The sequence below is a fragment of the Sphaerospermopsis sp. LEGE 08334 genome (assembly GCF_015207205.1).
In the GTDB taxonomy this organism is placed as follows: domain Bacteria; phylum Cyanobacteriota; class Cyanobacteriia; order Cyanobacteriales; family Nostocaceae; genus Sphaerospermopsis.
Genome location: NZ_JADEXH010000024.1, coordinates 1 through 57,671 on the forward strand (window position 1 = coordinate 1; position 57,671 = coordinate 57,671).

The 57,671-nt window shown below is 37.8% G+C and carries 41 protein-coding genes, 2 tRNA genes and 2 pseudogenes (1 of these 45 running past the window's edge); 17 read left to right on the top strand and 28 right to left on the bottom strand.

Annotated features, from left to right (window positions below):
- Both IQ237_RS14500 and IQ237_RS14505 read right to left on the bottom strand, forming a co-directional pair.
- Positions 1 to 214 (bottom strand): annotated as a pseudogene (locus IQ237_RS14500) (photosystem II q(b) protein); the annotation flags it as partial.
- Between the two features lie 214 nt (positions 215 to 428).
- Positions 429 to 779: a histidine triad nucleotide-binding protein gene (locus IQ237_RS14505; RefSeq protein ID WP_194056315.1), complete on the bottom strand. Its 351-nt coding sequence runs from the start codon at positions 777 to 779 to the stop codon at positions 429 to 431.
- 203 nt (positions 780 to 982) lie between these two features.
- Here IQ237_RS14505 and IQ237_RS14510 point away from each other — a divergent pair.
- Positions 983 to 1,744: pseudogene (locus IQ237_RS14510) on the top strand (Rpn family recombination-promoting nuclease/putative transposase); the annotation flags it as partial.
- Between the two features lie 68 nt (positions 1,745 to 1,812).
- Here IQ237_RS14510 and IQ237_RS14515 read toward each other — a convergent pair.
- Entirely contained in the window at positions 1,813 to 2,427 is a 615-nt protein-coding gene (locus IQ237_RS14515) for a Uma2 family endonuclease (RefSeq protein ID WP_194056317.1), read from the bottom strand.
- A 558-nt stretch (positions 2,428 to 2,985) separates the two neighbouring features.
- Between IQ237_RS14515 and IQ237_RS14520 the strand changes: the two genes are divergently transcribed.
- Positions 2,986 to 3,507 (top strand): spore coat protein U domain-containing protein, encoded by a 522-nt coding sequence (locus tag IQ237_RS14520; RefSeq protein WP_194056319.1) that lies wholly within the window; start codon positions 2,986 to 2,988, stop codon positions 3,505 to 3,507.
- Positions 3,508 to 3,602: 95 nt separating this feature from the next.
- Positions 3,603 to 4,388, top strand: coding sequence for a molecular chaperone (locus tag IQ237_RS14525; protein WP_228020295.1), 786 nt, complete (start codon positions 3,603 to 3,605; stop codon positions 4,386 to 4,388).
- A 134-nt stretch (positions 4,389 to 4,522) separates the two neighbouring features.
- Here IQ237_RS14525 and IQ237_RS14530 read toward each other — a convergent pair whose 3' ends face one another.
- On the bottom strand, positions 4,523 to 5,035 hold the full coding sequence (locus tag IQ237_RS14530; protein WP_194056321.1) for a spore coat U domain-containing protein: 513 nt from the start codon (positions 5,033 to 5,035) through the stop codon (positions 4,523 to 4,525).
- A 6-nt stretch (positions 5,036 to 5,041) separates the two neighbouring features.
- Here IQ237_RS14530 and IQ237_RS14535 point away from each other — a divergent pair, with 6 nt between their 5' ends.
- On the top strand, positions 5,042 to 7,360 hold the full coding sequence (locus tag IQ237_RS14535) for a fimbria/pilus outer membrane usher protein (RefSeq protein ID WP_194056323.1): 2,319 nt from the start codon (positions 5,042 to 5,044) through the stop codon (positions 7,358 to 7,360).
- 266 nt (positions 7,361 to 7,626) lie between these two features.
- Positions 7,627 to 9,159 carry a YifB family Mg chelatase-like AAA ATPase gene (locus tag IQ237_RS14540; RefSeq protein ID WP_194056325.1) on the top strand — a complete coding sequence of 511 codons (1,533 nt, stop codon included), beginning with the start codon at positions 7,627 to 7,629 and terminating at the stop codon, positions 9,157 to 9,159.
- 126 nt (positions 9,160 to 9,285) lie between these two features.
- Here the strand turns inward: IQ237_RS14540 and IQ237_RS14545 are convergent, their stop codons facing one another.
- From IQ237_RS14545 to IQ237_RS14615, 15 genes are all read right to left on the bottom strand, one after another.
- Positions 9,286 to 9,531, bottom strand: coding sequence for an HNH endonuclease (locus IQ237_RS14545; protein ID WP_194056327.1), 246 nt, complete (start codon positions 9,529 to 9,531; stop codon positions 9,286 to 9,288).
- Positions 9,528 to 10,721, bottom strand: a complete 1,194-nt coding sequence (locus IQ237_RS14550) for a DUF2252 domain-containing protein (protein WP_194056329.1) — start codon at positions 10,719 to 10,721, stop codon at positions 9,528 to 9,530. Before IQ237_RS14550 ends, IQ237_RS14545 begins: the two co-directional genes overlap by 4 nt.
- Before the next feature lie 34 nt (positions 10,722 to 10,755).
- Entirely contained in the window at positions 10,756 to 11,331 is a 576-nt protein-coding gene (locus tag IQ237_RS14555; protein ID WP_194056331.1) for a Uma2 family endonuclease, read from the bottom strand.
- A 376-nt stretch (positions 11,332 to 11,707) separates the two neighbouring features.
- Entirely contained in the window at positions 11,708 to 12,094 is a 387-nt protein-coding gene (locus IQ237_RS14560; RefSeq protein ID WP_194056333.1) for a KGK domain-containing protein, read from the bottom strand.
- A gap of 101 nt (positions 12,095 to 12,195) precedes the next feature.
- Complete coding sequence (locus tag IQ237_RS14565) at positions 12,196 to 14,580, bottom strand: dynamin-like GTPase family protein (protein ID WP_194056335.1); 2,385 nt, start codon at positions 14,578 to 14,580, stop codon at positions 12,196 to 12,198.
- 349 nt (positions 14,581 to 14,929) lie between these two features.
- On the bottom strand, positions 14,930 to 15,658 hold the full coding sequence (locus IQ237_RS14570; RefSeq protein ID WP_194056337.1) for a phosphate/phosphite/phosphonate ABC transporter substrate-binding protein: 729 nt from the start codon (positions 15,656 to 15,658) through the stop codon (positions 14,930 to 14,932).
- Between the two features lie 293 nt (positions 15,659 to 15,951).
- Complete coding sequence (locus tag IQ237_RS14575) at positions 15,952 to 18,501, bottom strand: U32 family peptidase (protein WP_194056339.1); 2,550 nt, start codon at positions 18,499 to 18,501, stop codon at positions 15,952 to 15,954.
- A 16-nt stretch (positions 18,502 to 18,517) separates the two neighbouring features.
- The gene (locus IQ237_RS14580; protein WP_194056341.1) at positions 18,518 to 19,612 is read right to left on the bottom strand and encodes a ParA family protein; all 1,095 of its coding nucleotides are present in this window, start codon (positions 19,610 to 19,612) and stop codon (positions 18,518 to 18,520) included.
- A 251-nt stretch (positions 19,613 to 19,863) separates the two neighbouring features.
- Positions 19,864 to 19,937 (bottom strand) — tRNA-Met (locus tag IQ237_RS14585).
- Positions 19,938 to 20,202: 265 nt separating this feature from the next.
- Positions 20,203 to 22,512 (bottom strand): peptidoglycan DD-metalloendopeptidase family protein, encoded by a 2,310-nt coding sequence (locus tag IQ237_RS14590; RefSeq protein ID WP_309225764.1) that lies wholly within the window; start codon positions 22,510 to 22,512, stop codon positions 20,203 to 20,205.
- Positions 22,513 to 23,321: 809 nt separating this feature from the next.
- Positions 23,322 to 23,783, bottom strand: coding sequence for a tRNA (cytidine(34)-2'-O)-methyltransferase (locus IQ237_RS14595; RefSeq protein ID WP_194056345.1), 462 nt, complete (start codon positions 23,781 to 23,783; stop codon positions 23,322 to 23,324).
- A gap of 271 nt (positions 23,784 to 24,054) precedes the next feature.
- A complete protein-coding gene (gshA, locus tag IQ237_RS14600; RefSeq protein ID WP_194056347.1) occupies positions 24,055 to 25,197 on the bottom strand; it encodes a glutamate--cysteine ligase in 1,143 nt (380 codons plus the stop codon).
- A 150-nt stretch (positions 25,198 to 25,347) separates the two neighbouring features.
- Positions 25,348 to 26,196 (bottom strand): hypothetical protein, encoded by an 849-nt coding sequence (locus IQ237_RS14605; RefSeq protein WP_228020297.1) that lies wholly within the window; start codon positions 26,194 to 26,196, stop codon positions 25,348 to 25,350.
- Positions 26,177 to 30,505 carry an AAA domain-containing protein gene (locus IQ237_RS14610; RefSeq protein WP_194056349.1) on the bottom strand — a complete coding sequence of 1,443 codons (4,329 nt, stop codon included), beginning with the start codon at positions 30,503 to 30,505 and terminating at the stop codon, positions 26,177 to 26,179. Before IQ237_RS14610 ends, IQ237_RS14605 begins: the two co-directional genes overlap by 20 nt.
- Before the next feature lie 55 nt (positions 30,506 to 30,560).
- The gene (locus IQ237_RS14615; RefSeq protein WP_194056351.1) at positions 30,561 to 31,478 is read right to left on the bottom strand and encodes a histone deacetylase; all 918 of its coding nucleotides are present in this window, start codon (positions 31,476 to 31,478) and stop codon (positions 30,561 to 30,563) included.
- Positions 31,479 to 31,882: 404 nt separating this feature from the next.
- On the opposite strand from IQ237_RS14615, the gene IQ237_RS14620 reads away from it, so the two are divergent.
- On the top strand, positions 31,883 to 32,890 hold the full coding sequence (locus IQ237_RS14620; protein ID WP_194056353.1) for a mechanosensitive ion channel family protein: 1,008 nt from the start codon (positions 31,883 to 31,885) through the stop codon (positions 32,888 to 32,890).
- 151 nt (positions 32,891 to 33,041) lie between these two features.
- On the opposite strand, the gene IQ237_RS14625 is transcribed toward IQ237_RS14620, so the two are convergent.
- Positions 33,042 to 34,541, bottom strand: a complete 1,500-nt coding sequence (locus tag IQ237_RS14625) for an S-layer homology domain-containing protein (protein WP_194056355.1) — start codon at positions 34,539 to 34,541, stop codon at positions 33,042 to 33,044.
- Between the two features lie 331 nt (positions 34,542 to 34,872).
- Here IQ237_RS14625 and IQ237_RS14630 point away from each other — a divergent pair, with 331 nt between their 5' ends.
- Positions 34,873 to 35,775 (top strand): alpha/beta fold hydrolase, encoded by a 903-nt coding sequence (locus IQ237_RS14630; protein WP_194056357.1) that lies wholly within the window; start codon positions 34,873 to 34,875, stop codon positions 35,773 to 35,775.
- Positions 35,776 to 35,915: 140 nt separating this feature from the next.
- Positions 35,916 to 36,989: a serine/threonine-protein kinase gene (locus IQ237_RS14635; RefSeq protein WP_228020298.1), complete on the top strand. Its 1,074-nt coding sequence runs from the start codon at positions 35,916 to 35,918 to the stop codon at positions 36,987 to 36,989.
- 222 nt (positions 36,990 to 37,211) lie between these two features.
- Here the strand turns inward: IQ237_RS14635 and IQ237_RS14640 are convergent, their stop codons facing one another.
- Entirely contained in the window at positions 37,212 to 38,099 is an 888-nt protein-coding gene (locus IQ237_RS14640) for a tRNA (5-methylaminomethyl-2-thiouridine)(34)-methyltransferase MnmD (RefSeq protein WP_194056359.1), read from the bottom strand.
- Positions 38,100 to 38,195: 96 nt separating this feature from the next.
- Between IQ237_RS14640 and IQ237_RS14645 the strand changes: the two genes are divergently transcribed.
- The 3 genes from IQ237_RS14645 (at position 38,196) to IQ237_RS14655 (ending at position 40,949) form a co-directional block, all read left to right on the top strand.
- The gene (locus IQ237_RS14645) at positions 38,196 to 39,014 is read left to right on the top strand and encodes a sulfurtransferase (protein ID WP_194056361.1); all 819 of its coding nucleotides are present in this window, start codon (positions 38,196 to 38,198) and stop codon (positions 39,012 to 39,014) included.
- A gap of 331 nt (positions 39,015 to 39,345) precedes the next feature.
- Positions 39,346 to 39,489: a YqiA/YcfP family alpha/beta fold hydrolase gene (locus IQ237_RS26325; RefSeq protein ID WP_228020299.1), complete on the top strand. Its 144-nt coding sequence runs from the start codon at positions 39,346 to 39,348 to the stop codon at positions 39,487 to 39,489.
- A gap of 311 nt (positions 39,490 to 39,800) precedes the next feature.
- On the top strand, positions 39,801 to 40,949 hold the full coding sequence (locus IQ237_RS14655) for a histidinol-phosphate transaminase (protein WP_194056363.1): 1,149 nt from the start codon (positions 39,801 to 39,803) through the stop codon (positions 40,947 to 40,949).
- A 308-nt stretch (positions 40,950 to 41,257) separates the two neighbouring features.
- Here IQ237_RS14655 and IQ237_RS14660 read toward each other — a convergent pair whose 3' ends face one another.
- Positions 41,258 to 41,878 carry an N-acetyltransferase gene (locus tag IQ237_RS14660; RefSeq protein ID WP_096567463.1) on the bottom strand — a complete coding sequence of 207 codons (621 nt, stop codon included), beginning with the start codon at positions 41,876 to 41,878 and terminating at the stop codon, positions 41,258 to 41,260.
- 720 nt (positions 41,879 to 42,598) lie between these two features.
- Here IQ237_RS14660 and IQ237_RS14665 point away from each other — a divergent pair.
- From IQ237_RS14665 to IQ237_RS14675, 3 genes are all read left to right on the top strand, one after another.
- Complete coding sequence (locus IQ237_RS14665) at positions 42,599 to 46,171, top strand: response regulator (protein WP_194056365.1); 3,573 nt, start codon at positions 42,599 to 42,601, stop codon at positions 46,169 to 46,171.
- A 26-nt stretch (positions 46,172 to 46,197) separates the two neighbouring features.
- On the top strand, positions 46,198 to 47,322 hold the full coding sequence (locus tag IQ237_RS14670) for a hypothetical protein (protein ID WP_194056367.1): 1,125 nt from the start codon (positions 46,198 to 46,200) through the stop codon (positions 47,320 to 47,322).
- 50 nt (positions 47,323 to 47,372) lie between these two features.
- Positions 47,373 to 47,443: transfer RNA gene (locus IQ237_RS14675), tRNA-Gly, on the top strand.
- Positions 47,444 to 47,668: 225 nt separating this feature from the next.
- On the opposite strand, the gene pstB is transcribed toward IQ237_RS14675, so the two are convergent.
- The 4 genes from pstB to pstS form a co-directional block, all read right to left on the bottom strand.
- Complete coding sequence (gene pstB / locus IQ237_RS14680; RefSeq protein WP_194056450.1) at positions 47,669 to 48,475, bottom strand: phosphate ABC transporter ATP-binding protein PstB; 807 nt, start codon at positions 48,473 to 48,475, stop codon at positions 47,669 to 47,671.
- A 51-nt stretch (positions 48,476 to 48,526) separates the two neighbouring features.
- Entirely contained in the window at positions 48,527 to 49,408 is an 882-nt protein-coding gene (gene pstA, locus IQ237_RS14685; RefSeq protein ID WP_194056369.1) for a phosphate ABC transporter permease PstA, read from the bottom strand.
- A 293-nt stretch (positions 49,409 to 49,701) separates the two neighbouring features.
- Positions 49,702 to 50,652: a phosphate ABC transporter permease subunit PstC gene (pstC, locus tag IQ237_RS14690; RefSeq protein ID WP_194056371.1), complete on the bottom strand. Its 951-nt coding sequence runs from the start codon at positions 50,650 to 50,652 to the stop codon at positions 49,702 to 49,704.
- 218 nt (positions 50,653 to 50,870) lie between these two features.
- Positions 50,871 to 52,052, bottom strand: a complete 1,182-nt coding sequence (gene pstS / locus IQ237_RS14695) for a phosphate ABC transporter substrate-binding protein PstS (RefSeq protein WP_194056373.1) — start codon at positions 52,050 to 52,052, stop codon at positions 50,871 to 50,873.
- 397 nt (positions 52,053 to 52,449) lie between these two features.
- Between pstS and IQ237_RS14700 the strand changes: the two genes are divergently transcribed.
- Positions 52,450 to 53,037 carry a biotin transporter BioY gene (locus tag IQ237_RS14700; RefSeq protein ID WP_194056375.1) on the top strand — a complete coding sequence of 196 codons (588 nt, stop codon included), beginning with the start codon at positions 52,450 to 52,452 and terminating at the stop codon, positions 53,035 to 53,037.
- An 88-nt stretch (positions 53,038 to 53,125) separates the two neighbouring features.
- On the top strand, positions 53,126 to 53,602 hold the full coding sequence (gene lspA, locus IQ237_RS14705) for a signal peptidase II (RefSeq protein WP_194056377.1): 477 nt from the start codon (positions 53,126 to 53,128) through the stop codon (positions 53,600 to 53,602).
- 193 nt (positions 53,603 to 53,795) lie between these two features.
- On the opposite strand, the gene IQ237_RS14710 is transcribed toward lspA, so the two are convergent.
- On the bottom strand, positions 53,796 to 54,218 hold the full coding sequence (locus tag IQ237_RS14710; RefSeq protein WP_194056378.1) for a hypothetical protein: 423 nt from the start codon (positions 54,216 to 54,218) through the stop codon (positions 53,796 to 53,798).
- A 477-nt stretch (positions 54,219 to 54,695) separates the two neighbouring features.
- Between IQ237_RS14710 and IQ237_RS14715 the strand changes: the two genes are divergently transcribed.
- Positions 54,696 to 56,966, top strand: a complete 2,271-nt coding sequence (locus tag IQ237_RS14715; protein WP_194056385.1) for a transglycosylase domain-containing protein — start codon at positions 54,696 to 54,698, stop codon at positions 56,964 to 56,966.
- 108 nt (positions 56,967 to 57,074) lie between these two features.
- On the opposite strand, the gene IQ237_RS14720 is transcribed toward IQ237_RS14715, so the two are convergent.
- Positions 57,075 to 57,671, bottom strand: partial view of a DUF4335 domain-containing protein gene (locus tag IQ237_RS14720; RefSeq protein WP_194056387.1) — the 3' portion only. It continues 828 nt past the right edge of the window; the window shows 597 of its 1,425 coding nt (coding positions 829-1,425); its start codon lies off the right edge, out of view — the gene reads right to left on this strand; its stop codon occupies positions 57,075 to 57,077.

Here is a 57,671-nt window from a genome sequence, read left to right on the forward strand (position 1 = left end):
TTAAAGAACCTGCAACGGGTTCACGGATGCCGTCGATGTCAACGGGAGGAGCAGCGATAAATGCGATGATGAAGCAAGTGGTAGCTGCTAACAAGGTGGGGATCATTAATACACCGAACCAGCCGATATATAGGCGGTTGTTGGTGCTTGTGATGAACTCACAGAAACGATCCCATACGTTGGCGCTTTGGCGCTGTTGAATGGTTGCGGTCATGTTTTTATGATTGCTCTGTTTATAATATCGGCGAGTTGTTTTTCTCACCTCTATACAAATAATAAACTGTATATTTAGTTTTGTAAAGAGAATTAAAATTAGTGTTGTTTATAGCTTTTATAGTTTTTCCTAATGTAGTGGCGTTGACAGACATGATCATGGGACGGGCAAGATGCCCATCCCACAAGATTTATAGATGATTGATAGGTGAAGATCAACCAGGAGGCCATGCCATAGGACGACCGCCTAAGATGTGTATGTGTAGGTGATAGACAGTTTGACCGCCATCGTTACCAGTGTTCATGACTACGCGATAACCGTTTTCTAGTCCTGCTTTTGCTGCAACTTTTTGGACTGTTAATAATAGATGTCCTAATAATGCTTGATCTTCTGGTTGGGCGGTAGCTATGTTAACTATGGGTTTTTTGGGAATGACAAGGATGTGAACTGGTGCTTGAGGGTTAACATCTGTAAAAGCTAAAGCTAAATCATCCTCATAAACGATGTTTGCGGGGATTTCCCGACGGATGATTTTACCGAAAATGGTATCTTTGGTTTCACTCATCTGGTTTTACCTAGTATATCTGTTAGAGATTTTAGGGGATAGTTGGGTGAGGTGGCGTTAGCGATCGCTTACCGTAGGTATCGCTTGTTTGTAGAGAAGGGAGCATCCCAATTTTGAAAAAATAACCGCAGCAACACCAAAAAATCTCTGAAACTCTCTTACCTTTGTGTCCTTCGCGCCCTTTGCGGTTAAATAATATCAACCTCAATTCTGAATTTCAGTGGATTAGTAGAGAAAGTGATGTACTTATCCGCGCTGAGAGTCAATAATACGGAAAATTTCTGGTTCTTAATGAACTGCAATTGCGGTATAAACCAGAAATGCCTCGAAGAGTGCGAGCTTATGCAGGACTAGCTGAGGAAAAATATCAATTACCCACCTATCCTGTACTCATTAACATTCTGAAAACAGGTAATGAAGAAATACCAACTCGATATCAGTCAAATATTGCTGGTTTGGAGGTGCGTCAAGATTACCGAGTAATTAATCTTTGGGAAGTAGATGTTAAAATTGCCTTAGAACAACCTTTACCTTCTCTACTGCCTTTTGTACCAATTCTCAAAGGTGGTGAAGATGAAACTATAATTCGGGAAGCATTGCGTTTATTAAAAGCCGATGAACAGTTAAACCAATTAGAAACAGTTCTGGCTTTTTTTGCTACTTTTGTATTAGATAGTGCCTTAGTTCAAGAAATCATGAGGTGGGATATGGCTGTTTTACGTGAATCACCTTGGTATCAGGAAATATTGAAACAAGGGGAAAAACAAGGTGAAGAAAAAGGGAAAAGAGAAGAAAGAATCTCAAGTATTGAGTTATCTTTAGAAGTGAAATTTGGCAATGAAGGATTAAAGTTTATGCCGAAAATATCAGAAATATCGGATTTTGAAACATTAAAAACAATTCAACGTTCAATTCTCACAGTTGAAAGTTTAGAGGAATTAAGACTGATCATGGAAAACTTGTAATCATTAATTACTCAAAGAGTGAATTGAGAATCAAGTAATGCGTAAAGAACAATAAAGATAAATATTGCTCAAATATTACCAGCTTGAAAAATTTGTTGGGCAGTCAAATTCAAATCTGGAAAAGTTGGTGATATGATCTTTTCATCATTTCTAAACTGGGTTACTTGATACTCACCATCAATCAATAAATGAATAGATATAGTAGGTTGTTTAGGACTACCTATATAACGAATACCTCCTAAACCTAAATAATCAATAATCCAATATTCAGGAATACCAATCTCTTCATAATCTCGTAATTTTGTCAAGTAGTCATCACGCCAATTAGTGCTAACAACTTCAACAATTAAAGGAATAGAAGCAGCTTGAGTTACAGTTGATTGTTTTTGCCACAGGGTTTCATTGACTAAATTAGTTTTGTTTAAAAATAAAATATCTGGTACATAACCTGATTCGCTTTCAGGTGGTTTGACTAATGCTTGTTTGGGAATGGAATAAGATAATTTCAGTCTTTTGTATTCAGTTACTAATTCTTCTATCAAGAATCCTATGATATCTTCATGTGGTCCTAATGGTTGTGACATTTCCACAATTACTCCATTATGCAGTTCATAGCGTTCTCCATCTGGTTTCCAATCGGCAAATTCTGCAAAGGTTACTGGTTTTTGTAAAACTTGAACCATGATTTATATACCTTAACTTCATCGTTATGGATGATTTAATTATACTTGATAGAAAATGAATTATCCCAACGACAGCAGTTTGCGAAGGTATGCGGTACGCATTTTGCAGCCAAGATACCTGCACCACAAAAGTTTGATTATTGCAGGTTGTACTTCATTTGATGAAATATGCTGTATCAATTATCGGGGCATCGAGACTAAAAGAGGCTGAACGGGTGACAAGGCGGTTAAACAGCTTGTTTCATAAAAGACAGAGCCTAAAAGACCCGTTGAAAAAACAGGTCTTTATGTATTAAGTAATTTTATTTACTTATTTCGGAATATGTGTAAATGTTTATTTGTAATCAATGCACCTAAATAAAGGATTTTCAGCATCTTAATAGATATTAATAGCTTGTATAATAAATTTTCTCAACTCCAAATAAAATCAATATTTATACTATTTTGCGGGGGGGGGGTAAATGATACCATCCACTGATATTGTTACATGTCTACCAAAAGACATATTTTTTCAACCCAATGTTTTAGTTACTTAATACTTAATAAGGAACTTACACCATGATTCGTCGTTTTGCCCTAGCTTCGGCAGTCTTAATCGCTGCCGCTTCTGCTACTCCAGCAATGGCAGGTGCAGCCACATCAAATCTGCAAGTCTCAGCTACTGTTCCTGCTAGCTGTACTATTACTACCACTGCGTTGGATTTTAGTAATTATGACCCAACAGGTGCTAATGCTAGTAGTGGTAATCACCTAGAGATAACCGGAAGTCTGACAACAAATTGCTCTAGTGGTACTGTAGCAACTATTACTTTGGGTCACGGTAGTAATGGTCATCCCCTATCTAGTGATACTAGCCCACTTCGTATGCTTAAAAACGCTGCTGGTAATCAAACTCTTAGTTACTACCTTTACAGTTCGTTATCTCCTCAAACAACGTGGGGAAATAGTGCCAGTACTGGTGTAGCAGTTACTGGAACTGGTAGTGCAGCGACTACTACTATTTACGGTAGAATTCCTAAGGGACAAAGTGTTCAAGCTGGTTCGTACACTGATACTGTAGTAGCTACAGTCACTTATTAATAAATAGAATCTAATCCTGAGATGCCCGACTTCTTCAATAATTCGGGCATCTGTTTGTTGAGAGGTTGTTTGAAAAGCTATCCATCTTCAAACCCATGATGTTTTACCGTACCTACCAACCAAAACTACTTTTTTTCCTGAGCCTGGTATTTGGCCTATCCCTAAAACCCTCAACAGCTTGGGCGGGTAATTATAGCGTTAATCCTATTAATGTTGTGCTTTCTCCCAGAGTTTCCACTACTCTGCTAAAATTACGTAATCAGGATAATAGTCCTGGTAGCTTTCAATTCAAAGTATTCAAATGGGAACAAAATGCCCAAGGAGAAGACAAACTCACCCCTACTGAAGATATTATTCTGTTTCCATCTCTACTTACCGTAGAATCCCAGGGAGAGCGGCAAATTAGACTCGGTTCTAAAGTTCCTATTAATACTGTCGAAAAGACTTACCGATTGATTGTGGAAGAAATACCGACCAAAACCAGTCAACCCACTCAGAATGCCATCCAAATCTTAACCAATTTAAGTATTCCTATTTTTCTACAACCGAACCAAATCAACCAGTCAGGAAAAATGGGACAACTAGCAATCAAAAAAGGTAATTTATCTTTTGAGATTAATAATACTGGTAATGTGAATCTTCGTCCACAGCAGATTACAGTGCAAGGACTAAGTGCCACAGGGGAAAAAATTATTGAAACTGCTGTTAATAGTTGGTATATCTTAGCAGGTAATACTAAATCCTACAGTGTGCAATTACCACCTAAAGAAAAATGTAATGGGGTCAAGAAACTGGTAGTGGAAGTCAAAACCGCAAAAACCACCTTTAAAGAAACCCTAGACACTCCCCAAGGTGCTTGTGCTGCCGCTAACCCCCCTTAGTCCCCCCTAGCAGGGCTAAATTTCTCAAAGTCCCCCTTAAAAAGGGGGATTTAGGGGGATCGAATCCCAATTCAGCAACGCCAATACATCTATTCCTATCTGCGTTTATCTGCGGTTAATTATTTTCAAAATGCTTACAAAGTCGCCCTCAGTTGCACCGTGTCCTGGTAATTTCCCGCCGGCACATTTTGCCCCGCCGGAATCTTAATATAAACATTGATATTACTAGCTGAACCCGTACCAGTCAATGACAAACCAGTGTCATCAGTATTGCCCCAAATTATTGTCTTAGATTCATCTTGATATAATTCATACAATAAGAAATTTCCTGCACCATCAGTCATGCGGCGCACGGGGTTAGTGTTTGTGGAGGTAGGAGAGGGATTTTGTCCTTGTCCCAGGGTGATTTTCCCAGGAGTATTACTCGGTAACGTAATAGCGATTGGTATTGTTGCCCTTGCCGGAGTAGACGGATTAGTTACGTTCTCAACTGGTATTGGCACGGGAGCCGTAGGTGGGGTAATCGTGATACTAGGAACTACTGAAGCAGAAACATTCAAGTTAGCATTTGCGCTACCTGCTATTGCGGGAGTAGGGGAACTGGCTATAAGTAGTAAAAAAGTCAACAGAGAAGGGCGCAATTTCATGGGTTTATGTCTGTAAATAACGGGTCGTTGTTGCTGCTGGTTTCTGCTTGCAGTGTTCTAGTCTGTTCTGAGGTTGCTGCACAAGAACAAAATGCCATTTTGGAACTGACAGTTAACCAGGTGTCCAAAGAAGCAATTTTTGTGATTTTACGCCCCCAGGATATTCTTGTTAGTCTTCCTGATTTAGAAAAAGCCGGGTTACAGGGTTTTGCTGGTAGTCGAGAAACTATTAATAATGAAATTTATGTTTCTCTGGTTTCCTTAGCTCCCCAGGTCAGCTATATTTTTGATGAAAAAGCCTTAACTCTAAGTATAACAGCCCAACCGGAATTATTAAAGAGTAACTCATTTAATTTAGGTCGCCAGTCACAAAAAAATATTACTTATAGTCAAGATACTAGTGTTTTCTTTAATTATGCTTTTAATTTACCTGTTGACATTGAAAAATTCAACCTTAACAATTATACATTTTTTGGAGAATCAGGATTAAGCATTAATAAAAGTTTACTTTATAGCAGTTTTTCCCGCAAAACTGACGGTTCTTGGTTGCGAGGTTTAACCAACTTCACCTTAGATAATCCCCAGAAAATGACTAAATGGGTAGTTGGTGATTCCTTTGCCAGCACCGGTGATTTAGGGGGAGGAATGTTTATGGCTGGTGTGAGTAAATCACGGGATTTTGGACTAAATCCTGATGTGATTCAACAACCAACTTTTAGTTTATCTGGTGCAGCCTTAACACCTTCCAAAGTGGAGGTTTTTGTTAATGGACAAAGAGTAAATCAAACAGAAGTACCCCCCGGTCGCTTTCAATTTGATAATTTACTCCTACCCTCCGGTAGTGGTTATAAAAAAGTTGTAATTCGTGATGCTTTGGGTCGAGAACAGGTCATTACTTCACCTTTTTATTTTGCTCCAGGGTTGCTAAAACCCGGTTTATCTGACTACAGCTTTAATTTAGGTTTACGGCGATTTAAACTAGATTCTGATAATTTTAATTATGGTTCTTTGGCCTTTCTCGGTCGCTATCGTCAGGGTATCACCAACTCCCTGACCCTGGGCGGGCGCTTGGAAGTTGCTAGTAACCTAATTAGTGGTGGTTCTACTCTAACCACTACCCTACCCTTTGGGGCTTTAGGACTATCCCTAGCCGCCAGTAGTGAATCAGGAATTCCGGGGGCCGCGGCTGCCCTCACTTATAGCTATTCTGGTCGTAATATCGGTTTTGGTGGTTCGGTGCGGCTGTTGAGTGACCGATATGCTAATTTAAGTTTGACGGCATTGGATGACAGAGCCAAGTTAGAAAATAATGCTTTTATTTCTGTCTCTCCTACCCGTAATTTAAGCTTAGGTTTGCAGTATGCGTCCTCTGACTTCCGTGACAAAGGACACAGTAACCGCCTAGCTCTCACCAGTAGTTTGCGTCTCAATTCCCATGCAGATTTATCTATAAATCTCAGCCGGTCTAACCAACCTACACAACCAACTACAAATGAACTATTTATCGGTTTCAATTATACTTTAGGTAATGCTAGGGCTAGTATTAATCGGCAAAATACCAATGGTAAAACTGCAATTAACTCAACTGTATCTGTGCAGAAATCTCCACCGGCGGGCAATGGCTTGGGCTACCGTCTTCAAGTTAACCCCAACGGGGAAAAAATTCCCGCCAATGGTAGTATTCAGTATCGCGCTCCCTTTGGTGTTTATGAGTTAAACCTCAACCGCAATAATGGTAAAAATAGTGGCTCTGTTAATATCTCTGGTAGTATTATCGGCATAGGAAATAGTGTTTTTCTTGCTCCTCCTGTCACCCAAAGTTTTGCACTCATAAAAGTTCCAGGGGTGAGGGGTGTGCGTGGTTACAGTAATAATCAGGAAGTTGGACGCACTGATTCTCGCGGTAATTTAATAATTACTAATATGCGCCCTTATAATGGGAATAATTTAAAAATCCAAGATGAAGATATTCCTTTAAACTACAAAATTGATGCTAATGAAAAAGTAATTACTCCACCTTTTCGGGGTGGGGCGGTTGTGCCTTTTCCTGTGCAACTAATTCAGAGTATTGTTGGTATATTGTCGGTAGAAACATCAGGAAAAACTGTAATTCCCTCCTATGGTCAATTAAATATCACTGTGAATAATCAAATTATTAGCTCACCTATTGGTAAGGAAGGAGATTTTTATTTAGATAGTATTGCTCCGGGAAAATATCCAGCTAATGTGGACTATGAAGGCGGTATTTGTAATTTTGAGTTAACTATTCCCCAGTCTCAGGAACAAATGGTTAACTTAGGTAATTTAAAGTGTATCATTCCTTAGATGGTGTTTTAAAGGTTTTTAATGTATAAATAAACCCCTCTCCAAACCTCTCCCCGCGTCGGAGAGAGGCTTTGAAACCCTCATTCCCTTGTAGGGAAGGGGGATTAGGTTTCTAGAGATTATCGGTTTCATCTAATACTTTTCAAACAACCTCTTAGATGGTGTTTTAAAGGTTTTTAATAACATTTGTATTCGGTGATTTCACTCATTGTTAATTTACCTGAAAATCTGTTTTGATATAATTAGAGTTTATTCATATATGAACAATGCTGGCTAGAGTCTGGAGTGCATCTATTGTTGGTATCGACGCGGTGAAGGTGGGTGTGGAAGTGGATGTTTCTGGTGGTTTACCAGGAATTATAATTTTAGGTTTACCAGATTCCGCGATTCAAGAATCTAAAGAACGGGTAAAAGCAACATTGAAAAATGCGGGTTTTGCTTTTCCCCTGCGAAAGATTGTAATTAACCTGACTCCCGCAGATTTAAGGAAAGAAGGACCTGCTTTTGATTTACCTATTAGTGTGGGAATTTTAGCAGCTTCTGAACAAGTAAAACCTGATTTATTAGGGGATTTTTTATTTTTAGGTGAAGTTTCTTTAGATGGTAGTTTGCGTCCGGTTTCTGGTGTTTTACCTATTGCCGCAACTGCTGAGAAAATGGGAATTTCTGGTTTAGTTGTTCCTATGGAAAATACTCAAGAAGCTGCGGTAGTGGAAGGTTTAAATGTTTATGGATGTAGTAATATTTCTGATGTAGTGAATTTACTAAATAATCCGGGGAAATTCAAACCTGTTAAATTAAATGAAAACCCAGAAACTTTAATTGCCACATCTTCAATTTTAGCAGATTTACAAGATGTCAAAGGACAAGCTCATGCACGTCGAGCTTTAGAAATTGCTGCTGCTGGAGGACATAATTTAATATTTGTTGGACCTCCGGGAAGTGGGAAAACAATGTTAGCAAGACGTTTACCAGGAATTTTACCACCTTTGGAATTTTCGGAATCTTTAGAAGTTACTCGGATTCATTCTGTAGCTGGTTTATTAAAAAATCGTGGTTCATTAGTACGAGAAAGACCTTTTCGTAGTCCTCATCATTCTGCATCGGGTCCGTCTTTAGTTGGTGGTGGTAGTTTTCCCCGTCCTGGTGAAATTTCTTTATCTCATCGGGGGATACTTTTTTTAGATGAATTAACGGAATTTAAAAGAGATGTTTTAGAGTTTTTACGACAACCTTTAGAAGATGGTTATGTGACTATTTCTCGTACTCGTCAATCTGTCGTTTTTCCGGCACAATTTACATTAGTTGCTAGTACAAATCCCTGTCCTTGTGGTTTTTATGGTGATACAATTCAACCTTGTACTTGTTCACCTAGACAACGAGAACAATATTGGGCAAAGTTATCAGGACCTTTGATGGATAGAATTGATTTACAAGTAGCGGTAAATCGATTAAAACCAGAAGAAATTACCCAAGGATCGACGGGAGAATCATCAAAATCTGTGCGGGAAAGAGTGCAAAAAGCACGGGATATTGCGACAAATCGTTTTCAATCAGAAACTAACGTTAAATGTAATGCACAAATGCAAAGTCGTCATTTACAAACTTGGTGTAAATTAGATGATGCTAGTCGAAATTTATTAGAAACTGCAATTAGAAAATTAGGGTTATCTGCAAGAGCGAGCGATCGCATTCTCAAAGTAGCACGCACCATTGCAGATTTAGCAGGAGATGAAAATTTAAAACCTCAGCACGTAGCAGAAGCAATTCAATATCGGACTATTGATAGAATGCAATGATTGGTGATTGGTGATTGGGTAATCAATTTTATGTTTCCCCATTATTACCTATTCCCTATTCCCCATTCCCCATGCTCACAAAAGTTTATAATGGATTGCTTTTTAAGGACGAGTTAGGGGGATCTACTAAAGATCGAAATGTCGGTGAAACCGATGATCAATTTTATTTGTTTTGCTTTGATTACAAGTTAAACAAAGGGTTTGCAGGTTACTAATATCGTTTTTTCCACCACGGGATAAAGGGATAATATGATCAATACTGAGGTTTGTTTCTAGGGAAGTTTTACCGCAGCTTTGACATTGATATTTATCCCTTTGATAAACATACTTTCTCACTTCTGGAGGTATGGGAATACGTGGGGTTTTGTTCATATTGATTGACTAAATTCTTGAAAATCTTTTTCTACTTTTTGAGCATAATTGCGGGCATATTCTATAATAGAGTTATTATAATAATGCCATGATGTAGTTTGAGCAAATTCAATTAATTCATCAGAAATAGCTGAACCTTGTCTTCCACTACTGCGTAATTGATCCCAAGCTGTAACTTCGGACATTGTTTGGATTAATTTTTCTAAATGTCCTAAATTTCCATCCCAAGCTTGTAAATGGACTGTATCTTTTTCTGGTTGCAATTCTTTTAAAACATAAGATTTTTCACCATCATTGATATGTTCTAATAATGCAGGTGCAATACCTTGAAAACGATTTTGAATTGCAACAACTCTTGCACCTGGAGTTTCCCATTTTGGTTGAGAAACTGTTAAATAAGGTTGTAAAGAACTGGGTTGAGTTTCTTTAAAATCTAGTAAATAATTTTCATCAGGTGAACCATTACCTTCTACTAGAACTATATAACGTTCTAAACCTAAACTACCATTACCAGCAATGCGTTTTTCTACATCGATAATTTCATAAAATTCTGGATTTTGATCTGTCGTATGATGCCATTGTCTAATTAAGTTTTTAACTTTGTTTTGTTCTGCATCTGTAGCTTTTGCAATTCGTTTATCATCAACTACTAAACGTCGCTTACCTTTCTTTTCTTTGGTGTATTTATCTAAAAATTTAGCCCGTTTTCTGTGTTCTAAACTGTCTAATAATTCTTTGACTAAACCTGTTGCAGTTTCTTTTTCTACGGTTCTAGCTTTTCCATCAGCGAGATTTGCAGCGTAGGTTTTTAAATAAATCTCACTTAAATGTAATGCTTCTTCATCATTTATTCCCACTGCATGAGAACCAACAATAATACTTGTGATAAATCTCACTACATCCCAGGTACAAGGTGCAAGTACAGATTCATCAAAATCATTAATATCAAAATAAACTAAACGGTTATCACCTTTATAACTTCCAAAGTTTTCTAAATGTAAATCACCACATATCCAGGTAAGAGGTGCATTATTCAAAAATGAATCTTGAGGTAAATCTTCATAGAATAAATGACAAGTTCCCCGAAAGAAAGAAAATGGATCGGTAGAGATTTTTTTATATTTTAATTTTAATAATTCTGGATCTCTTCCGTGGTTGAAGGTTTCGATGCGGGTTTTGATTTTGTTCATAGATGGATGTTGTTTGAATCAGGATGTTTAGGATTTAACGAATTAAACCTGCATTTTTAAATATATCATCAGGTGTAATTTGCAAACCTGATAATAATTCATGACTGATAATTTGCTGATTTCTATAAGTGTTAGGTAGAGAAGATGAGGTAAAAACTGTGATAATTTGCGAAACTGTATCTACTACCCAAACTAGAGAAATTCCAGCTTGTAAATAATAGGTAGCTTTTTCAATCATATCGCCAAAAGTTTGACCAGGAGAAATAACTTCAATTACTAATTCTGGTATCACTGGACAAGGTTCATCTTTTAACCAGTCAATAGGAAGACGCTCATAAGAAACATAAGTTAAATCTGGTACGGGTATCCAATCTTGTTGATTTTTAGTTAATTTTACACTCCATTCAATGACAACACGGCCTTTTTCTTGCGCCCATTGAGATAATAATATAAATAGTGAACCTGTGGTTGAACCGTGAAAAAATTTAGGTGACATTTGTTCATTTTTATATTTAGGTATAGCTTCACCGTTAACCAATTCATATATAGTATCACTTTCAGGACATGCGATAAATTCTTCGAGGGTGAGTTTATTTTTAAGTTGAATCATTTTTTGTCTGAATCAAGATTTACAGGATTTAAGGATTTACAGGATGGGGTTGGATGTTTAGATTTGATGTTTAGATTTGGGGATTTTTTGTATATTGTCTAACAGGGAATAATTATACTAAATAATATTTTTAAATTTATTGTTTTTAACATAAATTAATTTTCTGAACATAATATAATATCAATATCAGTATCAGTATATAATTTCTATCTTTTTATCACATCCTGAAAATCCTTAAATCCTGGATATCCTGATTCAGACAAAAAATATCTATGGGGAACACAGAAAAACCCACATTCACCAAAAACAAATATACCTCCTTTTATCACATCCTGAAAATCCTGAAATCCTGGATATCCTGATTCAGACAATTTATTTATGATGATATATCCTTGATTTGACGACGTAAATCATCAAGAGGTGATTCTGGTTCTTGAATTTGTGCTGTTTCTTTAATTTCTGGTTCATCAGGACAAAATTCTAGGGAAATTTTCATTCTAAATTTTCCTTTTTGCCAAGTTTTACTAGGTTTTAAAATCTGACAATCAACACCCTTGATCATCCAATCAGCAGTATTCTTTATGGAAGGTAAAACTCGACTATTGATAGATTTTAACTGCTGATCTAATTCATCTAATCCACTACCCTTTAAAAATATATTCAATAACGCTAAGTGTAATTGACTTGTTTTGAATAAACAATCATGAAAATCTAGGATAATCTCAGTCTTTACAGAATCCAAAATTTCAAACTTATCTTCCATCTCTTTTCCTCCTCTCTGCGTCTCTGCGTCTCTGCGTGAAAAAAATATAAATTGTGGTGAACACAGAAAAAACCTGCATTCACCCCAATATTATACTACAACTACACCTCTTCCCCACCAATCACAGGTAAAAGATGTTCATATAACTGCATAGATTGTAGACAATTATTAATCCCCAAAACCGCAGAATTATACTTCTGAATTTTCTCCTCAACCTGATTCAACAAACGTTGATTATTAGCAATCTTTTCCTCAGCTTCCTGTTGCAAAGTCTTCTCTAAATAAGCACGTGCTTGGGGATAAAGTTGTAAAATCTCATCCGCTTGTTTTTCCCCCATTGGTAACAACTGAGTTTTAATAGTTTGGTTGATAGTTTGACGGAAAGATTGACGAATAGTGTAAGAAACTTTCGGTTCAAAATCTAACTTCAACAATTGTCTAATTGCAGGTTCAGCTTCTATCACACTTTCTGCATCATAACCTTGTGAAGTTTGTTCTAATACTTGTCTAAATTGATAAATCGAAAATGTACCTTCATTATAAAATCTGGAACTTTCGCGTACAAATCTATCACATTCTACCCTTGCAGCAGTTACCAAAGCTTGAGAAATCAATTTTTCAACCTCTCTTACCTGTAATTCAATTCCCCCATCATTACCCAACAAACGATACAATTGACGGTAATATTCTGATTTTCTAATCTTATCCATTAACAGTTGGAATAAATTAGCAATCACCTGTTCACAAGACTCAGTTAAAATATCCTCCAACTGATTTGATAAATAATAAAAAGCTTCCACCAAAATCGCTAATAAAGGTGCGGTTGCATTGCGGGGATGACTCAAAGTTGCACGACGGTAAGCATCAGCAACAGAAAAGGTATCTAATAATTCATCCAAACGACGAATCATTTTTGATTGCATTTGCCGAAAATCATTTTCAAATTCTTCACAATGATTATTAATGATTTTATTGACTTCTTCATTAATATGTTGATTGAAATCTCTACCAACCTGCTGGAGTTGCTGATTTAATTTTTGCAACTCGTATTCTTTCATACTTTCAATTTCTCGCGGTTGACTATCTAATTCTCTTTGAATATTTTGATAGTATTTTTCTAGTTTAATACAAATATCTCCTAAATCATCCGCGAGGTTTTTAAATAACTGTGGACGTTTCTCTTCTGTCAGATACCGGGTAATTGCATTGCGAAATTCCTCAATTCCACTATCTTGAATCAGTTGTTTAATTAACGGTGTTCCCTGTTCATTTAAAATTCTCACATAGTTTTGATTAGGACTTTCAAAACCGTTAAGAGAAATGCGAAATTGGATCGGAGAAAGTTTACCAGCACACACACAATAATTATTGAAAGCATAAACAAATTGTGGAGTTTCTTCTTTCCCGTCTAAACCTTTGACACTTTCTGCAAAAATTGAATCTAAACCAAATCTATCTAACTGACTGGTTTGTTTTAAAAGACTTCCATAAAAACCTAACAAACCACTGGTTTTATAAACTCTTTGACTTTCGCGAAATTGTCCATTAATTAAATCTTCTAATCTTTGTCGCAGTTGGTTATTGTACCAAGTTTCATCAATGCGGTTGAAAATATAAAAAACCCTGTCTCTAATACCTGCATTTCCCCGCATAGTTTCCAAAAGTTCTGTTTCTTCTTTTGTCATATCTCCTGCGGATGCAGGTTTGAGAACACAGACTACTGCGGATGTATCGGGATGTTGAATTTTTGCATAAGTTAATTGTGCATCTTTCGCTACTGGTGCATCAATTCCTGGTGTGTCAATAATGATATTTCCATCTTCTAAAAGGGGATGATGACAATAATATTCAATCCGTTTTAAAACCGCGCTATTACTACCTCGTCTTGCATATCCCGCAGCTTCTTTGAGGTTAGAAAAGTTAAATTGTTCCATTGAATAAGTAGCATTATTCAAAGTATTAATTCTCTCCCGATTTGCTACATATCCATCTAATAATAAAGTTAAGGCTTTAGCTAGTTTTGCATGTTCTGATTTACTTTCTCCCCCTTCTTTTTGGATAATTATATCACACCCTTGATGCAATAAATCAATTACATCTTGTTTGTTGATATTATCAACAGTATTGAATCCCAATTGTTGACATAAAAAAATCGCTTGTTCTCTGATTTCTGCTTCACTCAAAAAAGTTAAAACTACCCTTTCTTCATTTGCAGACGCATATTCAATTTTACATTCTGTTCCTGTTGCGTGTCCTTCTGCACTATATAATAATTCTCTTTCCAAAAGTGCATTAATTAACATTGATTTCCCAGCACTAAAAGCACCTGCAAAAACTATTTCAAACCGGGGAGAAATTGCTTTATCTAAAGATATCTGCACAGATGTCACATCTTGAGAACGCAAAGCAGGTTCTTGATGTAGTAGTTGCAGAATCGTCTCAACTTGTGTTTGCAGTTGTTGACACTGGGGCGCTAAATTTGACATGGTAAGTAGTAAATAAGGTTTATCAGTATTGTAATACTACTTATCGCAACTTGGGTAGATTTGATAGAAATACAAGTATTTTCAGGTGCGTCAGACTGCATAAAATATGTAAACAATATGTATAGCTGTAGACAAGTAGTTAGGACATCTATTCATAATAAAACTCTCACGACAATAAGGTTTTACTCCTGAATTCTTTGAGGTTTAGCATTACTAAAACCCTACTTACGTCTTTTGATGGCTATAGCTATAAATAAGCAAATTGGTTACCCGGTGATATATGACGCACCCTATTAATATGCTAGTTGCGTAATTCCTATCATGTCTCAATGACAATAAATAGGACGCACTATTCGGCTACAACTTGTTTTAGCTTTTCTATTTCAGATGCAGTAGGAATAATCCATTGTTCAATATTCAATTCATTTAAAATATCTTTTCCCTTGGGATTTTGATTCATTTCTAAAAGAACTGAAGTCAAACTTTTCTGAATTTGAGTTGCTTTTGGCGCTAAAACAAGCTGATGAAAAACTGTTTTTTGTTCGGAAGTTCCTATATATTTCACCAGACTTTTTGTGGTTTCTCCTAATTCTTCATAGGTATCCTTATAAACAAAACCTAAAGATGCGTCATTTTCCTGATTAGCGACAGCTTTAACCACCGCTAACCAACTAGGTTTATCAATCACTTCTAAAGGTTTAATTCCTTGACTTTCCAAAGCATTTAAACCTACTTTCGTTGCCAACATACTCATCACACTCAGCAATTTAGCACCTTGAAAAGATGCAAGAGAAGGATTATTTAACTCATTGTGAGCAATAAAAACCACCTCATCATATAAATTACTGGAACGAGCTACAGAAATAAAATTGTTGTTCAACAAAGTAACGGAATCACCTGGATTAGCATAAACGATATCAGCATCATTCATTTTTTGCCGAAATTCCTGAAAATCCATTGCTAATTCAAAATGAACTGTTGCATGAAGATTAAGACTTAGATACTGTGCAAATCTAAACCAACGATCTGGTTTTTTTGCTGTATCATGGGGGCAAACCATTAAAGTTAGTTTATCCATTGTTAACTTTTCCTTAAATTAACAGAATCACATTGATTTTTGTGTTCTCTTTTCTGTTGTAATCGGTAAATTTTCTCAATTGTGATTCCTGTGACAAAAGTTCATATAAAGTATGAAAACGACTCAAATGTTTACGTAAAATTAATTCACTTTCTGTATTAGTTTATACAAACTTAGCGGGCATCTTGCCCGCAACACAAGACTTACAGCTATTTTCAGGTAAATAAACCACATTTTGATTTAGGTTTCGCGTCAACAATGTGAGGATGATAAAATTTAGCTGTATAACAGCTTTAGGTCAAACCTAAAGCACCACGAGTCACACCTAATTGATTTTGTAAAAGTTGATTTTGTAACTTTAATGTTTTCCACAGTTCTGAACCTGTGATTTCTCCTTTGATAAGTTGTTGATAATAATGTATGGTTTCCTGTACTTGTGCTGGTGTTTCGTTGAGAAATTCAATTCTCAAATGTTGCAAACCCAAACCTATTAATTTTTGTACGTATTCTGCCCCAGTTTGAGCAGCACCATTGTATACTGTATTTCTACATCCTGCGTCTGCTTTGAGGATGTGTTCACTACCTACCCTGTCTCTAATTTTGACCTCGTGTTTTTCGCATGGTCTACCGCAGTTAGTGTAGTCTGTTCCTTCAGAAAGAAAAGCACAAAAAACGCAATGTTCCATGTGAAACATAGGAATATGTTGATGTATTGTCAACTCCAAAAATTGCGGTGCATAACTGGTAATTAAATCTGCGATTTGGTTAATATTTAAGTCATAGGATGCAGTTAACCTTTCTAAATTAAACCGCTTAATAAAATAATCTGCGGTGAGAGGATTAGCAACATTTAAGGAAAAATCCCCAATACATCTTTCCCCTGCAAAATATTCTAAATGGTCGTAATTTCTAATCAAATAACCATCAGCTTGGGAGTCTTTCACCTGTTTTAAAATCCAACTTTCTCCCGGTTTAGTAATGCGGGGTGGTACAACAAAAATACTTGTTGCTTTTTGAGATTCCCTGGATATTTTGACCGCTTCTTTATAATTGCGCGGGTCTTCAAATTCACAGTATATTGTTTTAATATCTGCGGTTAATGCTGCTTTGAGTTGTTGAATATTTCTCACTAAAATTATCAAAGAAACAGAAGGACTTTCTTCAACCTTCTTACCTTCGTGTCCTTTGTGTACTTCGTGGTTAATTACTCTCTTAATTATACCTGAATTTTCATTAATTAAATCCTGCCATTTTGCACTATGATTTAATTGCCAAAGTTTGGGTTTACTTCTTAAATGCTCCAACTTAGCAACTATTTCGCGACGCATTTTATTTAACTCACTTACAGGTAATATTGCCTTACCAATGATTTGATTTTGCAAACTTGCTAAATGAAAAGGTGTATTTCCTAAACGTCCAAATTGTTCCTTTAATTTTTCTGATGTTAAAGGTTTAGTATGTGCTTCTTGTAATAATATCTCTGATTCAACCTTAACAATATTACCCATTTCATCCTGGGAAATAGCTATTAATTTATCTTCCACTTCCCCATAGACATCTATATTAATAGGTCTAGTAAATTGGGGATATTCACCTTCATAACTTTGACGAATTTGTTTATCTAATTCTGGGTCACTGGTTTTCCAAACTTTATCACCTATCTTGATTTTATAAGGGTTTAAATTATTTCTCCCAAAAGTTAAAATTACTTCTTTACCTTTGGATATAACTTCATATATTCTTCCCCCTTCTTCTTTCGCTTCTGGGTGTCCACTATCAAACACTACCCCATCACCAGGTTTCACAGGTGCGGCAATTTTCACGGTTATTTGTTCATTTTGAATGCGGGTAACTTCTCCTAAATAAACACCGCGTTTTTTACCGAAGTTTGCGTGAACTAATTCTTGATTATTTATTCCCTCAAACCAACCCGTATAAAGTCCGCGAGAAAAGGCCATTTCTAAATTATATCTATCCTTTTCTTGAATATTATTAAAATTATTAACTCCTGCTATTTCATCTAATGCTTTTCTATAAACTTGAGTGACATTAGCAACATATTCTGGTGTTTTTAATCTTCCTTCAATTTTTAAAGAAGTCACCCCAGTTTTTACTAATTCTGGTAATACTTCTAAACCTGATAAATCTTGCGGACTGAGTAAATATTTTCTATTACCTAAATCTACAAATTTACCATCTGCAATTAAATGATATGGCATTCTACAAGCTTGAGCGCATTCACCTCTATTTGCGGAACGTCCTCCTAATGCTTCGCTGGTTAAACATTGTCCAGAATATGCGACGCATAAAGCACCATGTACAAATATTTCTAAGGGTAAAATAATATTTTTTTCCGATATTTGTTGTTGAATTTTATTGATTTCTTTAATTGAACATTCTCGCGCTAAAACTACTAATTGACATCCCAAAGATTGAGCAAAATTCACACCAGCAGCACTGGTAATAGTCATTTGGGTTGATGCGTGAATGGGAAAGTCTGGGGAAAGATGACGAATGAGACGACAAATACCCACATCTTGGACGATAAGAGCATCAACACCCGCAGAAATGATGTTTTTGAGGTAAAGCTCTGCTTCTGTCAGTTCTGAGGGGAAAATTAGGGTATTGAGGGTGATATAACCTTTGACTCCCCGCAGGTGCAGAAATTCCATTAATTCGGGTAAGTCTGCAATGGTGAAATTATCTGCTCTCATTCTGGCATTAAATTTCTCTAAACCAAAATAAATTGCATCTGCACCATTTTCGACTGCTGCTGTTGCACATTCCCAGTTACCCGCAGGTGCTAAGAGTTCGGGGAGTTTGATTTTGGTGGTGGTTGTCATTTTGATAAGTTAGTTTTTATGTGAGTTTATTGATTGTATCTAAATTGGGGTATGGTTTGACTGCATAACTCGATGATAAGGCAATAATTTTATCTGCTAAATCGGAAAATGTTGTTTTAAATTCTTCTTGCTTTTTTTCATTATTTTCTTTTACTATACCTTGCTGGTTTAATTGTTCTGGCGTAAGTGCATAAACTGGTATAGCGTGTTTTTGTGATAGAGCAATTAAACTATTAAAGTCAGAAATTTTTGTCATCGTAAAACTACCATTCATACCCTGCCCAGTATAAACTTGATTAGGTAATAATAGATTATTTTGCTCCAGAACAGGCTTTAACTTATTCGTAACGATATTCTCTATTTTTTCTATCCATGTTTGAAATGCTTTTATTTCTTTACCATTCCTAATTCTATGGTTTTGAACTATAGTACCTAAAAATTTCAACTTAAATTCAGGAAATGGATAAGTAGCTTCTTTTAATATGGGGTTTTCGCTCGCCATTCTTGCCCAAGCGCACCATTTTGGTAATATTCTAGATAGAGAATCAATTGCCATCACAGAGAAGAAATCAGCAGTCATAGGTACTAAGAAAAAGTCACTTGTCATCAGTAAATTTTGATTGATAGAGCCTAAACTGGGACTCATATCAATTAAAATATAGTCAGCATTGAATTTATTAGCTGTCTTTTCCAAAAGATCAGAAATTGCACCCGGCAAATTTTTGAGTGTGTGAATTGAACCACTTAGTTCTTGAGCAATACCTAATGTTACTTCGTATTCACCAAAGCCCACATGACCAGGTAATAAAAATAAACCTTCTTGTCCTTCTATGGGAATACAATCTACTGCTTCAATAGCTCTTGGTTGAGATTCAAAAGCAGGTGCTAAACCAGTTTTAATATTAGAATGTGTATTGTAGATATTTTCTATTCTCGCTTCATCTTCTTCTGTTTCTTCTTTTAAAGCCATACCTGTAAGATTACATTGAGGATCTGTATCCACAAAGATGACTCTCTTACCTTTTGCTGCAAGCATCCAACCTAAGTTAAAGGTAGTGGTGGTTTTGCTAACACCACCTTTATGATTAAATAAGGCGATTTTTTGAACCATTGTAATTATTTTGGTAAATGTCTGATTGGAAAATCTGTATTACTTAGTATAGCCTAAGTAAATTATTTAGGACTTAATACGCTCAAAACATTTGTAATAATTGAACTCTTATCTATTGCTGTTATTAAACTAAATTAAAATAATATTAACCAGCAATGATTAACCTATATCCATGCTAAAAAGATCCTTTCAAGAAGCTTTCATTTAACATAAAACCAGTGCTGGCTTGACTATATTTATTCTTTTAAAAATGGCTCAGGTCGGATTTGAACCAACGACCCCAGGCTTATGAGTCCCGTGCTCTAACCAACTGAGCTACTGAGCCAAACGTTTCATCAACATTAATTAATATAGCACACTATTTTGACTGTGGCAATGACCAAAACAAATTTTTTGCCAAATTTTTTCTTCCATATAGCCTTAGACAGAGTAGTTAGGACATCAATTAATAATTAAACTCTTACTCCTGCCTCCTGACTCCTGACTTCTGACTTCTGACTCCTGACTCCTGCTAGATTTCCAAAATAAAAGAGGGAGTCAAACTCCCTCCACAAACAAGACAATTACTAAATTAACCAGCAGCCAAGTATTTACAGGCGTGCCTGTGTCCGTGATGGCAAGAAAGCAATCGGGTTAACTGCGCCCTTACCTGCGGGGTGAACTTCAAAATGGATGTGGGGACCTGTGCTAAAACCAGTGCTACCCATCGCTGCAATGGTTTGTCCTTGTTCCACTTCTTGACCCACTTGCACTAAAATCCGGCTGTTGTGAGCATAGCGGGTCAAGCTGCCATCAGGATGGCGGATATCAACCAAGAGTCCATAACCACCGTTGTTCCAACCTGCTCTTTCTACCCTACCGGCAGACGAGGCGTAAATTGGTGTACCCACGCCGTTAGCAATATCAATACCTCTGTGCATTCTACCCCAGCGCCAGCCATAGCCAGAGGTAAGCACACCCTTAGCAGGCCAAATATGCGCGGTGGAAGAGGAAGGCTCTGTAGGTTCTTCAACAGACTTAGGCAGATATAAATCTACTGCTGCCAAAGGTGGTAAAGCTGGGGATACTCTGGTTCCGCGCAAGTTACCCAAGGAGTCACTAGAGTTGACACCAGCGGTAGGTACGTTTAACCTAATGCTAGAAGAACTACCAGAGGAGTTACCAGGTAAAGCTGTTTGCCTTGATAGGAATTGGGGGTTAATTGGCTCATTATTGGGTCGAGCCGCACTTACCAAGGGCTTAACCGGTTGTTGACTATAGCCTGGTTGTATCGGCTTGGGTACAGAAATTGATACCGCATTCAGTTGAGCATTAACTGGAAAATTTGTTTGATTATTGGCTTTCTCCACCACAACGGGGACTGGTGTATTTTCAGTTTCATCCACGTTAGCCACAGTTACACCAGACTTTTGAGCGCGGTATTTTTCCCTTAGTCTTTCAATTTCGGCTTGCAAGCTGCGGATACGCTCAGGACCTTTGAGCTTTGCTGTTTTTTGAGGTAGTTGTTGCTCTGTTGGTGTTTCTGTCGCAATATCCAGTTGTGAATTATCACCACCCACTGCCAAGGAATTAGTAGCAGTGAATTCAGTTTCTGCGGTTAGCGGCAGTTGATTCCCAGCTACAGGTACGGGAATAGCAACACTGCTGTTGTTCCTAGCGACTGGTGACTGTTTGACTACAGGTACGGGAATGGCAACACTGTTATTGTTGCTTTCCACTGGTGACTGTGGAATCAGAGGTAGATTAGCTTCTGGATCAAGTTTACTTAGAGGAGAAACAGCAAGTTTGGGATTGCTGCTAGGCCGGATGAAAGTAGGACTGATTGCTACAGTTGGCTGAGTGTAACTGGTACGCTCTGCTTTAGCTGTGGGAATAATCAGTTTTTGACTGATTTGCAACTGGTTGGGATCATCGAGATTATTAGCTTTGATGATATCGGAAACAGAAGTCCCGTAATTATCAGCAATCTCGGCTAATGTGTCTCCGGGTTTAACTTCGTAGGTTGTAGCTGCGGATTGCGCGACAATTGCGGGTGCGGGTGCAGGTGTTAATGCTTTCTGCACTGGCGTACTTGTTTGTTTATCCTGTTTTAACCTGGATATCAGGTCGGCTTGGTTAGCATCTATCACCTCTGACGACTGTACTGGCAAACTGTTATCAGCTACAGTTGTTGGTTGTGCTACGTCAATACCAGTTTCTGATAAGTTATTGGTCTCATCAGGCCGCAACTGGGCAAGACTATTTCTTAACCGGTTGGATTTTTCCTGTAAGCGATTGATTGCGAACTCTTGCTGCGCTTTTAGTTGTGCATTAACATCATTGCTAACTGGGTTTGCTGATTCTACTATTAAGACTGGGGATTGAGAATCAGCAACACCCTGATTTTGAGAAAATTGCGATTCTGTCTGGGACAGTGGTTGTTCTGTTTGTAACCGAGATTGAACTGAGTTGTTATTCAATCCCTGCTCTACTTGGGGTTGCAAGTAGACAGCATTTTTGTTAGCTTCTGATGTTTGAATTTGTACAGCCATTTCCTTGGCTGCAACTGGCCATTTAGCTTCAAGCCCAGGCATTTGCGAAACTGCTGTTGGTTCCCCGACAATGACAGGATTTTCAGGCACGCTCGCTGAAGGGACGGCTTGGGACTCCAGCTTTGTGGCCGCAAATTTTATCTCAGTGTCAGAAGCAGCAGGAATTGTTGAGGCTGCTTTTTGACTGCCAACAGGCGCGGCTGCTTGGGCTTGATCGCTTTGTCGAGTCACCAAAAGGCTGGTTGCGCCCATTGAGATTGCCAAGCCAATCATCGCGGCTTGGGTTCCCGCTCGGCGGTTTGTTTTGTGAATTGTCTCATTTGACGGCTCGATCACGACACCATCGCTGTTGGGAGTATTGTTTAACACAGCCTTTACTCTCTTTTTCAATGCTCGTTTCAAAGACGACCTCCTATGATCACGCTTCGCTTAACTGATCTTGATTTTTCTGTTGGATATTAATCCATAATTTGAGATCACATCAAACGATAGATCAAGATCACATTTACCAGAGATACTTAGGCAAGATTAACCTGCTTCTCTGATTTAGACAAGTTCACACTTGTTAGTCAACCTTAAGGTTTTTGCGTTGAATTGTCTGTTTTCACTCCTCACAAAACCCAGGATTTTTCGCTCTTGACAGTTATGCCTGATGCTCATGCTTTCAAAGCGGGGACTGGACAAATCTAATAGCTTTGATCCCGTCCACTATCGCTGTTAGCATTTGCTCTGCTGCAACTTTGAAAAAAACGATGTTCCTGCTGTAGATATTTTCTAAGTTTTTTTATCTAATCAGTCTTATCAACAGGAGACTTTACGGCTTTTATTTCCTAAAAAACAACCGTACAAATCTGCCGCAGTTTCTGATATGGTTGATTGTATTTCATAATACAAATAGCTAAGATGCTTGACAGTAAATGCTTTGATGATTTTACCTCTGACAGAGATAAAATTTCAATTCACTAAAATCTATCACTGTCTCTTGGCTTGGAATCAAAGTTTCTATACAAATTTCTTATATGACCATCTTTGGACTCAGCAGTTTTTTTATCTAGGTTGATTTAGTATATAAGTGTTGTTACATCTAAACCTCACTTCAGTAATAATACTTAAATAGTTAAGTGGAGAATTTGCTTCTTTCCTGACTAATTCAGTCTTTATAAGTAAAACCTAACTAACTATTGTAGATACCCTAACTGTCGTCGGCATTCAAACAAGCCAATAGCCACACTTACGGATAGATTCAAGCTGCGAACGCCGGGTTCGTACATGGGTATGTAGAGGGTGGAGTGACAGACATTGAGAACATCTGGCGGTAAACCTGTGGTTTCACTGCCAAACAATAACCAATCATCGGTTTGATACTGGTAGTTAATATAGTTAAAACTGCCACGAACGCTAAACCCCAATAATCTGCCGCCTCGCTGTTGATGGACGATTTGGAATGCTTCTGGGGATTCATGATAGTGCAGTTTGACGTAAGGCCAGTAATCTAAACCTGCTCTTTTGAGGTAGCGATCGCTAATTTCAAATCCTAATGGACCTACCAAATGCAATTCTGTCCCTGTAGCGGCACAAGTACGGGCAATATTGCCTGTATTTGGGGGAATTTGCGGGTTAACTAAAACTACCTGGGGCATAAGACAAGTCAAAAGTTAAAAGTTAAAAGTCAAAAGTCAAAATCCAGTAGAAACCAAGGAAGATACTGGGGTTTATGAGTATATCAGAGAAAATATACCTAAAAACACATATAGACGATATATAGGTTTTGTTAATAGGCATGAACCACTAGGGACACATTAGATTTTTAAAACAAATAAGGTCAAGGAGGCAGGAGAATTTTAGATTTTAGATTTTAGATTGGATTCATGAAATACAATCCAAAATCCAAAATTGTCTCCCCAGTCACCACTAGGTGACGACAGAGGAACACAATAATTTGCTTTCTAGTTCTTGTTCCCGTTCTTGGGTAGCAATGATGGCTTGTTTAATGACTTGCTGGGCATCGACACCAAGTTTGTGTAACTGTAACCATTGTTGGGCTTCGTTGCCTTCACGGAGAATTTTCTGTAAGGGAGACAGGAAACAACCGAAGCCTTGTTGTTTGGCTATGCCCCAAACTTCTTGATATAGCTGGTTAATCCAATCTCTGGCGAGTATGGTACTACCATCTTGCCAATGTTGCAATTGGGCATCAAGACTGGATGTGGCTGCTGCCATTTCATTTTTAGCGGTTATGTTAATTAGTTCTTCAGGTGAGAAACTGCTTTGGGTTAAGGGGTCAATATTGGGGTTGTCAATGATTTGCAATAACCGCGCTTCTAATAAGGCTGTAATTGCTAATAAGGAAATAGGATCAGTTACTAAATCACAAATTCGCAATTCTAAGCGATTTAAATCATAAGGACGGTGATCGCCATTGGGTCTCACTGATGTCCACAAATGTCGGACATTGTGCATTTTTTTAGCTTTTAACTGTGCTTCCACCCATTGAATATGATGGTCATGACTGGCAAATAGAGGTACATGACTGGGAGTTTGGGGGAAGAGTCCCCACCGGGTAGAATGATAACCGGTGGCTTTACCATCTAAAAATGGTGATGAGGCGCTTAGGGCAAGGAAAAGTGGCGCTTCTATACGGATAATCCGACAGGCACGCATTAATATTTCCGGATCGGAAATGCCAATATTAATATGTACGCTGGCGGTGACAACTTTTGTCCCGTAGGTTTGCTCAATGTAGTCATGATAAGGGTTAGTGAGGTCAGAACGGTAAAAGCGATCGCTTCTTCCCAAAGACAGGGTACTCCCTGGTATCAATGTGTAATTGTTTAACCGCTGCAAATATTTCCGTAACTGCTGACGTGGGCGCAATAAGCCACATAATTGATTTTCGTAACTGGTGGAAGCTTTAGTTATGTATTCTACGTTGCGGCTATCTGGCTCTCGCATAAATCCCTGTAAATCCGCAACAATTTGGTCGGAGAGACCAACTATTTCACCTTGAGGTGTGCCAGTATACATCTCAATTTCAAAGCCTTTCGTTAAGACCACTTTATTTTGCTCCTTGGCTCTCCTAATTTTAATAAATAAATTGTATCAAATTTAACGATTTTTTGCATCTGGGGATTGGGGATTGGTGATTGGGTAGTAATTTCTAATTACGAATTATCTATTACCTATTACCCATTACCTATTACCCAATTATGAATTACTCATTATTTTTGCTCTTGCAGAATTGATGGTTGCATCAGATAAATCACATAATGCTGCTAAGGAAATTCTGCCTTCATTTAATAAGGAAGTTACCCTAGTTGATGCTGCTTCTGATATGCGCTTACCGCTACGAATTTGAATTTTAAATTTATCAGCCATACCATCGAAAATCACCAAAAGAGATATATTTTTCCAAATAATTTGTGTAGGTTGAATCACCTTAAAAGCAGTGACTATTTTTCCTGCTTCTGGTACATGAAATGTTAATCCTGAATTTTGAATAATCTGCTGTATTCTTTCCAAAGGTAAAATAGAGATATCAATATTTATATGTTCTATTTTCACTAAGTTGGCTAAATCAGGTAATTTCATAGAGACATCATGATTTAAATCTTCGTTTTTACAGGTAAGTTTACCTTCTAAAAAATCGGTAACTGCATAAATTTCCACTGTATAAGCCGGCAGTGGTACTGTACCTTTTTCATAAAATAATTGTCCTTCTGGGGTAACGGTAATAGGTGATTTCAATGCCAAAGTTTGTAATGATTGAAGTGTGGAAATTGTACTGTGAACAAATACAGGATCAAGTCCCAGGATAGATGCTAATTCATCTCCTGTTGGTGGGGGTTCAAATTCCAGTCCAGCACGGATGATAAACTCTTCCATGACATTAAATGGACGTGGTTCTTTAACTGTTAATTCTAAGGTATTTTTACGCAAACTATAGCGAAATTGACGGGCTGCAAAAACTGATAATTGGGGATTTTCTGTTTCAATTTCGGTGACTATATTTTTGAGATGCGGATCAATATTTCTATCAACAGAACCAGGAAACATCAATAAAACCTCCATGACGAGTGGCGAGATTTGCTACTTCTGAATACATTCGACCAACTTTACCAGAGTTGCTGGTAAATAAATCGTGACAACCAACAATTACTAATAATTCTTGAGCGCGAGAAAAAGCGACGTTTACCCTTTCTGGTTTTTTAGCAAATCCCACATCTCCTAAAGGATTATTCCGCACCATACTCACAATTACAACTGGTCTTTCCATACCTTGAAATCTATCAACTGTACCTGTTCTAATGTGCAATGATGGAAAAAGTTCCGGTTGTAAACGTTCATCTATTTTTCGCAGTTGAGCGCCATAAAATGTAATAACTGCTATTTCTTTTTTAGGTTCACCATTAGCAACTCTAGAACGCCAAGCATTTTCAAAATCTTGACAGATTTTTTCAATGACATCTACTTCTTGGGGATTAAAAAATGATGTTCCTAATTTTTCTTCTGCAAATTCATCTTCTCTAGGCGTTGTCACCCACACTAAATGATGTTCTGGTTTAATGATTTCACCTGCTAAATTATGGGCGCGTTTGCTATCTGGTTCTAAAATGCCACATTCTAATTTACCATCATAAAACTGATTGATTGCTCCCATAATATTGGGGTGCATTCGATATTGGGTATTGAGCATTTGTTTAATGCTATTATCGGCATTTTCAAACTGAAATTTAAATAAGGATTCTTCGAGAAATCCCATTTCTTCTCTAGAATGTCCCATTGTTTCTGCGACTTCTTCTATTGTGTCAATTTCTAGCATTGGTGGTAGTTGTCGGTGATCTCCTACCATGACTAATTTTTTGGCTTTCAATGCGGGGATAACTAATTCTGGAGGTGTACATTTACTTACTTCATCAATAATGACAACATCAAAATATTTAAATTCTTCCGAGAAATTGTAATTTGCAGCTTGCACGCAGGTGATACCAACGACGTTAGCATTATCTAAATAAATTTGTCTTAAATCGTTACTATCTCTTTCTGAAGGTTGACGTAGTTTGGTAATCCAATCTTGGACAAAGTTTTGATATTTCCGCAAATAATCTTCTTCATTTTGTAGTTGTTGTTGCCAAGGATCAAATTGTTGTTTTATCTGCTGCAAAAATTCCAAATTCAAGAAATCTGTTTCTGTGGTTTTGGGCTGAGGTTTAAATTGATCAGGTATTTGTTGCCAAGTCATCTCGCACCAATTTTTTTCTATGATTAAATCATTCGGGATCTGGGATTTTAATTTTTCTTCTATTTCAGTTAATTTAATTTTTGCTTTTTCAAGTTTTTGTAAAGAGGTTTTGCTGGTTTTATTTATTTTTACTAGTTCCTCTTTTAAAGATTCTTGAATATTCTCGAATACTGAGAAAGCATCTAAGGAGGAATTTAAATCATCCAGATGAGTTATGCAAGTTTCCCAAAGCTGCACTTGTTTCTCAAATTCTTGATGCTGTTCCCAAATATTTGCTTGTTTTGCTAAATATTGTTGTGTGAGATTTCGTAATTTTACAGGTAGCTGTGGTTGTTTATTCAGCTGTTCCAAAATTTTTACAACTCTTTCCAGCAGGAAATTAGCATCTTGACTGGCTTTTTCTACCTGAGTTTGAGTTGCCAATATTTGTTCTTGGGTAATTTGATTATTTGGAGGTTGATTTAACTGTTGTTGTTTGTGCAAATTATTAAGTTGTTGCTCTGCTTCTGTTTTTAATTTGAGAACACATTGACGAGAATTAGCAAGAATTGTATCTAATAATTCTTGGGTAATTCTAGTTAAAGTAGAATCCAGGTTATTTAATTCATAAGATGCACTGTAGGTTTGTTGCAGTTGAATTAAAAAACTCTGGGCATTTTCAACTAATAATTGACGTTGTTTTGTAGTGAGTAATTGATACTTTTGAAACTGTTGATATGTTGCTTGCCATTTTTGGCGATCGCTCTTTTCCAAGAATAAGAGAATTTGACTAAAATTTTGCTGCATAAAATAGCTAAAATTATGCTTTTTACCCCTTCTATCAGTACAATTACCATCAATTTCATAAGACAATGCTTTGATTAGTAATTCCCATTCTGGTAATTTAATTTGGTAATTCTTTGGTAAGATTGGTAAGTTTAAGTTTTTAGCAAACATCAATAAACCCAGTGGTAAATGCAGCATTTCTTCAGTCAATAATAAATCAGATTGCTGGCAATTTTCCAAAACTTGGTAAAGATGGGAATATGCTGTAGTTTTCCACTCTTTAACTGCTGCGATAATATAATCAATTTCTCGTTTACGGTTTTCCCAATTTTGAATGGTTGGTTGTAGCTTTTGCTCCTGATTAATAGACTTTTGATACTCTGTTTGTAACTGATGTAAATAGGCTGATTTTTTTTGGAAAACCTGTACTAATTTCGCTAAGTCTGACATAGCGATAGTTGCATCATAAGCATAGGTGAATGTTGATTGAAATCCGGCAATTTCCTTGGCTATGGTTTCCCGCAACCAGACAGCTAAACCGAAGGCATCACCCACAGGACAAATAACCCCCAGTTCATCGGTATACTTAATAGCTTGATTGACTTTTTCCCGAAAATCTCCTACTAGATTATTTTCTAATGTATAAGGTTGCAAACGGGGTAAAAAATCTTTAATTTCTGGCTCATCCCAATTGATATTTTGTGGTTTATTGATAATATCTTTTAACCCATTAATTAAAGATTCAATTTCATTTTTATGCTCAAGCAATTCATGATAGACAGTTTCTTGAGTTATGTAAACATTCTCTAATTTTATCTTTTCATCTTTTAATTTCTTTTGTTTCTGATTGACTTTTTCCACTAATTTTAAGTAATCTGTAAATCTTTTCGATGTTGTTAATAGCTGCTGAAGAATTTGTATATTTTCTCTGTGTTGATTGAGATTATTTTCACAGTCATTAGCAGTATTTTCTAACCATCTGTTAATTACTTGGTCTTCTAAAAATCCTTGTCCTTCTTCTCCAACTTTTTCAGCTTTTCCTTTTCTGACAGCGCGGATAACTGGATTGTGAACTAAGCGACTTAAAGCATTATCAACTGCTAAATTAGCTTGAGAAGTAATTAATGTGCGACCACCACGCAAAGCTATTTGATAGCAAATTTCGGCAATTACAGTCGTTTTACCTGTTCCTGGTGGACCTTGAATCAAAACTAAATCTTCTGCTGCCATTACCTTCTCTACAGATGCTTTTTGACCTGAATTTGCAGCAGATAATAACAAATCTTGTGGTTTTAGTTTAACAGTTTTTTGAATAGGTCTGGCTTGGGAAGCGTCAAATAAGAAATCTCCTAAATATGGGTTTTGTGTCCGTCCTTGTTTTAATTGTTCTAATGCTTTTTCTTTACGCTTAATTTGTTTAATATCACCAGCAGCATCAAAAAATAAGTATCCTTTTGTTGGTATTTGATAATTTTCCGATGCTATATATTCTACTAATTCCCGCTCAAGTCTGATGTGAATAAGATTATTTCTGTGGTCAATTTTTTCAATATTTCCTAATTGACGACTAGTGCGACGAGTTATTTCAGTAGGTACAGAATCAGAAAATTTGATATCTTGATTTTTTGCCTGTTTTACCCTTTCCCAAAAGTTTTCTACATCTAAATAATTCTCTTCATCACCATCAAGGGTAGCTGAGTTAATATCAATTTTTAAGGCGATTTCTTTTTGTTTGCAGTCATATTCGGAGTGGAAAAATTTGACACAAAATTGTCTGGCTTTAGCAATACGTTCTTCAATTTTCAAAAAAGCTTTCCATGCTTGTAGTTGGTCTTCGGTGGGTATATGATTACCGCATATTGGCATTTTATTTATTTGTGCCAATCTCTGGGGAGAAATATTTATAGGCTCATAATAATTAGGAACTAACTGCAATGGTAATGGTAAAGCATAAGCGTCAATTCTTCCTCTTGATAGTGGTAATAAATAAACTGAGAGAATTTTTAAACCACCAGTACCATTTTTTTTCACTGCGGCTCTCAATCCTAAAGTTTTATTTAGTTCTTTCAATCTTTTGGGTAGTTGAAACTCACTGTCATCTGAAGCAATGGTTAAATCCCAAATTTCCTCTCCTGTATCTTTTCCCTTACCTTGACGGCGAAGATAAAATAGGCAAGTTTTTTTACCTATACATTCAAAAATCAATTCATGAGCGCGTTCTTTTTTTTCTCGAAAGTTGGAATATGATGTAACTGCTTGTTGTCCTTCAAAGCTACGAATTAAGTTATCAATTGTGGAATTTAATAAGCTATAGCCAAAGGTTTCTGAATTGTTTATTTTCACTAATTTCTGTTGCATGGATGTCCTGATTGTTTTTGATTTCACACCAAGAGGAATAAGGTTAGAGATAGTTTTAAAGATGAAACTGGTGATAAACCTGACTGGCGGCTCGATGTAATAAAGAATGTCTCCAAACAAGAGATTTCATATCATCAGCATAACCACCACCAATCACGCAAGCCACTGGATACCCAGCACTGACACAGGTTGTTAAAACCTGCATTTCGCGGCGAAAAATTCCAGTGTCGGTGAGAGATAATTTCCCTAGTTTATCATCTATATGGGTGTCAACTCCAGCGTCATATAATACTATATCTGGCTTAATTTCTGTTAGCAAGTCTGGTAGGTAATTAGCTAGGGTTTGTAAATAAGCATCGTCTTCCATTCCTAGTGGTAATGGTACATCTAAATCACTTGTTTGTTTGGTACTAGGGAAGTTAATTTCGCAGTGCATGGAAAATGTAAAAACGCTTTGATCATTTTCAAATATAAATGCGGTTCCATCTCCTTGATGTACGTCTAAATCAACAATTAAAATCTTTTTAGCAAGTCTTAATTTTTGTAAAACGCGAGTAGCAATTGCTAAATCATTAAAAATACAAAAACCAGATCCATAATTAGGAAAAGCGTGATGTGTTCCACCCGCAGTATTACAAGCTAAACCTTGGTTTAATGCTAGTTTAGCCGTTAAGATTGTTCCACCGACTGCTACACAGGTACGATTTGCTAAAGCTGGACTCCAAGGTAAACCAATGCGTCTTTGTGCTTTTGCTGCTAATGTTCCTTCGCAGTAAGCTTGTACATAACTTTTAGTGTGGACTAATTCTATTAATTCTTGCGATGGACATTCAGGAGTGTGAAACTGTTCTGGATGTGCTACCCTGTCAGTCAATAGTAATTCATACAGTTGTCGAAATTTCGACATGGGGAAGCGATGTCCAGGTGGTAGAGGTGCAATATAATCTTGATGGTAAATAATTGGTAGATCCATTACTTAGGTGAAGTACACCAATAAATTTTGAGGTTAACTACTACTGATACTGAGAATTAAGTCTCAAAAATCAGTCTCCAACTAGATTGTCGTCAGCAAACAATTAATTTATTTGTGTTTTTCAAAGTAAGAAAAGTAACTTCTTTTTAGGTATAAATCGGATTTTAGTAAACATATCATCAACTATTTATCATTGCTATAATGTATCACATATTTTTGCTCGGATGATCATTATACATCAATTTCTCTGGAAAAACTTAGCGAGTTTAATTTGCTAATTGTTGATATCCTAATTTTCAGGTCAGCATTCAGCTTTTCGCTTCTAGCTATATTCCTGAGTTAACCATCGTTCTCAATCTTGACTCTTGTAATTTTCAACTGTCAATTCACTATCAAATATAACTATGATGCAATGGATTATACCTCTTATATTTATTCTAGTTGGCTTTCTGGCTGGCATAATTGGCGAAAAAGTTATTTTTAATAGAATTAAAAGCTTTGTTATTAAGCGACAAATTCCTGGAAGTGAGATTATATTTCAATCACTGCACAGAATGACCTTTATTTGGTTTGTTTTGGCAGGTTTTTTTTGGGCTATTCTTAGTTCTCCTGTTAAACCAGGTATTGCTAATGTTCTGCAAAAAATCATCACCATAATTTTATTATATTCTGTAACTTTAGTTTTAGCTAGACTGACTGCCGGTTTTGTCAATTTATTTGTTCAACGTACCGAGGGAGTTTCTACATCCCTGCTCTCTAATTTAGCTAAAACAATTGTTTTAGTTTTGGGAACATTAATTCTTTTGCAAACTGTGGGTATTGAAATTACTCCCATAGTTACCACCTTGGGAATTGGAGGTTTAGCTGTTGGTTTAGCTCTCCAAGACACCTTAGCTAATTTATTTTCTGGTTTTTATTTAGTTATTTCTAAGCAGGTAAGAGCAGGGGATTATGTTAAATTAGATGATGGTCATCAAGGTTATGTCACAGATATTACTTGGCGAAACACCACAATCAAGGAAATTTCTAATAATGTGATCATTGTCCCTAATTCTAAATTAGCTTCGGCAATTTTTACTAATTATCATCTACCTGCAAAAGAAATTACTTTAACTATGAATGTGGGTGTTAGTTATGATAGCGATTTGGAATTAGTGGAAAAAGTGACTATAGAAGTCGCTAAAGAAGTGATGCAGGAAATTGCACCAGAATTAATTCAGATTGAACCTTATCTAAGGTTTCACACTTTCAATGATTTTAGCATAGATTATACTCTTTATATGCGAGTCAGTGAATATTTTGACCAGCGCATTGGTAAACATTTGTTGGTGAAGAAGTTACACAAACGCTATCAACAAGAAGGTATTGAAATTCCTTTTCCAATTAGAGAAGTTTATATGCGTAGCGTTTAATTTAATTACGTATGATTTTGTATGGTTTTAGCAGTGCTAAACCCATACTGGAATCAGGAAAAAGATTCAAATACAAAAAACTCCTTGATATCCTTGAACTACTGATTTCTTGGGTGAGTATCTGTGTTAAAAATTGTGCTTTCCCTCACTGTCACCTCTCACCTTTTCTAACAGGTTTAACTGTATATTTGGAAGCAAAATCAGCAGTTTCACCTGCACTTACCATAGACCTATATAACAAGGCACTAACTTCGGCTCTGGTAGCTTGCTTGTCACCGTTTAATAATTTTACATTGGGATAGTTGACAATTACGCCATTTTCTGTGAGTGCGGCGATAAATTCGCGGTGTTCGCTTCTGATAGTATAAGCATCATTATAAATAGACAAAATATCTTTTGTAGAACCGCTAAATTTATAATTCAATCCTTTAGCTAAGGTAATTAAAACATCGAGACGTTTCAGTTTTTGTGTGGGGTTAAAGTTTCTGCTGTTAACAACTGTGAAAAAACCCATTTCGTAACTTTCACGAATAGCATTATAAGCCCAATAATCTGGAGGAACATCTCGAAAATTTATAGCTTTTCGTACTTTACTTTTAATAAATGTCTTTTGCAAGAGGGCTGCTAGTTGGGCGCGAGTAACTGGGGCGTTAGGGCGAAATGTACCATCAGGATAGCCATCAATGATTTCCATTGCTGCCAATTCGGCGATATAATCTTTAGCCCAGTAATCTTTGGGAATATCAGAAAAGTTGACTCGAATACCTTGAGCTACACCCACTGAGCGATATTTAGCTAATAACTCGTGAAGTTGAAATGTGGAGTTGTTACCGAGTTGGGTTAACTTTACCAAACTGCCAGGAATAGATGTTAAGGCTGGTGCTAATTTAGGATCATAGACGGTAATGGTTTTACCTGCTAGGGCAAACTCGCCTTCACTAAAGGTTGCAGGATAAACGCTGGTTTGAGCAACGTTAGCAAAACCCGCTGCTTGGTATTGAGTAATGTTGAGATTTTCGGAACTGGTGAGGAAGGTAACTTTTTGGTTTTTGAGTTCTGTGAAGTAGTCGTATTTGATAGCTGCATCTCTGTCAATGATGCCATCTTCGTTATTATCAACTCCATAAAAGACTCGCACTACTGGATCTTCAGTGGGATTGGCTGATAAAATCAGGTTTACTGTTGTATGATTAGGCAAACAAGCAAATTCGGTATAGCCAATAAAACGGTTTTTAGTATCATACAATCGGACAACAATGCGATCGCCCAATTTAAAACCATTGACAAATTTGGCTTTCTGCTTAATTTTATATTTGTAATCGCCTAAAAATCTTTCTTTGAGATATTTACCACCATATTTACCTTTAATAGATATCCGGGCAATTACTTCTGATATTTTACCACCTGGTTGCCAGATATATAAAGTAAATCCTGACTTTTCTCTCCTGGCAGAAGCAGTAGGAGTTGATGTTTCTTCCTCTTGAGTAGTTTCTTGTGCTAAAAGCTGCTGATCATTGATTGTTGATGGGATTGTAACAGATACAGCAGATAGTTGAGATGCAGCCAAGGTAGAATGTATTGGCGACAAGGCTATGAGAGAAACTGACGCTATCAGGACTTTCCTAGAATTAGTTAATCTACTTAAAATCATAGTATTTTATCAATTGATAATTGACAATTGACAATTGATAATTGTTTCATTCAAGGTTTAAAACCTCCCCTCTGAAGGGGAAAAAACCCAAAAAAATCCGCTTTTTCAATCCTCTGACTTTCAGGGAGAGGTCATTGTCAATTGTCCATTGTTAATTGTCCATTATTGAACTGACATTATAACACTACATAGGTAATATTCAGTAGTTATTTTGATGCTACGTGAAAGTTACAGGTGCTAGTGTACATCTTATGTAGTTTTTTCGCTCATGTTTTGTCTAGAATGCCAGGAGGATTAGCATAAAGAAACAATACTTTAGGAATCTTAACGAATGACGATTACAACCCAGAATTTACAAACCATAGAAAAACAAGTTTGGACTTGGCAAGATTATAAAATTCAATATACTGTGATGGGTACAGGTCAACCCTTGGTACTCATTCACGGTTTTGGTGCTTCTATAGGACACTGGCGCAAAAATATAGCTGTTTTAGCCAATGCTGGTTATCGGGTGTTTGCTGTAGACTTACTAGGTTTTGGTGGTTCGGACAAAGCGACCATTAATTATAGCATGGAAGTGTGGGTAGAACTGTTAAAAGATTTTTATGATTCACACATTCAAACACCGGCTATATTTATAGGAAATTCCATTGGCGCACTGTTGAGTTTAATAATTCTCACAGAACATCCTGAAATTGCTGCTGGGGGAGTATTAATAAATTCTGCTGGTGGTTTGAGTCATCGTCCCCATGAATTAAACCCGGTTTTACGAGTGTTCATGTCCACTTTTAACAAGTTAGTAGCTAACCCAGTCACAGGAAAATTTGTTTTTAACCGCATTCGCCAAAAATCACAAATTCGCCGCACATTGTATCAAGTATATTGCGATCGCCAGGCTGTAACAGATGAACTTGTTGATTTACTTTATACACCATCTTGTGATCCAGGAGCGCAACAAGTTTTTGCTTCCATTCTCACCGCACCTCCAGGACCTGCTCCCGAAGAACTATTACCGCAGTTAAAATGGCCTTTGTTAGTAATTTGGGGTGCTAATGATCCTTGGACTCCAATTACCGGAGCTAAAATTTACGAAGAGGCGGGTAACAATGGTAAAGATATTCAAATTGTGCCTATTCCTAACGCCGGTCATTGTCCCCATGATGAAGTTCCAGATATTGTCAACGCTGCAATAATTGACTGGTTAGCACAGAAAAACTGGAAGTCCGTAGGATAAAACATCAAAACCATCTGAAATGGGTAATGGGTAATGGGTAATTTGTGAATATCATTACCTGTTACCTAATTCCTCTCTCAACTGAGGACAATCTTTTTTCAAATTTTGTCTTGACAAAATAACATTTATATGTGTTTTTTATGATAGAGTTTGATGTCAATCATGGATATAAAGAGAATAAACCCTACAACAATTATCCAGATTTTTCCGCATTTGGCTATCAAGTAATTCAAGAATTAGGCAGAAACTCAGAAGGAGGACGCATTACTTATTTAGCTAATCATATCAAATCTCAAAAACAAGTAGTAATAAAGGAATTTTGTTTTGCAAATACAACTGCTGACTGGTATGGTGTGAAAGCTTATGAAAGGGAAATGCAGTTTTTACAAAGATTAAATCATCCCCGCATCCCTCATTATATAGATTCTTTTGAAACACCAGGATGTTTCTATTTAGTCCAAGAATATAAAAACGCCCCATCATTAGGTTTGAGACGCTGCTTTCATCCCCAAGAAATAAAGGAAATTGCTTTATCAATTTTAGATATTTTAGTTTATCTACAAGAACAAGAACCTAAAATTATTCATCGAGATATCAAACCAGATAATATTTTATTAGACCAGCAATTACAAGCTTATTTAGTAGATTTTGGTTTAGCAAAGACACAGGATAAAAAAGCAGTTTTGAGTACATTGGTTGCTGGTACTCCGGGGTTTATTCCCCCAGAAGCAGAATTTGGATATCCTTTAACAGCAGCAGCTGATTTATATAGTTTAGGTGTAACATTAATTTGCTTGTTGACAAATAGTCGGTCTGCGGATATTGGTAAATTAATGGATGATAAATGTCGCTTTAATTTTCAGGAATTACTTCCTGATATCAGTCCAAGTTTTTGTTCATGGTTAAAGAAAATGGTTGCACCAAATCGTAAATATCGTTATGCTAATGCTGCGGATGCTTTAGCAGCACTAATACCTATTCCGGTGATGGGTTCTGGTACAATATCAGATCAGATATTAGATATTTGGTGGATCGCAATAAATCAACAAAAAATTATAGCTCTGCTGGGTTTAAGTGTGACGGGAATTTTATTAGGTTTAGGCTCAAATTTTATGATTTCTCAACTAGGTGATGCTATAAATTCTAATGTCGAGTTAAAGCCGAATTTAATAGAAGTGAATAGTAGTAAAAATAATAATTATTTAGTCAAGTAATTTAAAATATATAATTGTTTATTTATTACAAAAAAACATGGGTAAAAGTTATTAACTAATTCTCAACCAAGCAATTAATAGCTTATGAATGAATCTTTTGTAATTGTTTTAGGTTCCTTAAAATATTACTTGCCTTGCGTTGAAATTCAAGTTCTGAAATAATATACCCATGATCAAGAAGTAAAACAGGCTTCTAGTCTGTTGACGGCAAATTGTCAAATATTAACCCTTTCCTAGCCATCGTTTGCGCCATTTTGAAGTTGTTTCTAAGGAACTCGTTTCTTGTTCTTGTCGCCTTCTGCTTAATATTAACTCACCAGTATCACTTAAAGAAGGATCTCGATAAGGAATAGCAGCACGAGTTTGTAAATGTTCTTTTTCGGCCACTGAAAGGGGATAAATCCCTGTAATGTCATTTACCCCATCGGGATATGCTCCAATAGTACCAGGAGTGCGCCTTCCTACAGGTGCGGTAGAACCTATTACCAACTTAGCCGCTAAAAGTGCAGTGCGTACAGCAGCAGCACAGGAATAAGTCGCTAATAAACCATCTCTGTGTAAACACTGCGTTAATTTTTGTATAAATTCTACAGTCCATAATTGGGGACAATGGGGTGGTGAAAAGGGATCAAGAAAAATAGCATCTGCTAAAAAACCTGATTTACCTACTTCTTGAATTAATTTTCTAGCATCACCTATGAGTAATTTGGCTTGTAAGCGATTTGTTTGACAATAGTGCTTAAATGCCAGTTCGTTTAAAATAGTTCTATACTCATCATCCCAATCATTAAATATATCCTGGCTCATCGCTGCTTTGGGAACTTCAGGATTTATTTCTAAACCAATAACTTCCACTATACAAGTAGGATTTTCTTGCCAAATTACTTCCAAAGCAGCCGCTGTATTGTATCCTAGACCATAACAAATATCTAAAATTTTGACTATTCCTTTCTTGGCTACTTTCTGTACTTGAGTGGGAACTGCAAATTTTAGATAGCTCTCTTGTTTTGCTCCATAATTACTATGAAAAGCTTCATTAAATTCTTGGGAGAAGAATGTAAACGAACCATCTTTTGTCGATTGAAGTGTAAAATTATTTGTATCTGACATTTTTCTCGTTACCTCATTTCAATATTCATCATTCAGCAGTTAGGATACTGGGTGAGCGAAAATAACCTTCCTCCTGTCACCTGTCACCTGTCACTTATGATTAATCATCAATTTGTTGTTTCTCTCGAATGGCTATTTACCCATCTTAATGATTCCCAAGTAGTCATTATTGATTGTCGCTTTTCTTTGGCTGATCCACAATTAGGACAAAACCAATATCAAACAAGTCATATTCCAGGAGCTTACTATTTAGATTTAAATCAGGATTTATCTAGCCCTGTCGCTGAACATGGGGGAAGACATCCTTTACCTAACCCCAATAATTTAGCAGATAAATTAGCAAAAATTGGGGTAACATCGCAAAAAACTTTAGTAGTCGCTTATGATGATTCACGTTTGGCTTTTGCATCTCGTTTGTGGTGGTTATTGCGTTATTTAGGACATGAACAAGTAGCCGTTTTAGATGGTGGTTTTGCTGGTTGGCAAAAAGCTGGTTATCCTGTTACAGATATAATTCCAGCACTTAAAAAGGAAACTTTTACACCTCATTTAAATCAAGAAAAAGTTGTAGATTATGTTTATGTTAAAAATTTCAAAGATAGTCCAGATGTAGTTTTAGTAGATTCAAGAGATGGCGATCGCTATCGTGGAGAACGAGAACCAACCGATAAAATAGCTGGTCATATTCCTGGTGCTGTAAACTATCCTTGGCAAGAAGTCACCGACACTTCCGGTTTCTTACTTCCCCAATCAGAACAACGTCAGCGATGGGAAAAAATAGCACCTACTACAGAAATTTTAGTTTATTGTGGTTCTGGTGTAACCGCCTGTGTCAATTTACTTTCTTTAGAACTAGCTGGAATTTCCACAGCTAAACTTTATGCAGGTAGTTGGAGTGATTGGATTAGTTATTAGAAATAGAGAATAGAGAATAGGTGATGGGGGACTGGACACTAAAGAACTAACTAGAAAAATCAATCGATCTAATAACAACGCCAATAATAACTCCAACAATCGCTCTAACAATAGAGAATCTAGGCGCGAACAAAGATTTATCAACCGTCCTACCAGAGATAATTTAGGAAGAGAATCAATCAGGAATAATCCTTTGGGATCAATAGATTCTTTTGTCAAAACAGGAGAAGTCATCCGCGAAAATAGACAGAATAACAACCCTGGAAATAATCCTAGAAATAATCCTGGTAACAATTAAGTTTTGAGTTAATAATGGATCGGGAGTTTTAATTTGACTTCATTCATCTATCTTCATGGCTTTGCTTCCAGTCCTAAATCAACCAAAGCACAGGATTTGAGCGAGGTTATTCATCTTCCCCTACCTGCCCTGCGTCCCCTGCTTGCTGCCTTCTGCTTTCTGTTCCCTGCTATATAAAACCTAGACAAAGCTAGACTTTACTTTCTACTTCAACGGGAGCATGGGAGCGGTTATCCCTCAGTAGACTTGCACGCTGTAGCCCAACGCGACTTTCTCAGGTTAAGATTTGGAAACAGACTATCACTATCAATCCTTGGTTTTCGCGTCGGTAATAGTCTGATTCAATACTTGATATCTGAGGATTATATATCAAGTTGGCATTTTTCTGAGCTAACTTATGTCCATTTTTGTTAACATAAGTATATTTTTGTCTATAAAATGGTCAACTTAGGACAAGCTCTTAATAGTTCCCTAACAACTAACAAATGATGCTTCCATTTATTCGTTCTGATTTAAACCAATTTTCTGCTTACAAACCCCACCCCAGCAGCAATACAAGCGAACAGGTTGCAACGCAATTTGATCGGCTGGATACTAATGAAAGTCCCTATGATTTGCCATCAGAGATCAAAGAAAAATTAGCATGGACTTTTCAACAAGTTATAGAAAGCAATCGTTATCCTGATGGTGGACATGAGGCGCTCAAAGAAGCGATCGCCGAATATGTCAATGAGTCAGCTAACCTTTCATCCTCCACTTTCACCGCTGCTCATATTTCTGTAGGTAATGGTTCCGATGAACTGATTCGTTCTTTATTAATCGCCACTTGTTTGGGGCAAGAAGGTTCGATTTTAGTTGCTGATCCCACTTTTTCCATGTATGCCATTTTGGCGCAAACTTTGGGTATTCCTGTGGTGAGTGTGGGTAGAAATGCCAGCAATTTTGAAATAGATTTGAAAGCGGCACAATCAGCCCTAGCAGAAACTCAAAATCCTCCAATTAGGGTGGTTTTCGTTGTTCATCCCAATTCCCCCACAGCTAATAGTTTGACTGCGGCAGAAGTAACATGGTTGAAAAGTTTACCAGAGGAAATTTTGGTAGTGATTGATGAAGCTTACTTTGAATTTAGCCAAACTACCTTGGTTGGGGAATTAGCACAGCATTCAAACTGGATAGTGTTGCGGACTTTTTCTAAAGCTTTCCGGTTAGCAGCTATGCGAGTAGGCTATTGTGTAGGTCATCCTGATGCGATCGCTATTTTAGAAAAAGTCCGTCTTCCTTACAATCTACCCAGTTTTTCCCTTGCTTCCGCTTTAGTAGCTTTACAAAATCGCCAACTTTTGCTCAGTTCCATTCCCCAAACTCTGAGTGAACGCAGTAAACTGATCACGGCTTTATCCCCACACCCAACTTTAGAAATCACAGCTAGTGACACTAACTTTATTTACCTGCGTTTGAAACCGAATACTTCTCAACCAGTCAATGAAGCTTTAAAAATGATCAATCAAACACTCACAAATGAAGGCACTTTAATCAGATTATTGCCTGGGGGATTGAGAATTACTCTAGGAACACCAGAAGAAAACTCTCGTACCTTGACGCGATTACAAACAGCTTTAGCCAAGCTGGAATATTAACTATATTCACTATTAATAATCAAAACATTCGTCGTCTAAATCACTGCCAAGACGACGCACTATTGTCACTGTTTGCGGCAACACACCAACTAACATAGGGTTTGCTGAATAAACTGAAAACCACGATGAATAAAGAGTTTGAGGGTGATAACAAAGAAAATAGGTGCAAGGTTTTGGAAACTATGAGTAGGAAAACCTTGCACTTTGTTGGTTTTTACCTCGTTTCCAAATACAAAAAACTCCTTGATATCCTTAATCTTCAAGGAAAGACTTTTTCAGCAAACCCTAACTATAGCAGCAGTCAGAAGTCAGGATATCAAGGAGTCAGGAGTCAGGTGTTTATGCAAGAAAATCTGCCGTGATGGATAAAAGAAAAAGCTGTTCCAATTAGATTCAACTCCATGCACGCGATATCCCAACTTGAAATACAACTGCCTGGCTTGATAATTATTTTCCAAGACATGAAGATATAAATCTTCAAATCCCCAGTCTTGGCACACTTGTTCACAACTAATCAGTAAACTGGAAGCCAAACCATACCGACGGTATTGTGGGTGAACAGCTAAATTAGACAAATAGGGATAACTCTTTTGAATATTTGTCCAACTATCACTGAAACGCACACCCAGTTCCACAGTTCCCAGTATTTGATGAGTGCCTGTGGTACTGATGTCAACAGCCACCAAACAGACGTGATGAGGTGTCATTGACGCTAGACGATACTTTAAGTCTTCATAAATACCCAAACGGAATAAAGGAAAAGCCCATCCCCATAAACCTTTTTGGGAGTGAAAACTTTCAGCAATGATTTGGGCAATCCCCGGTAAATCAGCAGATGTAGCTGCACGGATTTGGAACTGCCAAGAATTGAGGATACGTGTATCTGTAACTAACTGTTGGTGATGTGGGTGAAAAAACCAGGATTTCAAAGCTAGTTGAGGATTGAGGTTAATTTAAGGAAAGTTGGCTTGAGTATAGTTTTTGTAATTCGTCACTTGTCATTAGTCATGAGGTTATGCTGTAGTTGAGACTGTGGAAACTCACGGCGAAGCCTGTCACCGATCACGTTGTGATTGCTCAATAGACATCTCGTGGTAATTAAATGTGCATAATCCCCGAATCCCTGTAGAGACAATCATGAATTGTCCCTACAATAATTGTCATCAGATGTCTAATTACCAAGAGGTACTTGTTTAATAGTATACTTTATTTTGAAATATAGCTATTATATGTCATATTCATCACTCTACCATAACCCAGATCACAAAAAATCAGCTTTAAGTGTTAGTATCACGGATGGAATGGGAAAAATCAATATATAGTTTATACTCTTTTCTCTGGAGGACAGGGTCTGATGTAGCACCAGCAGGTTATAAAAGGAGGTGAGAAAAGAATTAGTCAGTTGAAATTTACACGGTGAATCAAAAATAACAATCCAATAAACTGTCCTGCGGAAGAGGGGCAAACTGCTGATGACAAATCCTGAAAAACAATAATTTCAATAACTTTGATTACACACTTTGGCATCTAGCTGTCATGTGTCCCAGCAATTTATTGGTCGAAATGCTTGAACCTTACCTGATTCAGAAATACCTTGATCTGAGCAGATTATTCTTTATCCGACTGCCGTTGCAGCAGGAAAGCTGTGCATGACATCACAAGCAAACAGAAACAGTAAGCCAAAAATTTTGGTTGTCGATGATGAGCCAGACAACCTAGACTTGCTTTACCGCAGTTTCTATCGTGAGTATCAGGTTTTGAGAGCTAACTCTGGACATGCGGCTCTGGAATTGCTGGAACAAGAAGGGGATATCGCTGTGATTATCTCTGATCAGCGGATGCCAATGATGAGCGGTACGGAATTTTTAAGTCTGACAGCAACTCAATACCCAGATATTATTCGGATTATTTTAACTGGCTACACTGATGTTGAAGACTTGGTGGAGGCGATTAACTCTGGCAAGGTATTTAAATATGTTACAAAACCTTGGGAAACTGAAGAACTGAAAGCCGTAGTCCGTCAAGCGTTGGATACCCATAATGTCTTGAAAGCCAGAACCCGCGAACTGACTCGGACTCTGCGGAGAGAATCCTTATTGAATACTGTCACTAATACTATTCGTAGCGCCCTAGACTATCGGCAAATTTTACAAACCATTGTTGATACAGTGGGGCATATGTTGGAGGTGGATGTTTGCCTGTTACGTCCCTTTCAAGATGAAAAATTGGCAGATGAAGGATTTATCTACCAAAAATCTACTCAAGCATCATTGCCAGACCAACAGATATCCGCTAATGAGAACAATGATGCTTTTTCTCCACCTCTATCTGAAGACAATAACAAGTTAGCTACCGCAAATCAAGTCTCTATCACCCCATTACCTGTTTTAGCTCAGACAGTGTGGGAAATTGATGCAGTGCAAGTAATTCATAATGTGACTAGTGATGAACGCATTCAAAGTCATGAAGAACGGGCTGCTGCTTTTAAAGAAGCTAATATATGTTCTAGTTTAGTAGTGCCGCTGATTTGTCAACAAGAACTAAGAGCAGTATTAGCTTTACACCATTGCGATCAAATCCGTATTTGGGAAGAGGAAGAGGTAGAACTGGTATCAATTGTAGCTGATCAGGCAGCCTTAGCTTTATCTCAAGCCTATGCTTATGAACAAGTAGAAGCTTTGGCGAAGCGAGAAGGTTTAATTAATACAATTACTAGGGAGATTCGCTCTAGTCTAGACCCACAAGATATCTTTGCTGCTATCACCCAACGATTGGGACAAGCTATGCAGGTTGATGGCTGTGTTCTGTCTTTATGGACTCAGGAAGATGAATTTGTCCATTGTGTAGGTTTGTATGACAGTTCTAAACATCTGGAGAATTTTCCCCAAAATAACCTCACTAGAAATCGGCGAGCTTTAATTCAGCAGTTGTCTAGTTCCCAAGCTCCGATCAGGAAAAATCCGATTTTTTTAGAAATATTGCGAACAAAAGAGCCTGTTGTAATTACGGATATAAATCACTCTCCCTCAGATGTCCAGGCATTTGACCTACCTTTGAAAATGCGACCGCGATCGCTCATGGTCGTTCCCTTATTAATTGATGGTCAATGTATTGGTAGTATTACTCTGAGAGAAGGTGAGAAAATCCGTAAGTGGCTACCATCGGAAATTGAACTGGCTAAGGCCGTGGCCGCTCAAGCTGCGATCGCTGTCCAACAATCTCGTTTATACCAAACAACTCGTGAACAGGCGGAACGTTTAATCCAATTAGATCAACAAAAAACCGAATTTTTCCAAAATATCTCCCATGAATTTCGCACCCCTATCACCTTAATTCAAGGACCTCTGGAGTCAGCAGTCGAAAGCGGGGAAGGCTTTACCCCAGAGCAATGTGCGATCGCCCTCCGCAATTCTCGCCGTCTGTTACGATTGGTAAATCAACTACTCGATTTACAACGCTTGGACGCTGGTAAAATGCAACCGAGTTTCTGTCCTTGCAATCTAGTTGAATTTGTTAACCAAATAGTCGATTCCTTTCGTCCTTATTGTGAGCGCAAGGGACTGAGAGTAATTACGGATTTGTTTGAATGTCCAACAGTCTACTTGGACATGGAAAAATTTGACAAGGTACTTTACAACCTGTTGTCCAATGCCATGAAATTTACTCCCGATGGGGGTAAAATTACCGTAAGATTATTCAATGATGCTAATGCTTGCGTCTTACAAGTTCAAGATACAGGAATTGGTATTCTTCCCGAACAACTTCCCCACCTATTTGAGCGATTCCGTCAAGCTGAAGGTTCAGAAAACCGCTCCTATGAAGGGAGTGGATTGGGTTTATCCCTGGTTAAAGAATTAGTCGAACTACACAGAGGTGAAATCAGCGTCCAATCAGTTTATGGACAGGGTACTCAATTTAGTATTCGCTTGTTGACAGGTTCAGAGCATTTACCTCCAGAACAGCTACTAGATACACCCTGCGAATTAAATATCAGCCGCGCCAATGTAGAACTAGCGAATTTAGAACAGGTAGGATCAGCACTTGAAAACACAGAAATTCTCACCAGAGATTCATCAGCGAATTTACAACTTGTCGGTTCTTATGGACAAATTGATACTACTGACCCACTTAATAAACAATTAATATTAGTAGTAGAAGATAACCCAGATATGCGAGGCTATGTAGCCGATATTTTACGTCCGTGCTATCAAGTAACTACCGCTCGTAACGGTTACGAAGGATATAATTTGGCACGAGAAATTCTTCCCAGTCTGATTATTACTGACTTAATGATGCCCTTAGTGACTGGCTTAGAAATGATTCAGATGATTCGCACTGATGATTTGATGCGAGGTACACCTGTCATTCTCCTAACAGCAAAAGCTGATGACGAAACTCGCATTCAAGGAACAGAATATGGTGCAGATGCTTATTTAGCTAAACCATTTAATGATCGGGAACTGCTGGCAGAGGTACGCAATCTTTTAGCCTTGAAGGAAAATGAAAAACGAGTCTTGGAGCTAAACACTTACTTGACAGAATCTGTACTCAAACGCTTTTTACCCACTGCTTTAGTCCAGAAAGCTGCTGCGGGAACTTTGTCTCTAGATTTACGCCCAGAACCGCGTTTAGTGACAGTTTTGTTTAGTGACATTGTTGGTTTTACCCAGCTATCCAATACTCTCAGATCCCGAAAAGTCGCAGAGGTGCTAAATGAATATTTGGAAACTATGACTAAAGTTGTGTTTCAGAATGGTGGTACTGTCGATAAATTTATGGGAGATGCTATCTTAGCTTTGTACGGAGCGCCAGAAGACCTCACACCCAATGAACAGGTGCGTCGTGCTATCAATACTGCCAGAGGAATGCAACAAGCCCTGGTAAATTTAAATAAGCGTTGGCTAGAACAGGGTATATTTGAAACAGATGGACGTAAAGGTGTACAGTTTCGCTGTGGCATCCACCAAGGTACAGCAGTGGTGGGGATGTTTGGTAGTGAAGAACGTGCTGATTATACGGCTATTGGTCCTTCTGTGAATATTGCTGCTAGATTGCAAGCCGCTGCTATACCTGGTACTATCTTAGTTTCTGCTGCTGTTGCTGATTATTTGCAGGAAGAAGAAATTACTAAAGGTAGTCCCCTGGAACTGAAAGGAATAGATGAAACAGTTCTCACTTTTGTCGTGAGAACAGATTTAGATGCTTCTATAGCTAATGAGTAAAGTCAAGTTCTACTGGATATTCAAACATGAACAATGTCAAATCCAGTTTTAAACTGTATGATGAAACCATCAAATACAGACATACTGATCCACCTTGGTTTTGGACTGCTGTATTTACAAGTTCGATTTTCCTACATCTGTTCGTGTTTTGGTTATTGCGCTCCTATGACCAATTTTTACCGTGGATTCCTCGGTCAAATCAAGATTATATTGCTATTGATTTAATAGATATTCAACCTTCTGTAGAATCACAAGAATCACAACCCACAACCGTTAAACCAAAAGTTTCTTCTTCAAGTCAAAAGTCTGTTACAGCATCTTCACCAAAAACCACTCTCACCACTCCCGAAAACCCAGATGATCAGGTAATAAGTTCTGATCTCAATCTTTCACAACAGGGAGAAAGCGAAAATACTGAGGTTAATAATCAACCATTAGAACCCACACCTACACCTACACCCACACCTACATTTACACCTCAAGTACAATTTACTCCCAAACCTACTCCCACACAGACTATTCCATTCAATGATCTTCCCTGGAATCGTCGTCAAGAAATCAAGTTGGGAAAGGGAACTTTATTACCAAATGATATTCCTTCAGAGTCACCAACTCCAGAACCAGAACCAGAAACTGCATCAACTCCCACTCCAGAAACTACACCAACTCCCACTCCAGAAACTACATCAACTCCCACTCCAGAAACTACACCAACTCCCACATCAGAAGAAACCACAACTCCAAAAGCAGGGGGTTTACTAGCTAATATTGCGCCTATACTGAGAGATGAAATAGAACAATTAAGACAAGATGGAAAATTAAGAGTAGATGGTTTACCTGATGTACTGGCAGAATATCAAGGTTCTCCAAACAAGGAATTAGAGCTTAATTTTCTTGCAAGTGACTCTGGATTAAAACCAGCAAATATACTAGCCAGTTTAATTATTGATAAAAACGGTAACTTTCAACAAGCAGTAATTATCAATCTCGAACCTGCGGCACTTCGCAGTGAAAAAAGTATTTATGAACAAGCATTAAATGAGATTTTTCAACAAGAAAGCTTTGTGGGTGCGTATAATCAGGATGGCTCAAAACCAGAGTTAAGCAATTTATATGTGCGTATTAAAATTGAGCCGATAAATTTTCAATAAGGGCTTGCAATTTCACGAAGGTTCTGTTATATTTAAATAGCTGGAAATTCGCGGGCGTAGTTTAGTGGTAAAACTATAGCCTTCCAAGCTATTAATGCGGGTTCGATTCCCGCCGCCCGCTTAGTTGTAAAACCTTTAATGTATTTAGTTTTCAAGGTACAGATGGCAAAAAGTTAAAAACTCTCTTGATCTCATTTCTAGCAATATTCTATCAATGTCGATTTTCAAAGTTTAGGATATAAGCCATTAAGAATTAACAAATATAACAAGAGTCAGTAGGAGTTTAGCAATGTGCTTTACTCCTACAAGATTCAGGTATAAACAAACTGTGATACAACTACGATATTTAACCAAATCTACCACTAATGTAAGCTTTTGTATCTTCTTGTTGCGGATTGTTGAAAATTAATTCTGTTGGGGCGTATTCTACTAAATAGCCTGTACGTCCACCCTTTTCAGAAGTTTTAACATTAAAGAAAGCTGTTCTATCAGAAACTCGCGCAGCTTGTTGCATATTGTGGGTAACAATCACAATCGTGTATTGTTCTTTAAGTTCGTGAATGAGTTCTTCAACCCGCAAAGTGGAAATAGGATCAAGTGCGGAACAAGGTTCATCCATGAGTATTACTTCTGGTTGCACTGCGATCGCTCTAGCGATACATAACCTTTGTTGTTGTCCACCAGAAAGAGACAAACCACTTTGGTTGAGTTTATCTTTCACTTCATCCCACAAAGCAGCTTGACGCAAACTCCGTTCTACCAATTCATCAATATTACCTCTGTAGCCGTTAATTCTCGCACCAAAAGCAATATTTTCTTTAATTGATTTAGGAAATGGGTTTGGTCGTTGAAACACCATCCCGATGCGACGACGCACTTCTACTGGATCAATGTCAGGTGCATACAAATTCTTATCATCAAAATAAACCTTACCTTCTGCACGGAATGAGTCAATTAAATCATTTAGACGATTATAGCAACGTAGTAATGTACTTTTACCACAACCAGAAGGACCAATAAAAGCAGTAACTTGATTTTTGGGAATATCTAACCAAATATTTTGTACAGCTAAGAAGTTACCGTAATAAATATTCAGGTTTTCTGTACGTAACACAACGTTAGCATCGTTGATTGTACTGGCGTTCATAGTCATAGATATTTTAGAGTTAGGTTGTAAAGTAGGCATAATGTTTATGAGCTTTTGTTAAGCTTTTTGTCTAGTTGCCCAGCGAGCGATAATACTTGTAATCAGAACCATCAAGACCAAAATTAAAGAAGCAGCCCAAGCTAGAGACTGCCAATTTTTGAAGGGTGAAATAGCGAAGTTGTAAACTAAAACAGCCAAAGAAGCGGTAGGTTTGAGTAAACCATCAGGCCAAAAAGACGAAAAGAGAGCAGTAAACAATAATGGTGCTGTTTCTCCCGATGCTCTGGCGATCGCCAAAGTCGAACCAGTTACAATAGCTGGTAAAGCTGCTGGTACAACAACTTGTATCACTGTTTGAAAGTTAGTTGCGCCTAAACCCAAAGATGCTTGTCGTAAATCCTGGGGGACAAGCTGTAAAGCTTCATCAGTTGTACGGACAATAATTGGTAACATTAAAATTGCCAACGCAAACCCACCACCCAAAGCCGAGTAAGAGCCTAAATTTAGTCTTGTTAGGGTTAAGACCACAATCGAGTATGCAAACACACCTGCAATAATTGAGGGAACACCACTCAAAACATTAGTAGCAAAGCGTACCCACCGAGCAATTTTACCATTACTAAATTCTGTTAAATAAATAGCTGCCAATACTCCTGTAGGAATACTGATGGTAGCACCAATACCCACCATCAGCAAAGTTCCCAAAATGGCATTACCGAAACCACCGCCTTTTCTGAAAGGTGCTGGTGGTAGTTGGGTAAACACATCAAGACTGAGACTGCTAAAACCTTTAAATAATACGTAAGAAAGTACAGCCAGCAAAGGAAATAGTGCCAATGCTCCACAGATAAACGCTACTACTGTCATCACCGTGTTAAATAAAGTGCGGGGAGAAGTAGGAGAACGAGTCAGGCTATTTTGGGGAAATAGAGAAGTCATATAGTTAGGAGTTCAAGGAGTCAGGAGTTCAAGGAGTCAGGAGTTCCAGGAGTTCAGGAGTCAGTAGAGACTAGACTTTCCTCAGTGAGAGTGATCTTGGAGTATCACTTCACTTCAGTCAAACTGGGAAACCCGACCACAGGGGTGTTTCCCCAAGTGAAGCAACTACCGTTCAGGAGAAAAATAATCAACTTTTGCCTTTTTTGCCTTTTGCATTTTACCCCTTGCCTGTTGCCTTATTATGAGAACCATTTTTAACACATCCTAATTAATTATCCTGATAATTACTGTTATTAAAGTCGCTTTACCCGCATAACAATAAACTCTGCCAAAATATTGACTAAAAAAGTCAACATAAACAACACCAAAGCTGCATACATTAAAGCAGAAACTTGCAGACCGCTGGCTTCAGAAAATTGATTTGCTAGTAGTGAAGAAATGGTATTAGAAGGAGCTAACAAAGAAATATTAATATTGTTAGAATTACCAATTAACATGGTGACAGCCATTGTTTCACCCATTGCTCGGCCAAGTGCTAACATTACAGCACTGACAATACCGGAAAATGCCGCAGGAATCAGGACTTGAAAAATAGTTTCCCAACGAGTTGCACCCAGTCCCAAGGCTGCTTGACGTAAACTAGGGGGAAGGGAAATTAAAGCATCACGGGAGATAGCAGTGATAATCGGCAAAGTCATAATTGCTAAAATTACTCCTGCTGGTAACATCCCAGGTCCTGTAGGTGTAGAACTAAAAAATGGTATCCAACCTAAAGAACTGTGTAACCATTTACCTACATCATTTAAAATCGGGATTAAAACAAAAATCCCCCATACTCCATAGACAACACTCGGAATAGCAGCTAGTAATTCTACTAAAAATACTAAAACCAACCGCACCTGAGATGGGAGAAAATTCTCACTTAATAAAACCGCCGTACCCACGCCAATGGGTACAGCTAACAACAAGCCAATAAAAGAACTCATCAGAGTTCCATAAATTGCTGGTAAGACTCCATAGTTATCATTAACTGGGTTCCAACTGCTTTGAACTAAAAAGCCCAACCCAAATTCTTGGATAGCAGGCCAAGCACTAGAAGCGACTTGCAACGCTATCCATAGGAGAATACCAGCGATCGCCAGAGCAAAAATCCTTGTCAACCAAATAAAGCCCCTATCTAGAGATTTATCAAGTTCCGAGCGTTGTTTAACAGCTAATGACAGATTCTGAAAATTTGTATTCATGAATACTGACTCTAGAAAGAAAATCGGAAAAAATGTGAGGGGAACCAAATAAAAGTCAAGAGTCACAAGTCAAATGCTTGCGGTGATAACCTTGGGGGTGGCTATAAATGAAATTATCATTTCGTTACCTTTTGGCATTTGATACTAAATAATCAGGGTTCCCAACTGATTTAGTAATTCAATGATTGATTATCTTGAGCATAGACGGAAAAGTGAAATTACTTACTCGCATTGGTGGAGTCACCAACAGCAATTTTATAATCAGGACTGATTTGATCAGCAGCAGCAGCTACTTTAGTAACCACATTTGCTGGTAAGGGAATATAACCTAGTTCATCAGACAGCTTTTGTCCATCAGTCAAAGCATACTCTATCGCCGCTTCCATTGCCTTCGCTTTGGCTGCATCAGGATACTTTTTATAAGCCAGAATCCAAGTATAACTGACAATGGGGTAAGAATCTGCACCTTCTGGATCAGAAATAAAGGCGCGGAGATTTTCTGGTAATGTTACAGCTTCTAGGGTTTTAGATGTTGATTCCGCATTTGCAGTCACAAATTTACCACTTTTGTTTTCCAAAGCAGCAAATTTTAAATTGCTTTGTTTAGCGTAACCATATTCTATGTAACCAATAGCACCTTGAGTTTGTTGGATTTGGGCAGTTACACCTTCATTACCCTTACCACCAACGCCCACTGGCCATTTTACACTTTTTCCTTCACCAACTTTTTCTTTCCATTCTGGACTGATAGCACTGAGATGTTTTGTAAATACACCTGTAGTTCCACTACCATCAGCACGATGGATGACAGTTATGGGTTGGTTTGGTAACTTAGCATCAGGATTAGCTTTAGCGATCGCTGGATCATTCCAGGTTTTGATTTTACCTAGTAGAATATCAGTATATACGGTTCGTGGTAGTTTCAGTTCAGGAACATCTGGCAGGTTATAAGCCAGGACAATGCTACCAGCAGTTACAGGCAGCATCATTACCCCTTTATCTGCTGGTATTTTGGCGATTTCCTCATCCTTCATGGCCACATCACTAGCACCAAAGTCTACAGTACCTTTGGTAAACTGTTCAACTCCAGCACCACTACCCACTGACTGATAGTTAACTTTTAAACTCGGATATTTTTTGTTCAATTCAGTAAACCAAGTTTGGTAAAGTGGAGCAGGAAAAGATGCACCAGCACCTGTCAATGTAACATCTCCACCTAAATCCAAATTTTTACCAGAGGTAGTGGCAGCAGTATTTTCAGTATTGCCTGAATTATCAGTATTAGCAGTGTTGTTTGGGCTGGAATCTCCCCCACAAGCAGCTAAACCTAATGTCAGTGCTACTACGGAAATAGTGGTTTTGACGCGGTTATTTTTAACAGAAATTTTGCGTAATAGCATTGCTGTCTAAATTTTGTAAATTGCCATAATAAGAGAAGCGCCTCTAACATACCTCTAAATATTTAATCTCAGGTAAACAAAAGGTTAACAAACCACAAATTTTCTGTTTTCCTGATCAATGTCCAAAATTTATCTGATCAATTAGTTGTTACTAATAGTGATACAAATTATACTTTAATTAGAGATAATTTCAGGAAAAATATTGAAAAACTTGCTCCTGGTAAGTTACTTGTGCAAACAAATATTCTGACTACTGACTACTGACTACTGACTCCTGATTCCTGACTACTGACTCCTGACTCCCGACTTCTTACTTGATTGGTTACATTTGCGATTTTTACATATACTGGTGGTTGCTGTTAGTGTTACCTTTGGGCTATTCCCTATTGCCTGATCAATGTTTGCTGCTTCCAATCAATTACTATGGTCCATGATTGGCTTACTCCTAACAATGGGTGGCACGTTCCTAGAAGCCTATGGCACTACCTTACCTTGGAGTTGGAGTCAGCAAGGAATTAAAACCTTTTCTTTAGGTGTCAGCTATCAAGTTGGTGCAGTGCTGTTGGTAGGTTGTTTAGGAGGTAAAAATGCTGGTGCGCTTTCCCAGATTGCTTATCTAGTCATGGGATTAACATTATTGCCTGTATTTGCCGAAGGAGGTGGTATAGGATATGTTAAACTATCTCAGTTTGGCTATTTGCTCGGTTTTATTCCAGGAGCTTGGATTTGCGGATATTTTGCCTTTAAAGCCAGACCTCGTTTAGAAACCCTGGCTTTTAGTTGCCTTTGTGGTTTGTTAACAGTCCACTTATGCGGTATTGCTTATTTAATGATCAGTTATCTTTTTCCCTGGAGAGGTGCAGAACATCTACCTTTAATGGAAGCTATCCTCAAATATTCTTGGTTTTCACTTCCAGGTCAACTAGCTGTTGTCTGCGCTGTCACCATCATAGCTTATGTACTACGACATATCATGTTTTATTAATTAGGGCATTGGGCATTGGGAATAATCGTGAAATGACTAATAACTAATAACTAATGACTAATGACTAATAACTGATAAATAATTTACCATGCGTTTAAAAAATCGACTTTTTTGGATTGCTGCTTTCGTTGCTTTTGTGATAGACCAATTAACAAAAATATGGGTAGTGAAAACCTTTGAGTTAGGAGAAACGTTACCACTGCTACCAGGAATATTTCACTTTACATATCTCACCAACACTGGGGCTGCTTTTAGTATTTTAAGTGGAAAAGTAGAATGGTTGCGCTGGTTATCCTTGGGAGTGAGTTTAGTGTTAATAGCGATCGCATCCTGGGGACCAGTATTAAGTTTTTGGGAACAGTTAGGTTATGGTTTAATTTTAGGTGGAGCTATGGGTAATGGTATTGATAGATTTGCTTTAGGCTACGTCGTTGATTTTCTCGATTTTCGTCTCATCAACTTTGCCGTCTTTAATCTGGCTGATTCTTGTATTAGTATTGGTATTGTTTGTTTGTTAATTGCATCTTTCCAAAAAACACCAAATTCTCATCACAGAATACGATAACAATTGATAATTGTCAATTATTGAAATATCTCTATCGCCAATACCAGCGGTTTCTTGACATTGAAAAATCCGCTGTTTAGTGATAGAGACTATTTTTATTGATGCAAACTTGTAAAAAATCCCCTGATCGAACAAATAAATGTAGCGAGAGTTGTTCTTTAAGGAGTAGAAATTTGAGTTAAAAGATTCAGATTTAAGTACCAGCAGGGGCAGTTTGTGGTAAAATATTCACAGGAACTTGCTCTGGGCTAGAAAACTCTGTTACAGGAGAGCTTTCTGGAACAGGAGTCAATTGGTTGGAATTATCAGGACTGGGGCTAGTTGGTGTAACTGGTACTGTGGTAGTATCTAAGTCAGTATTGCTCTCAATAGAATTAGTTTCTGGATTAGTTTGTAGATTAGTTTCGGGTGATGAAACAGGACTCAGAAAATTCTTATCAAGTGGTATCCCACCTGGACAACGTGAGTTAAGCGGGAAACGTTGACAGAGAATTTTCATTCCTTCTGGTGACATCTTAATTTCCGCCGCTGTACCCATAGAGGAGTCACTTGATTCTAACAACAAAGATTCACTTGATTGAGCCATAGCAGCGTTACCAGTAAGCGCCAAAGTCATGGCGGTACCAATCAAGGTCAGAGATTTTCCCTTCATTCTGAAATTAACCTCAAGGTCAACGGAACACTGCGCTAATTAAATCAAACTCTTGATGGGACAAAATCAGTCGCAAGGAAGATGTAAAATTCCTTAAATAATGCTAAAAGCCCTTGGCAAAAGTAAAATTTAAATATTTTGTCAATAGAATAGAAGTTTTAAGGAATACACAGAGAAAGATTGTATTTGAACTTGTAGCGCTGGCTTTATTGGATAAAATCAGCATTTGATGTCCAAGCAACTCATTTGTGATGTAGAAAGCAGTAACAAAGATTACAAGTTAATTTTACTTGTCAATCCATCAAAAGGTTTACTTGAATACCTTTAAATTCAGTACAGCCAATTTATTTTTGGCTTGTGAGTAAAATGGTGTAAGACTAGCATTAAAATTGCGATCCGTGCGATTCTGTCTTCACCAAAAGCCGTGATGTGATATAGCCGATGAGTTCCCCGCAACCACCGCAAAAGCCACAAACCTTACTTGGTCAACTGACGCAAGCAGTAAATACAATTCAAGCCAGGGTAGATTTTTCCAAACTGGCGCTCAAGCCAAATGCCAAAGTACCGGAAATCTGGGTGCAGGATGCGGGAGCGGACAAAGCGGAAATATATCCCCTATTGGGCGATCGCTATATACTTGGTCGCAGTTCCAAATCCTGCGATATTGTCGTCCGTAACCCAGTAGTCAGCCAGATTCACCTGTCCCTGTCGCGTGATTCCAGCCAAAGAACACCAGTTTTCACCATCAAAGATGAAAATTCCACCAATGGCATTTATATTGGCAAGCGCAGAGTTACATCCCTAGAACTGCGTCATGGTGACGTTTTCACCTTGGGACCCCCAGAACTTGCAGCTTCAGTGCGTTTACAATACTTCGATACGCCTCCCTGGTATATCAAAGCAGGAACATGGGCATTTTATGGTGTTGGGAGTGTCAGCGCCTTATTTGCCGTAGCTATTGGCTTAGAATGGACAAAATTTTCCGTTAGACCCCTACCTACAGCCACCAGCGCCCCGATAGTCATTTATGCCCGTGATGGTTCTACACCCTTACGAGAACCACGGAACATAGCTCATGTAGACTTAAAACAGTTATCAGAATTTGGTCCTTATTTACCTGCTGCGGTAGTCGCTTCTGAAGATAGTCGTTATTACTGGCACTTTGGAGTTGATCCTTTAGGTATTTTGCGAGCCGTATTAATCAATAGTCGTAGCGGTGACGTACAACAGGGAGCAAGTACAGTTACTCAGCAACTTGCCCGCAGTTTATTCCGCGATTATGTAGGTAGACAAGATTCCTTGGGGCGGAAAGTGCGTGAAGCTGTTGTCTCTCTGAAATTAGAAACCTTTTACAGCAAAGATGAAATTTTACTGACTTACCTAAACAGAGTATTTTTAGGTGGTGATACTTCCGGCTTTGAAGATGCGGCGAAATATTACTTTGAAAAATCAGCCAAAGAATTAACATTAGCAGAAGCAGCGACCTTAGTAGCAATTTTACCTGCACCCAACGCCTTTAATTTTTGTGGAGATGGTCCAAGAAAACTGGACGCAGCAGATTACCGCAATCGTGTAATTAGGCGGATGCTGGACATGGGCAAAATTAGCGTCGAAGATGCCAATCGTGCCAGACGTTCTACAGTGCAAGTTAGTCCTAAAGTTTGCGAAAGACAAGCTCAGACTATTGCCCCTTACTTTTATAATTACGTCTTTCAAGAACTGGAATCAATATTAGGAGAAGGAGCGGCAAGAGAGGGTAACTATATCATCGAAACCCAGTTAGATCCGGCAATGCAAGCCCAGGCAGAAACAGCCCTGCGAAATTCTGTGAGTAACGTCGGGTCAAACCTGCGATTTTCCCAAGGTGCGCTTGTTACATTAGACGCGAAAACTGGCAGCATCTTAGCAATGGTAGGAGGGACTGATTACAAAAAAAGTCAATTTAATCGGGCGGTACAAGCTCAAAGACAACCGGGTTCTACCTTCAAAATTTTTGCTTACGCTGCGGCTTTAGAACAGGGAATACCAACATCAAGAACCTATTCTTGCTCCGCTGTACCTTGGGGTGGCTTTACCTACAGACCCTGCCGATCTGGTGGTAGTAGTTTAGATGTAGCCACAAGTTTGGCACTTTCAGAAAATCCCATTGCTTTAAGAATTGCCAGAGAAGTAGGATTAAATAAAGTTGTAGAAATGGCGCAGCGTTTAGGAGTCAAATCATCACTGGAAGCTGTTCCTGGTTTAGTCCTGGGTCAAAGTGTAGTTAACGTTTTGGAGATGACCGGCGCTTTTGGTGCTATTAGTAACCGTGGTGTATGGAATCGTCCCCATGCTATTAGCAAAATTGTAGACAGCAGCGATTGTGAAGATCGCAATGATTTAAAGACCTGCCGTGTTATCTATTCCTACGACCAAGATCGAGAGAGTAATCAGCGAGTGCTAAAAACAAGTATCGCCAATACAATGACCGATATGATGCAGAGGGTAGTTTCCAGTGGTACTGGTCGTGGTGCATCCATTGGACTGGGAGAAGAAGCGGGTAAAACCGGAACAACAGATAAAAACGTTGACTTATGGTTTATTGGTTTTATTCCCAGTCGGCAACTTGTAACAGGTATTTGGCTAGGAAATGACAACAATTCCCCCACATCTGGTAGCAGTGGTCAAGCTGCCCAGTTATGGGGGAATTATATGCGGAAAATCGCCAAATAAAGTGGTAATTCAATTTTGGATTTTGGATTTTGGATTTTGGATTGTTTTTGTCAATTCCAATCTAAAATCTAAAATCTAAAATCTAAAATTTTCTTTCCCAGTCCCCAGTTACCTGTATCCCTCCCAGGGAGTGACTTCAAGAGTGCCGTTAGATTTGAAGACTACCTGGAAATGGGCAAGAGGTTCTTTATTGTTGGGAGCAGCTTGATTTGAACCGTAGACAGATTGAAACATTTGTGGTAAAGGTGTTTCTCGAAAATAGTCAAAGGCGACTTGATTAAGTGGTTCATAGTCAGCGATGACACCAATTTTGTTAACGGCTACCCGATATCTAAGTTCTCTGTTAAAGGTAGGTGTAACACTCCAGTTTTGGCGAATTGTATTATAAAGCTTTTGATTTAAGTCTTTGAGTGTACTAGAATCAGTGATTTTTTCACCTATGACATCTGGTGTTCTGGTATATCCCAACCAAGGACTAACTTCTAACACACCTTGTCTGGTAAAAACTACTCGAAATTGAGCAATGGGTTCGTAGGTGACAGTGCGGTTAGCAGGATTGTAGAGTAATTTTGGCAGTGGAGTTTTTTCTATTGCATCATTGGCATTTTTGTTAACAGCTTTATAACCAACAATACTGCCATCACCAGCTACACCCAAGCGATAGACTAAATCTTCTGTAATTTCCGAACGATTCTCCCAGACAGG

Bases quoted from the DNA above. Each gene is read 5' to 3' on its own strand.
- IQ237_RS14505 (WP_194056315.1), bottom strand. From the start codon at position 779: ATGAGTGAAACCAAAGATACCATTTTCGGTAAAATCATCCGTCGGGAA.
- IQ237_RS14515 (WP_194056317.1), bottom strand. From the start codon at position 2,427: ATGGTTCAAGTTTTACAAAAACCAGTAACCTTTGCAGAATTTGCCGAT.
- IQ237_RS14520 (WP_194056319.1), top strand. From the start codon at position 2,986: ATGATTCGTCGTTTTGCCCTAGCTTCGGCAGTCTTAATCGCTGCCGCT.
- IQ237_RS14525 (WP_228020295.1), top strand. From the start codon at position 3,603: ATGATGTTTTACCGTACCTACCAACCAAAACTACTTTTTTTCCTGAGC.
- IQ237_RS14530 (WP_194056321.1), bottom strand. From the start codon at position 5,035: ATGAAATTGCGCCCTTCTCTGTTGACTTTTTTACTACTTATAGCCAGT.
- IQ237_RS14535 (WP_194056323.1), top strand. From the start codon at position 5,042: ATGTCTGTAAATAACGGGTCGTTGTTGCTGCTGGTTTCTGCTTGCAGT.
- IQ237_RS14540 (WP_194056325.1), top strand. From the start codon at position 7,627: ATGCTGGCTAGAGTCTGGAGTGCATCTATTGTTGGTATCGACGCGGTG.
- IQ237_RS14545 (WP_194056327.1), bottom strand. From the start codon at position 9,531: ATGAACAAAACCCCACGTATTCCCATACCTCCAGAAGTGAGAAAGTAT.
- IQ237_RS14550 (WP_194056329.1), bottom strand. From the start codon at position 10,721: ATGAACAAAATCAAAACCCGCATCGAAACCTTCAACCACGGAAGAGAT.
- IQ237_RS14555 (WP_194056331.1), bottom strand. From the start codon at position 11,331: ATGATTCAACTTAAAAATAAACTCACCCTCGAAGAATTTATCGCATGT.
- IQ237_RS14560 (WP_194056333.1), bottom strand. From the start codon at position 12,094: ATGGAAGATAAGTTTGAAATTTTGGATTCTGTAAAGACTGAGATTATC.
- IQ237_RS14565 (WP_194056335.1), bottom strand. From the start codon at position 14,580: ATGTCAAATTTAGCGCCCCAGTGTCAACAACTGCAAACACAAGTTGAG.
- IQ237_RS14570 (WP_194056337.1), bottom strand. From the start codon at position 15,658: ATGGATAAACTAACTTTAATGGTTTGCCCCCATGATACAGCAAAAAAA.
- IQ237_RS14575 (WP_194056339.1), bottom strand. From the start codon at position 18,501: ATGACAACCACCACCAAAATCAAACTCCCCGAACTCTTAGCACCTGCG.
- IQ237_RS14580 (WP_194056341.1), bottom strand. From the start codon at position 19,612: ATGGTTCAAAAAATCGCCTTATTTAATCATAAAGGTGGTGTTAGCAAA.
- IQ237_RS14595 (WP_194056345.1), bottom strand. From the start codon at position 23,783: ATGCCCCAGGTAGTTTTAGTTAACCCGCAAATTCCCCCAAATACAGGC.
- IQ237_RS14605 (WP_228020297.1), bottom strand. From the start codon at position 26,196: ATGTTTCCTGGTTCTGTTGATAGAAATATTGATCCGCATCTCAAAAAT.
- IQ237_RS14610 (WP_194056349.1), bottom strand. From the start codon at position 30,505: ATGCAACAGAAATTAGTGAAAATAAACAATTCAGAAACCTTTGGCTAT.
- IQ237_RS14615 (WP_194056351.1), bottom strand. From the start codon at position 31,478: ATGGATCTACCAATTATTTACCATCAAGATTATATTGCACCTCTACCA.
- IQ237_RS14620 (WP_194056353.1), top strand. From the start codon at position 31,883: ATGATGCAATGGATTATACCTCTTATATTTATTCTAGTTGGCTTTCTG.
- IQ237_RS14625 (WP_194056355.1), bottom strand. From the start codon at position 34,541: ATGATTTTAAGTAGATTAACTAATTCTAGGAAAGTCCTGATAGCGTCA.
- IQ237_RS14630 (WP_194056357.1), top strand. From the start codon at position 34,873: ATGACGATTACAACCCAGAATTTACAAACCATAGAAAAACAAGTTTGG.
- IQ237_RS14635 (WP_228020298.1), top strand. From the start codon at position 35,916: ATGATAGAGTTTGATGTCAATCATGGATATAAAGAGAATAAACCCTAC.
- IQ237_RS14640 (WP_194056359.1), bottom strand. From the start codon at position 38,099: ATGTCAGATACAAATAATTTTACACTTCAATCGACAAAAGATGGTTCG.
- IQ237_RS14645 (WP_194056361.1), top strand. From the start codon at position 38,196: ATGATTAATCATCAATTTGTTGTTTCTCTCGAATGGCTATTTACCCAT.
- IQ237_RS14655 (WP_194056363.1), top strand. From the start codon at position 39,801: ATGCTTCCATTTATTCGTTCTGATTTAAACCAATTTTCTGCTTACAAA.
- IQ237_RS14665 (WP_194056365.1), top strand. From the start codon at position 42,599: ATGACATCACAAGCAAACAGAAACAGTAAGCCAAAAATTTTGGTTGTC.
- IQ237_RS14670 (WP_194056367.1), top strand. From the start codon at position 46,198: ATGAACAATGTCAAATCCAGTTTTAAACTGTATGATGAAACCATCAAA.
- pstB (WP_194056450.1), bottom strand. From the start codon at position 48,475: ATGACTATGAACGCCAGTACAATCAACGATGCTAACGTTGTGTTACGT.
- pstA (WP_194056369.1), bottom strand. From the start codon at position 49,408: ATGACTTCTCTATTTCCCCAAAATAGCCTGACTCGTTCTCCTACTTCT.
- pstC (WP_194056371.1), bottom strand. From the start codon at position 50,652: ATGAATACAAATTTTCAGAATCTGTCATTAGCTGTTAAACAACGCTCG.
- pstS (WP_194056373.1), bottom strand. From the start codon at position 52,052: ATGCTATTACGCAAAATTTCTGTTAAAAATAACCGCGTCAAAACCACT.
- IQ237_RS14700 (WP_194056375.1), top strand. From the start codon at position 52,450: ATGTTTGCTGCTTCCAATCAATTACTATGGTCCATGATTGGCTTACTC.
- lspA (WP_194056377.1), top strand. From the start codon at position 53,126: ATGCGTTTAAAAAATCGACTTTTTTGGATTGCTGCTTTCGTTGCTTTT.
- IQ237_RS14710 (WP_194056378.1), bottom strand. From the start codon at position 54,218: ATGACTTTGGCGCTTACTGGTAACGCTGCTATGGCTCAATCAAGTGAA.
- IQ237_RS14715 (WP_194056385.1), top strand. From the start codon at position 54,696: ATGAGTTCCCCGCAACCACCGCAAAAGCCACAAACCTTACTTGGTCAA.